The organism is Microvirga roseola, assembly GCF_020866965.1.
Taxonomy (GTDB): Bacteria; Pseudomonadota; Alphaproteobacteria; order Rhizobiales; family Beijerinckiaceae; genus Microvirga; species Microvirga roseola.
In genome coordinates this window covers 113,177-168,964 of record NZ_JAJATX010000005.1, presented here as the reverse complement: position 1 = coordinate 168,964, position 55,788 = coordinate 113,177, and the positions used below count along the sequence as shown (strand labels likewise).

General features: G+C 64.6%; 54 protein-coding genes and 1 pseudogene (2 of these 55 only partly in view). 26 read left to right on the top strand and 29 right to left on the bottom strand.

Going from position 1 to position 55,788, the window contains the following annotated elements; all coding sequences use genetic code 11:
* Nucleotides 1-595, bottom strand: the 5' portion of a protein-coding gene (locus LG661_RS05735; protein ID WP_230530916.1) for an AI-2E family transporter. 533 nt of this gene lie to the left of the window's left edge; 595 of the gene's 1,128 nt are visible here — the first part of the coding sequence; it begins with the start codon at nt 593-595; the stop codon falls past the left edge of the window.
* A 314-nt stretch (nt 596-909) separates the two neighbouring features.
* Here LG661_RS05735 and LG661_RS05730 point away from each other — a divergent pair, with 314 nt between their 5' ends.
* The 3 genes from LG661_RS05730 to glgA (LG661_RS05720) all read left to right on the top strand — a co-directional run bounded on the left by LG661_RS05730 (nt 910) and on the right by glgA (LG661_RS05720) (nt 4,212).
* Complete coding sequence (locus LG661_RS05730) at nt 910-1,344, top strand: DUF2934 domain-containing protein (protein ID WP_230530915.1); 435 nt, start codon at nt 910-912, stop codon at nt 1,342-1,344.
* A gap of 154 nt (nt 1,345-1,498) precedes the next feature.
* Nucleotides 1,499-2,761 carry a glucose-1-phosphate adenylyltransferase gene (gene glgC / locus LG661_RS05725; RefSeq protein WP_268995433.1) on the top strand — a complete coding sequence of 421 codons (1,263 nt, stop codon included), beginning with the start codon at nt 1,499-1,501 and terminating at the stop codon, nt 2,759-2,761.
* On the top strand, nt 2,758-4,212 hold the full coding sequence (gene glgA, locus LG661_RS05720; RefSeq protein WP_230530913.1) for a glycogen synthase GlgA: 1,455 nt from the start codon (nt 2,758-2,760) through the stop codon (nt 4,210-4,212). The genes glgC and glgA (LG661_RS05720) overlap by 4 nt, the downstream gene beginning before the upstream one ends.
* Here the strand turns inward: glgA (LG661_RS05720) and glgX are convergent.
* From glgX to treZ, 3 genes are all read right to left on the bottom strand, one after another.
* Nucleotides 4,207-6,408, bottom strand: a complete 2,202-nt coding sequence (gene glgX, locus LG661_RS05715; protein WP_230530912.1) for a glycogen debranching protein GlgX — start codon at nt 6,406-6,408, stop codon at nt 4,207-4,209. The genes glgA (LG661_RS05720) and glgX overlap by 6 nt on opposite strands.
* A gap of 88 nt (nt 6,409-6,496) precedes the next feature.
* Complete coding sequence (locus tag LG661_RS05710) at nt 6,497-11,326, bottom strand: malto-oligosyltrehalose synthase (RefSeq protein ID WP_230530911.1); 4,830 nt, start codon at nt 11,324-11,326, stop codon at nt 6,497-6,499.
* Nucleotides 11,323-13,143 carry a malto-oligosyltrehalose trehalohydrolase gene (gene treZ, locus LG661_RS05705; protein WP_230530910.1) on the bottom strand — a complete coding sequence of 607 codons (1,821 nt, stop codon included), beginning with the start codon at nt 13,141-13,143 and terminating at the stop codon, nt 11,323-11,325. Before treZ ends, LG661_RS05710 begins: the two co-directional genes overlap by 4 nt.
* Before the next feature lie 240 nt (nt 13,144-13,383).
* On the opposite strand from treZ, the gene glgA (LG661_RS05700) reads away from it, so the two are divergent.
* Nucleotides 13,384-14,916 (top strand): glycogen synthase GlgA, encoded by a 1,533-nt coding sequence (gene glgA / locus LG661_RS05700; protein ID WP_230530909.1) that lies wholly within the window; start codon nt 13,384-13,386, stop codon nt 14,914-14,916.
* A 10-nt stretch (nt 14,917-14,926) separates the two neighbouring features.
* On the opposite strand, the pseudogene LG661_RS25040 reads toward glgA (LG661_RS05700), so the two are convergent.
* Nucleotides 14,927-16,652, bottom strand: a pseudogene (locus tag LG661_RS25040) (alpha-amylase family glycosyl hydrolase).
* Between the two features lie 261 nt (nt 16,653-16,913).
* Between LG661_RS25040 and LG661_RS05685 the strand changes: the two are divergent.
* Nucleotides 16,914-17,150 (top strand): hypothetical protein, encoded by a 237-nt coding sequence (locus tag LG661_RS05685; protein ID WP_230530908.1) that lies wholly within the window; start codon nt 16,914-16,916, stop codon nt 17,148-17,150.
* Between the two features lie 9 nt (nt 17,151-17,159).
* Here the strand turns inward: LG661_RS05685 and LG661_RS05680 are convergent, their stop codons facing one another.
* Complete coding sequence (locus LG661_RS05680; RefSeq protein ID WP_230530907.1) at nt 17,160-17,390, bottom strand: hypothetical protein; 231 nt, start codon at nt 17,388-17,390, stop codon at nt 17,160-17,162.
* A 237-nt stretch (nt 17,391-17,627) separates the two neighbouring features.
* Between LG661_RS05680 and LG661_RS05675 the strand changes: the two genes are divergently transcribed.
* The 10 genes from LG661_RS05675 to LG661_RS05630 all read left to right on the top strand — a co-directional run bounded on the left by LG661_RS05675 (nt 17,628) and on the right by LG661_RS05630 (nt 24,728).
* Entirely contained in the window at nt 17,628-17,930 is a 303-nt protein-coding gene (locus tag LG661_RS05675) for a hypothetical protein (protein WP_230530906.1), read from the top strand.
* Nucleotides 17,931-18,061: 131 nt separating this feature from the next.
* Nucleotides 18,062-18,859: a PIG-L deacetylase family protein gene (locus LG661_RS05670; protein WP_230530905.1), complete on the top strand. Its 798-nt coding sequence runs from the start codon at nt 18,062-18,064 to the stop codon at nt 18,857-18,859.
* Complete coding sequence (locus LG661_RS05665) at nt 18,859-19,893, top strand: glycosyltransferase family 4 protein (protein ID WP_230530904.1); 1,035 nt, start codon at nt 18,859-18,861, stop codon at nt 19,891-19,893. Before LG661_RS05670 ends, LG661_RS05665 begins: the two co-directional genes overlap by 1 nt.
* Complete coding sequence (locus LG661_RS05660) at nt 19,875-20,816, top strand: GNAT family N-acetyltransferase (protein ID WP_230530903.1); 942 nt, start codon at nt 19,875-19,877, stop codon at nt 20,814-20,816. The genes LG661_RS05665 and LG661_RS05660 overlap by 19 nt, the downstream gene beginning before the upstream one ends.
* A gap of 4 nt (nt 20,817-20,820) precedes the next feature.
* Nucleotides 20,821-21,633, top strand: a complete 813-nt coding sequence (locus tag LG661_RS05655; RefSeq protein WP_230530902.1) for a hypothetical protein — start codon at nt 20,821-20,823, stop codon at nt 21,631-21,633.
* Nucleotides 21,634-21,638: 5 nt separating this feature from the next.
* A complete protein-coding gene (locus LG661_RS05650; RefSeq protein ID WP_230530901.1) occupies nt 21,639-22,157 on the top strand; it encodes a GNAT family N-acetyltransferase in 519 nt (172 codons plus the stop codon).
* 142 nt (nt 22,158-22,299) lie between these two features.
* Nucleotides 22,300-22,899 (top strand): PRC-barrel domain-containing protein, encoded by a 600-nt coding sequence (locus tag LG661_RS05645; protein ID WP_230530900.1) that lies wholly within the window; start codon nt 22,300-22,302, stop codon nt 22,897-22,899.
* A gap of 20 nt (nt 22,900-22,919) precedes the next feature.
* Nucleotides 22,920-23,342 carry a DUF1236 domain-containing protein gene (locus tag LG661_RS05640; protein WP_230530899.1) on the top strand — a complete coding sequence of 141 codons (423 nt, stop codon included), beginning with the start codon at nt 22,920-22,922 and terminating at the stop codon, nt 23,340-23,342.
* A 52-nt stretch (nt 23,343-23,394) separates the two neighbouring features.
* On the top strand, nt 23,395-24,105 hold the full coding sequence (locus LG661_RS05635; protein ID WP_230530898.1) for a LysM peptidoglycan-binding domain-containing protein: 711 nt from the start codon (nt 23,395-23,397) through the stop codon (nt 24,103-24,105).
* A 137-nt stretch (nt 24,106-24,242) separates the two neighbouring features.
* Nucleotides 24,243-24,728 (top strand): GNAT family acetyltransferase, encoded by a 486-nt coding sequence (locus LG661_RS05630; RefSeq protein ID WP_230530897.1) that lies wholly within the window; start codon nt 24,243-24,245, stop codon nt 24,726-24,728.
* 28 nt (nt 24,729-24,756) lie between these two features.
* Here LG661_RS05630 and LG661_RS05625 read toward each other — a convergent pair whose 3' ends face one another.
* Nucleotides 24,757-25,002, bottom strand: coding sequence for a hypothetical protein (locus tag LG661_RS05625; protein WP_230530896.1), 246 nt, complete (start codon nt 25,000-25,002; stop codon nt 24,757-24,759).
* Nucleotides 25,003-25,195: 193 nt separating this feature from the next.
* A complete protein-coding gene (locus LG661_RS05620; protein ID WP_230530895.1) occupies nt 25,196-25,435 on the bottom strand; it encodes a hypothetical protein in 240 nt (79 codons plus the stop codon).
* Here LG661_RS05620 and LG661_RS05615 point away from each other — a divergent pair.
* Nucleotides 25,434-25,679: a DUF2171 domain-containing protein gene (locus tag LG661_RS05615; RefSeq protein ID WP_230530894.1), complete on the top strand. Its 246-nt coding sequence runs from the start codon at nt 25,434-25,436 to the stop codon at nt 25,677-25,679. The two genes, LG661_RS05620 and LG661_RS05615, sit on opposite strands and share 2 nt — an antisense overlap.
* A gap of 50 nt (nt 25,680-25,729) precedes the next feature.
* Nucleotides 25,730-26,980, top strand: coding sequence for a cytochrome P450 (locus LG661_RS05610; RefSeq protein WP_230530893.1), 1,251 nt, complete (start codon nt 25,730-25,732; stop codon nt 26,978-26,980).
* 3 nt (nt 26,981-26,983) lie between these two features.
* Here LG661_RS05610 and LG661_RS05605 read toward each other — a convergent pair whose 3' ends face one another.
* A complete protein-coding gene (locus LG661_RS05605) occupies nt 26,984-27,226 on the bottom strand; it encodes a hypothetical protein (protein WP_230530892.1) in 243 nt (80 codons plus the stop codon).
* Nucleotides 27,227-27,378: 152 nt separating this feature from the next.
* Nucleotides 27,379-27,780: a nuclear transport factor 2 family protein gene (locus tag LG661_RS05600; protein WP_230530891.1), complete on the bottom strand. Its 402-nt coding sequence runs from the start codon at nt 27,778-27,780 to the stop codon at nt 27,379-27,381.
* 197 nt (nt 27,781-27,977) lie between these two features.
* Here LG661_RS05600 and LG661_RS05595 point away from each other — a divergent pair, with 197 nt between their 5' ends.
* Entirely contained in the window at nt 27,978-28,793 is an 816-nt protein-coding gene (locus tag LG661_RS05595; protein ID WP_230530890.1) for a PRC-barrel domain-containing protein, read from the top strand.
* A gap of 37 nt (nt 28,794-28,830) precedes the next feature.
* Entirely contained in the window at nt 28,831-29,175 is a 345-nt protein-coding gene (locus LG661_RS05590) for a VanZ family protein (RefSeq protein WP_230530889.1), read from the top strand.
* Nucleotides 29,176-29,517: 342 nt separating this feature from the next.
* Here the strand turns inward: LG661_RS05590 and LG661_RS05585 are convergent, their stop codons facing one another.
* Nucleotides 29,518-30,180: a response regulator transcription factor gene (locus LG661_RS05585; RefSeq protein ID WP_230530888.1), complete on the bottom strand. Its 663-nt coding sequence runs from the start codon at nt 30,178-30,180 to the stop codon at nt 29,518-29,520.
* 4 nt (nt 30,181-30,184) lie between these two features.
* Nucleotides 30,185-32,263 carry a sensor histidine kinase gene (locus LG661_RS05580; RefSeq protein WP_230530887.1) on the bottom strand — a complete coding sequence of 693 codons (2,079 nt, stop codon included), beginning with the start codon at nt 32,261-32,263 and terminating at the stop codon, nt 30,185-30,187.
* Nucleotides 32,264-32,587: 324 nt separating this feature from the next.
* Between LG661_RS05580 and LG661_RS05575 the strand changes: the two genes are divergently transcribed.
* Nucleotides 32,588-33,433 carry a Crp/Fnr family transcriptional regulator gene (locus LG661_RS05575; protein WP_230530886.1) on the top strand — a complete coding sequence of 282 codons (846 nt, stop codon included), beginning with the start codon at nt 32,588-32,590 and terminating at the stop codon, nt 33,431-33,433.
* Nucleotides 33,434-33,449: 16 nt separating this feature from the next.
* Here LG661_RS05575 and LG661_RS05570 read toward each other — a convergent pair whose 3' ends face one another.
* On the bottom strand, nt 33,450-34,160 hold the full coding sequence (locus tag LG661_RS05570; RefSeq protein ID WP_230530885.1) for a PRC-barrel domain-containing protein: 711 nt from the start codon (nt 34,158-34,160) through the stop codon (nt 33,450-33,452).
* A 456-nt stretch (nt 34,161-34,616) separates the two neighbouring features.
* Between LG661_RS05570 and LG661_RS05565 the strand changes: the two genes are divergently transcribed.
* From LG661_RS05565 to LG661_RS05555, 3 genes are all read left to right on the top strand, one after another.
* Nucleotides 34,617-36,155: a Do family serine endopeptidase gene (locus LG661_RS05565; protein WP_230530884.1), complete on the top strand. Its 1,539-nt coding sequence runs from the start codon at nt 34,617-34,619 to the stop codon at nt 36,153-36,155.
* A gap of 430 nt (nt 36,156-36,585) precedes the next feature.
* Nucleotides 36,586-37,776, top strand: a complete 1,191-nt coding sequence (locus LG661_RS05560; RefSeq protein ID WP_230530883.1) for an AI-2E family transporter — start codon at nt 36,586-36,588, stop codon at nt 37,774-37,776.
* Entirely contained in the window at nt 37,773-38,273 is a 501-nt protein-coding gene (locus tag LG661_RS05555) for a cupredoxin domain-containing protein (RefSeq protein ID WP_230530882.1), read from the top strand. Before LG661_RS05560 ends, LG661_RS05555 begins: the two co-directional genes overlap by 4 nt.
* Nucleotides 38,274-38,310: 37 nt before the next feature.
* On the opposite strand, the gene LG661_RS05550 is transcribed toward LG661_RS05555, so the two are convergent.
* From LG661_RS05550 to LG661_RS05490, 13 genes are all read right to left on the bottom strand, one after another.
* Nucleotides 38,311-38,454 carry a hypothetical protein gene (locus LG661_RS05550; protein ID WP_230530881.1) on the bottom strand — a complete coding sequence of 48 codons (144 nt, stop codon included), beginning with the start codon at nt 38,452-38,454 and terminating at the stop codon, nt 38,311-38,313.
* Nucleotides 38,455-38,627: 173 nt separating this feature from the next.
* Nucleotides 38,628-39,161: a superoxide dismutase family protein gene (locus tag LG661_RS05545; protein WP_407666665.1), complete on the bottom strand. Its 534-nt coding sequence runs from the start codon at nt 39,159-39,161 to the stop codon at nt 38,628-38,630.
* A 173-nt stretch (nt 39,162-39,334) separates the two neighbouring features.
* A complete protein-coding gene (locus LG661_RS05540) occupies nt 39,335-40,684 on the bottom strand; it encodes a DUF2254 domain-containing protein (protein ID WP_230530879.1) in 1,350 nt (449 codons plus the stop codon).
* Complete coding sequence (locus LG661_RS05535; RefSeq protein WP_230530878.1) at nt 40,681-41,598, bottom strand: cytochrome c oxidase assembly protein; 918 nt, start codon at nt 41,596-41,598, stop codon at nt 40,681-40,683. The genes LG661_RS05540 and LG661_RS05535 overlap by 4 nt, the downstream gene beginning before the upstream one ends.
* A gap of 5 nt (nt 41,599-41,603) precedes the next feature.
* Nucleotides 41,604-41,969: a hypothetical protein gene (locus LG661_RS05530; RefSeq protein ID WP_230530877.1), complete on the bottom strand. Its 366-nt coding sequence runs from the start codon at nt 41,967-41,969 to the stop codon at nt 41,604-41,606.
* A gap of 5 nt (nt 41,970-41,974) precedes the next feature.
* Nucleotides 41,975-44,533, bottom strand: coding sequence for a cbb3-type cytochrome c oxidase subunit I (locus LG661_RS05525; RefSeq protein ID WP_230530921.1), 2,559 nt, complete (start codon nt 44,531-44,533; stop codon nt 41,975-41,977).
* Nucleotides 44,534-44,556: 23 nt separating this feature from the next.
* Nucleotides 44,557-45,594, bottom strand: coding sequence for a cytochrome c oxidase subunit II (coxB, locus tag LG661_RS05520; RefSeq protein WP_230530876.1), 1,038 nt, complete (start codon nt 45,592-45,594; stop codon nt 44,557-44,559).
* 5 nt (nt 45,595-45,599) lie between these two features.
* Entirely contained in the window at nt 45,600-46,061 is a 462-nt protein-coding gene (locus tag LG661_RS05515) for a c-type cytochrome (protein ID WP_230530875.1), read from the bottom strand.
* A 16-nt stretch (nt 46,062-46,077) separates the two neighbouring features.
* On the bottom strand, nt 46,078-47,025 hold the full coding sequence (locus tag LG661_RS05510) for a c-type cytochrome (protein WP_230530874.1): 948 nt from the start codon (nt 47,023-47,025) through the stop codon (nt 46,078-46,080).
* Nucleotides 47,022-48,791 carry a GMC family oxidoreductase gene (locus LG661_RS05505; protein WP_230530873.1) on the bottom strand — a complete coding sequence of 590 codons (1,770 nt, stop codon included), beginning with the start codon at nt 48,789-48,791 and terminating at the stop codon, nt 47,022-47,024. The genes LG661_RS05510 and LG661_RS05505 overlap by 4 nt, the downstream gene beginning before the upstream one ends.
* Before the next feature lie 11 nt (nt 48,792-48,802).
* Nucleotides 48,803-49,600: a gluconate 2-dehydrogenase subunit 3 family protein gene (locus LG661_RS05500; RefSeq protein ID WP_230530872.1), complete on the bottom strand. Its 798-nt coding sequence runs from the start codon at nt 49,598-49,600 to the stop codon at nt 48,803-48,805.
* Nucleotides 49,601-49,620: 20 nt separating this feature from the next.
* Nucleotides 49,621-49,938 carry a hypothetical protein gene (locus LG661_RS05495; protein WP_230530871.1) on the bottom strand — a complete coding sequence of 106 codons (318 nt, stop codon included), beginning with the start codon at nt 49,936-49,938 and terminating at the stop codon, nt 49,621-49,623.
* 3 nt (nt 49,939-49,941) lie between these two features.
* Nucleotides 49,942-50,766 (bottom strand): c-type cytochrome, encoded by an 825-nt coding sequence (locus LG661_RS05490; RefSeq protein WP_230530870.1) that lies wholly within the window; start codon nt 50,764-50,766, stop codon nt 49,942-49,944.
* A gap of 245 nt (nt 50,767-51,011) precedes the next feature.
* Between LG661_RS05490 and LG661_RS05485 the strand changes: the two genes are divergently transcribed.
* Nucleotides 51,012-51,614 (top strand): DedA family protein, encoded by a 603-nt coding sequence (locus tag LG661_RS05485; RefSeq protein ID WP_230530869.1) that lies wholly within the window; start codon nt 51,012-51,014, stop codon nt 51,612-51,614.
* Here LG661_RS05485 and LG661_RS05480 read toward each other — a convergent pair.
* Nucleotides 51,611-53,536, bottom strand: coding sequence for an ABC transporter ATP-binding protein/permease (locus LG661_RS05480; protein ID WP_230530868.1), 1,926 nt, complete (start codon nt 53,534-53,536; stop codon nt 51,611-51,613). The genes LG661_RS05485 and LG661_RS05480 overlap by 4 nt on opposite strands.
* A gap of 217 nt (nt 53,537-53,753) precedes the next feature.
* Nucleotides 53,754-54,080 (bottom strand): DUF3309 family protein, encoded by a 327-nt coding sequence (locus LG661_RS05475; protein WP_230530867.1) that lies wholly within the window; start codon nt 54,078-54,080, stop codon nt 53,754-53,756.
* A 170-nt stretch (nt 54,081-54,250) separates the two neighbouring features.
* On the opposite strand from LG661_RS05475, the gene LG661_RS05470 reads away from it, so the two are divergent.
* Nucleotides 54,251-55,234 carry an SDR family oxidoreductase gene (locus LG661_RS05470; RefSeq protein WP_230530866.1) on the top strand — a complete coding sequence of 328 codons (984 nt, stop codon included), beginning with the start codon at nt 54,251-54,253 and terminating at the stop codon, nt 55,232-55,234.
* Between the two features lie 151 nt (nt 55,235-55,385).
* Here LG661_RS05470 and LG661_RS05465 read toward each other — a convergent pair whose 3' ends face one another.
* Nucleotides 55,386-55,565, bottom strand: coding sequence for a hypothetical protein (locus LG661_RS05465; protein WP_230530865.1), 180 nt, complete (start codon nt 55,563-55,565; stop codon nt 55,386-55,388).
* Between LG661_RS05465 and LG661_RS05460 the strand changes: the two genes are divergently transcribed.
* Nucleotides 55,564-55,788 carry the 5' portion of a hypothetical protein gene (locus tag LG661_RS05460; protein WP_230530864.1) on the top strand. 438 nt of this gene lie beyond the right edge of the window, so only the first 225 of its 663 coding nucleotides appear in the window; the start codon lies at nt 55,564-55,566; its stop codon lies beyond the right edge, outside the window. The two genes, LG661_RS05465 and LG661_RS05460, sit on opposite strands and share 2 nt — an antisense overlap.

Genomic DNA, 55,788 nt, shown 5'->3' with positions numbered 1-55,788 from the left:
GCGGAAGCAGTTTCACGGTGCCGCGGCGGTAGAGTTTCGGATCGGCGGCCAGGTAGATCGCCGCCACGATGACCAAGGCCAGGTTGGCCAAGGCGCCGATGATGTTATAGCCGAACCCTGCCGCCTGCGAGAGGGTGCTGAGGTTCGATCTCCCGGCGATGGCCTCTTCGATCTGTTGCGTCGCGCTGGCGACGCCGAACCGTTCTCCGACCGCGTCGATCGCTTCCGGCAGCATATTGATGAGCTGCGTGACCTGTCCGCTGATCTGGGATCCGAAGAGAATGAAGAAGCCGGCGAGAAGCAGGGCGACCAGGATCGTGGCGGTCATGAGCGACCATTTCTGCGAGACCGGCGTGTAGCGTGCGATCAGGTCGGCGAACGCGCTCAAGAGAACGGCGAGCAGGATCGCCGCGAAGATGAGCGGCAGGACCGCCGCTGTGAGCCATAGGAAATAGCCGAGCCCGATCAGGATCAGGGTGATCAGGCCGCGCCGGAAGAAATCCCAGTCCCGGCTGAAATATCGATCATTGAGCGCCGCGCGCCTGGCATCGGGCATCGTGCGGGGCAGGCCGTGGGTCTCGCCGGGGTCAGCCAAAGCCTTAACCTCATCCATCATCCTTGTCTGAAACGCCGTGGGAGAATGGATGTTCGCAAAAAAGGCCAAGCTTTTTTCGTTAGCCGACGCAGTGGCCGTGCCTCCGTCCGACCGGGCGGTGCGAGAGGCTGGCCCAATGGAGTTATCGCCCGGATTTGCAACGGAATTTTGCGGCGGCCGTTGTCAATCTAGAGCGACGCCCAATAACTTTGCACAGTTCGCATTCGTTGAATGGGGACGCTTGCGATCGGATGCGGGACCGACCTGCTCCCAGCCGCTTGGCCGGGCCGGGTGAATGACACTGAAGGATGATCATGGACAAAGACCTTGAACAGAAGATCCGTGACCGGGCTTACGAGCTTTGGATGCAGAACGGATGCCTCCCTGGCCGTGATGAGGAATACTGGCTGCAGGCCGAGCACGAGCTCCGGGGGCAGTCCGATGTCCAGACGGAGAGCGACGTGGGCGGCGGAACGGCCAGCGATGTCGGATCCTATCCTCTTCAGGAGGGGCAGGAGAGCGGGGCGCAGGCTCCGGTGGACATGGGCCCGGAAGTGATTCCTGGCGCAACGGGCGAGGCGACCGAAACGACCGAGACGCAGGCCACCCCTGAGGAGACGGCTCCTGCTCCTGCCGCAAAGCAGCGCAGGAAGCGCAGCACGGCGGCGAAGCCCGAGGAGAGCGGCGAGCCCGCAACGACGACCGGTGGCGCCACGAAGCGCAGGCGGACGACCCGGACCTCCTCATAAGGGCGGCGGCGACAAGAGCCTTCGCCCGGTCGCAGGTGCAAGGCTTTCGGGGCAAAAGGGTCGATGAAGCGGGGACGGGCGGCGAGCGCCCGGGCCGGCTTTCAGTATCGGCTTTGCATGCAGCCTCTCCTGTTGTGAGGATCCCGTTTTGGCTATTCCAAGTGCAGCCCCCGGACCTCTCTCTCGCCACACGATGGCGTATATTCTCGCAGGAGGGCGCGGCAGTCGCCTGATGGAGCTGACGGATGTCCGCGCCAAGCCCGCGGTCTATTTCGGCGGCAATGCCCGGATCATCGACTTCGCCCTGTCGAATGCGCTGAATTCCGGCATCCGGCGGATCGGGGTGGCGACGCAGTACAAGGCCCACAGCCTCATCCGCCACCTGCAACGGGGGTGGAACTTCTTCCGCCCCGAGCGCAACGAGAGCTTCGACTTTCTGCCGGCGAGCCAGCGCGTCTCCGAGACCATGTGGTACGAGGGGACGGCCGACGCGGTCTTCCAGAACATCGACATCATCGCGAGCGCCGATCCGGAATACATCATCATTCTTGCAGGCGACCACGTCTACAAGATGGATTACGAGGTCATGCTGCGGCAGCATGTCGACAGCGGCGCGGACGTGACCGTCGGGTGTCTCGAGGTTCCGCGCATGGAGGCTGTCGGTTTCGGCGTGATGGCGGTGGACGAGACGGACCGGATCGTCTCCTTCCTGGAGAAGCCCGCCGATCCTCCCGGCATGCCCGGCAATCCCGACATGGCTCTTGCAAGTATGGGGATCTACGTCTTCAACACCCGCTTTCTGTTCGACCAGTTGCGACGGGATGCGGCGACGCCCGGCTCGCACCGCGACTTCGGCAAGGACATCATTCCCTATCTCGTGGAGCACGGAAAGGCGGTTGCGCACCGGTTCACGCACTCCTGCGTCCGCTCGCGCACCCAGACCCATTCCTACTGGCGGGATGTCGGCACGGTCGACGCCTATTGGGAAGCCAATATCGACCTGACGGCGACCGTGCCCGAGCTCGATCTCTACGATCGGGACTGGCCGATCTGGAGCTTCGCCGAAATGGTGCCGCCGGCGAAGTTCGTCCACAACGATGACGGACGGCGCGGACAGGCCATCAACTCGCTCGTGGCCGGCGGCAGCATCGTGTCGGGAGCGACCTTGCGCCGGTCGCTCGTCTTTACCGGCGTGCACATTCATTCCTATGCGGAGATCGACGGCGCGGTCATCCTGCCCTATGTCGACATCGGCCGCTCGGCGCGGCTGAGGAACGTAGTAATCGACCGTGGTGTACGCATTCCGGCAGGGCTGGTGGTCGGCGAGGATCCCGAACGGGATGCCCAGCGCTTCCGCCGCACCGAGCGGGGAATCTGCCTCATCACGCAGCCGATGATCGACAGGTTGGTGGGATGAGGCCTCTGAATGTCCTGTCCGTCACGTCGGAAATCTATCCCATCATCAAGACAGGCGGACTGGCGGATGTGGCCGGAGCCCTGCCGGGTGCGCTCGCAAGAGAGGGTGTGAGCGTCGTCACCCTCGTTCCCGGTTATCCCGCGGTGCTCAACGCTCTGGAGCACGGACAGGTCGTCCACCGCTACGGCAACCTGCATGGCGGATCGGTCCAGCTCCTGAGAGGAAGGGCAGGGGCGCTCGATCTCTTCGTCATCGATGCGCCGCACCTCTTCGAGAGACCCGGCTCGCCCTATGTGGCTCCCGACGGCCAGGACTGGCCGGACAATACGCGGCGCTTCGCAACGCTCGGCCGCATCGCCGCCGATCTCGGGCACGGCCTTGCGCCCGGTTTCATGCCGGACGTCATTCATGCGCATGACTGGCAGGCGGGGCTGGCGCCGGCCTATCTGCACTTTTCGGGCAGGCCCCGCCCGGGCATCGTGATGACGGTGCACAACATCGCCTTCCAGGGCGCCTTTCCGGCTTATCTTCTCTCGGAGCTGGGTCTTCCGTCCGAGGCCTTCACCATCGACGGCGTCGAATACTACGGACAGATCGGGTTCCTGAAAGCGGGCCTGCAGCTCAGCGACCGCATCACGACGGTCTCGCCGACCTACGCAAGAGAGATACAGAGGGCGGAAGGTGGGATGGGGCTCGACGGTCTCTTCAGGGCAAGATCCGGGATCGTCTCGGGTATCCTCAACGGGATCGACGACGCGGTTTGGAATCCCGCCACGGATCCGCATCTCGCCGCTCCTTTCGACGGGGATCGTCTCGATGCACGTGCGGCCAACAAGGAAGCACTGCAGGTCCGCCTCGGTCTGAGGCCCGACCCCGACGCTCTTCTCTTCGGCGTGGTCAGCCGCCTGTCGGAGCAGAAAGGGCTCGACCTCCTTCTCGACGCCCTGCCTGTCATGCTGGAGGACGGGGCGCAGCTGGCGCTGCTCGGCGCAGGCGACCGGAGGCTCGAGGACGGATTTCGTGCGGCGAGCGAAGCTTTCCCGGGCCAGGTCGGATGCGCCTTCGGTTATGACGAGGCGCTGGCCCATCAGATCCAGGGCGGAAGCGACGCGCTCCTGGTGCCGTCCCGCTTCGAGCCATGTGGGCTGACGCAACTCTGCGCCATGCGCTACGGCAACGTGCCGGTGGTCTCCCGCGTCGGCGGGCTCAGCGATACGGTGATCGATGCGAACGAAGCGGCGCTGGCCGCGGGTGTCGCAACGGGTGTCCAGTTCTCTCCCGTCGATGCCGCTTCCCTCACCCACGCCATCGCGCGGGTGAAGGAACTCTGGCCGGACATCGACGCTTGGCGCGGTCTGCAGCGCAACGGCATGGCGACGGACGTGAGCTGGAGCCGGCCGGCGCGGCAGTATGCCAGTCTCTACCGCGCCTGCGCCCATGTTGGGTCATGAGGGGGAGGGCTGAGCGCCGCGCCTTCTCTCCGGCTTGAGCTGGAACAGCTGCAGAGATTTCTCCACCGCAGGATATTCCTTGCCGAACGCGAACTCCTCCGGCTCGTCCTGGTCGGGATTGTTCGTGTCGACAAGGCACATCCAGGACGAGCCGCCGACGACCTCCGGCAGCTTGCACTTCACCGTCTCGTCATGGGCGTTGAGGATCAGGAGCAGGGTAAGATCCGTGCCGCGCCTGCGGATGCCGGTGGGCTGGGCGCGTCCGTCGAACAGGATGCTGATGCAGCGGGCATGCGGGTTCTGCCAGTGCTCGGGCGTCATCTCGTCGCCTGCAGGAGTGAGCCAGGTCACGTCCTTGACGTCCAGCTCCTCGTTGTACTGCCCCGACAGGAAGCGTCCCCTGCGCAGGATAGGGAGGGACTGGCGCAGCCTGATGAGCTTGCGCGTGAAGTCGAGAAGCTCCGCACTCTCGCCGTTGATCCCGAGCCAGTCGATCCAGGAGATTTCATTGTCCTGAGCATAGGCGTTGTTGTTGCCCCTCTGGGTCCGGGCGAACTCATCGCCGGCCAGCAGCATGGGCGTGCCCTGCGAGAACAGCAAGGTCGCCAGCATGTTGCGCATCTGGCGATAGCGGATGTCGTGGATCTCGGAATCGTCCGTCGGTCCCTCGACGCCGTAATTGAACGAGAGGTTATGGTCGTGTCCGTCCTTGTTGTTCTCTCCGTTCGCCTTGTTGTGCTTCTCGTTGTAGGAAACGAGATCGTTGAGGGTGAAGCCGTCATGGGCCGTCACGAAGTTGACGGAGGCCCAGGGTTTGCGACCGCGCTTGTTGAAGATATCGGCCGAGGCGGTGAGCCGCGTCGCCAGTTCCGGCAGCTTGCCCTCGTCTCCCTTCCAATAGGCGCGGACCGTATCGCGATAGCGGTCGTTCCACTCGGCCCAGCCGGGCGAGAACCGGCCGACCTGATAGCCGCCGGGCCCGCAATCCCACGGCTCGGCGATGAGCTTGACCCCGCTGAGCGCCGGATCCTGCCGCACGGCGTCCAGGAACCGGCCGTCCTCGTCGAAACCGTGCGGCTCGCGGCCCAGGATCGTGGCGAGGTCGAAGCGGAAGCCGTCGATATGGACCTCCTGCGCCCAGTAGCGCAGGCTGTCGGTGACCATCTGCAGCACGCGGGTGTGGCTGAGATTGACCGTGTTCCCCGTGCCCGTATCGTTGACGTAGTAGCGCGGATCGGGAGCGAGACGGTAATAAGACGCGTTGTCGATGCCCCGGAAAGACAGGGTCGGCCCAAGCTCATTGCCTTCGGCGGTGTGGTTGTAGACCACGTCCAGGATCACCTCGATGCCGGCTTCGTGGAAATGGTTCACCATCTCCTTCACCTCGTTCACGAACGGGGTCGCCAGATAGCGCGGCTGGGGCGCGAAGAAGCCGATGGTATTGTAGCCCCAATAGTTCCTGAGCTTCTTCTCGATGAGGTAGCTGTCGTCTACGAAGGCGTGGATGGGGAGGAGCTCGATCGCGGTGACGCCAAGATTCTTGATGTACTCGATCACCTCATGGTGCATGAGGCCGGAGAAGGTGCCGCGCATCTCCTTGGGCACGGCGGGATGCTGCATGGTGAACCCGCGCAGGTGCGCCTCGTAGACGATGGTCTTTTCCCACGCAGTCCGGGGCCGGCGCTCGTGCCCCCAGGTGAAGGCCGACTCGACCACGCGGCATTTGGGCATGAAGACCGCGCTGTCCCTCTTGTCGAAGGACAGGTCGGCATCGGGCGAGCCGATGGTGTAGCCGAAAAGGGCAGGGTTCCAGGTGAGGTCGCCGATCAGCTGCCTTGCATAGGGGTCGAGCAGGAGCTTGTTGGGATTGAAGCGGTGACCGGCCCTGGGATCGTAGGGTCCGTAAACCCGATAGCCATACGTCGTGCCGGGGCGCGCATCGGGCAGATAGCCGTGCCAGACCTCGTCCGTGTACTCGGGCAGTTCGATCCGCTCCAGCTCGCGCTTGCCCTCCTGGTCGAAGAGGCAGAGCTCGACCTTCGTGGCGTTGGCGGAGAAGAGCGCAAAGTTGACTCCGAGTCCGTCCCATGTGGCGCCGAGAGGGTAGGGCAATCCTTCCCGTATCCGGGACCGGTGCCTGACTGAGGGCGACACGACCTCGCCAGCGGGAATTCGAGTGTCTGTTGTATCGTTCATTATGGATCTCGGAGCGAAAAGGGTCATTGCTTCAACGCGCGAATGGCCGGGAAAGTCCCAACCAAGCGGGGCTATATCTTTCGGCGGATTATCCTCCTTTTCCGGAGAGTCTCAGCACGGCGAAGGGCAGGGGCGCCAGGAGATCGCCTGCTGGTATTCCGGCGTCCGCAACATCGATCCTGCGGCCGTCGAGGATATTCCGCCAGCGGCCCTCGGGGAGGGCAATGGTGGTATCGCTCCAGATGGCGCTGTCGAACGCCGCCTCGCCCTCGCCGGTAAGCCCCGCCCAGAGGCGCGGAACGAGGACGGCGAGCGCATCCGGACCGTTTCTCCTGACGAAGGCGACGAGATGGGATGCCTTGTCACCGCGGATGTCGACGGTTTCGTAATCGCCCTCCGCATAGAGGGCGGGCGCATCGGCGCGGTCGTGCAGGAGCTTCGAGAGGATGCTCTGTTTGATGCGGCCGCTGCGCCAATCCGCGAACGGGATTGCGGAGCTCACGTCCTTGTCGAGAGCCTTCATGCGCGCGGCATAGTCGACGGGACGGCGGTTGTCCGGGTCGACGAGGGAGAAGTCCCAGAACTCGGTGCCCTGGTAGATGTCCGGCACGCCCGGCAAGGTCAGCTTGAGGACCGTGCGCGACAGGCCGTTCAGCATGCCGAGGAACGAGAGGCGCTGCGCGAAGGGGCGGATGCGCGCGATGATGGGGCTCTTCGCATCGAGGATCGTGCGCAGAAGGCCGAGGGCGGCGTTCTCATAAGCCTCGTTCGGCGCAACCCAGTTCGTATGCCGCTTTGCCTCCCGCAGGGCCTTGGTGACGTAGCCTTCCATCCTTTCGCGGAAGGATGTCAGTTGATCGGCATCCGCTTCCTCCAGCAGTTCCAGAGGCCAGGCGCCGAGGAGGGCCTGGAGCAGGATCACCTGATCGTTGGCATCGGGAGCGGGCGCCCCTTCGACCTTCGAAAGGTGAGGGGTCACGGCCTCCCGCCAGAGATCGAGCGCCTGCGCCCATTCATCCGGAACTTCGGACAGGGCGATCAGGCGCGCGCGCGCATCCTCGCCGCGCTTGGTGTCGTGGGTGGCCGTGGCGATCATCGCGTGAGGCCAGTCCCGCGCCCGTTCCTGGTTCATCTCGTGAAAGGCTGCCAGCGGGATGCCGAAATGTCCCGGATCGCCGCCGACCTCGTTGAGGGCGATCAGGCGGCCATAGCGGTAGAACAGGGTATCCTCCAGGCTCTTTGCCATCACGGGCCCTGTCAGCTGCTGGAAGCGACGGCGGAAGCGGCGAAGATCCGCTTCGCCGGCTTTCCCGATGCGGCCGAGGAGCGCCGCCGCGATGAAGTCGTGCACCGTGGTGTCGGGAAGGGAGCTCTCCCGTTTGGCATGCTCCACCGTGTCCTCGATGAGGCGGATGTCCTCAGGATCCGGTTCTCCGGCCCTGAGATAGCTGCGATAGACCGGAAAGGCCGCGATGATGTCGACGAGCGCCCGGCGCAGAGCGAAGACGGTATAGTCCCGCGTGCGGCGGTCGGCATCCGCGATGGTCTTGATGTCCGAGGCGAGCACTTCCAGCTCGCTTGCGAAGTTCTTTTCGGTGATCTCGATCTTTGCATCCTTCAGGAGGGCCTCGTAGGATCCTGAAAGGCCAGAGCGCTCCCGGTAGATGCGCTCGAAGGCCTCTCCTGAATCCGTGTCGACGAGGACGCCGTCGATCAGGTTGAGCGTGTCGTATCCCGATGTGCCGGCGACCGGCCAGGGGCGCAGCTTCTCGCCCGGCTCCAGGATCTTCTCTACCACGACATAGAAGCCGGGCCCAACCCTCTGCTGCAGGGCGCGGGAATAGTCCTCCGGATCGGCAAGGCCGTCGATGTGGTCGATGCGGAGCCCATGGATGAGCCCCTCGTCGACGAGACGGAAGATGAGCTCGTGCGTCCGCTCGAAGATCTCCGGAATCTCGACCCGGATTCCGGCCAGGCTGTTGATGTCGAAGAAGCGACGGTAGTTGATGTCGCTCGACGCCACCCGCCAATAGGCCGGGCGATAGGCTTGAGCCTCGATGAGGCGGTGCAGCGCATTGAAGCTGTCCGGCGCCCCAGGCGCACCGTTGATGGTTTTGGGCGCCCTGTCGATGGCCTGCTTCACGGCAGCTGTGTGGACTGCGGCTTCGGCCAGCGCGCGCTTGAGGCTCTCGGCCTCGCTTGGATCGCTCAGGCTCCGGAAGCGCTCGGCGAGCGCGATGAACGCATCGTGCTTCGCCGGGTCGCTCAAGGAGGCGATGGCCCGATCGAGGATCGCCGCGTAGTTCGTCGGGCAGATCGGGAAGCGGTGCTCCCAATGCCAGACGCTGAAGCTGCCCTCGTCCTCGTTGAAGGTGAGCTTGAGTTCGCCGTCTTCCAGAGCCTGCCCGTAGAGCTTGCCGAGGAAGGGCACGATGAGCTTGCCGCCCGCGCCGGGGCGCTCCCAGTCGATATCGAAGGCATCCGCAACGGGCGAGAGCCTGCCCCATTCGAGCACGGAGAGCCACCAGTCGTTGTCCTTGCCGCCGACGCCCATGTGGTTCGGCACGATGTCGAGCACGAGGCGCAGCCCGTGCGCTTTCATGGCCTCTGCGAGACGCCGGAAACCCTCCTCGCCGCCGAGCTCCGGATTGATGACGGAATGGTCCACGATATCGTAGCCGTGGGTCGATCCTGGGCTCGCCGCCTGGATCGGCGAGGAGTAGACGTGGCTGATGCCGAGTTCTGCGAGATACGGCACGATCCCGACCGCATCGTCGAAGGTGAAGTCCTTGTGGAACTGCAGCCGGTAGGTGGCCCGGGGCGGCGGCGCGGCAAGCGCGGTCGCACGGGAGCGGGCATCCCGTCCTTCCTCCGCCATGACGACGGCAAGGCGGGCCATGAGGCTGCCCGGCGCGGTGATGGACTCGACGGTGTTGGAGAGCCGCCGCCGCCAGTTGGGATGGCCCACATCCATGCCCGGCAGGTTCGGCTGGTTCAGTTCGCCCGACGCATCCTCGATCTGCAGCCCGGCGAGAGCGGATCGCGTCCGCGCCAGGTAGCGCATGGCCTCCTCGAGAGGCGGCTCCTCCGGCGCTCCGGGCGAGGGGAGAAGATTTTCTTCCGCGAGCGCCTGCGCGAAGTGGCGCCGGTCGGCCATGCGCGCGGCGTGCTCGCGGGCGGCGGTTTCGGGGTCGAAGATGCCGAAGGTCTGCCGCAGGTCGACATCGAGCCCGCGCCACCAGCCCACGAAAGTCGGCAGGTCATGGGTGGTGAAGACGGCAAGCGCCGAGCGCGGATAATCTTCCGGCTTCTTGAAGGCGGCTTCTTCGCGCTCGAAGGGGAGGACCCGGTAGCTGAGGATGCCGGCTTCCATGATCGCATCCGAGAAGCCCTCCGGTCCGGTGCCGAGATCCTCGCCGATGACGAGGCAGCGGTTGCGGTGGCTCTCCACGCGCAGCACCGCCAGCATCGCCTCGAACGGATAATCGATATAGGCGCCCTGTGAGGCCGGAGCCCCGGAAGGGATTAGGAACAAGCGCTGGAGCTGGAAGGCGTGATCGATGCGGATCGCGCCCGCATGGCGCATGTTGGCCGTGACGAGATCGCGGAAGGCCGCCAGGCCCTGCTCTTCGAGGGTGAGCGGATTGAAGGGCGGCAATCCCCAATCCTGTCCCTGCGGCCCGAGCGGATCGGGCGGAGCGCCGACGGAGAGGGTGGGAGCGAAACGGTCGGGCGTCGCCCAGATTTCCGAGCCGCCGCTATCCGCGCCCACCGCCAGATCGCGGTAGAGCCCGACCGGCATGCCGGCTGCGCGCGCCCGCTCCGCGGCGTCCTCGAACTGGCAATCGGCCAGCCATTGCAGCCAGGCATGAAAGGCGACGCGCTCCGACTTCTCCGCGCTCAGGCGGCGGACCTCGTCCGACTTCGCATCGCGGTACGCTTCCGGCCACTCGCCGAGCCAGTGCCTTCCCTGCTCGCGGAAATGCTCGGACAGCATCTCGAAGGTGGCGTGGGCCTCCAGAGCCTCTCCGCATTCCTGCCTGAAGGCTTCGAATGCGGCATGATCTCCTGTCTCGCGGAAATGACTCCACAAGGCATCGAGAAGCGGGCGCTTGAGCGCCCACACGGCGGCATAGTCGATGAGCTGCGAGGATTTCAGGCGCGCAAGGCGCTGCTGCATGTCCGGCTCGTCGAGAAGCCGCGCTGCGCCGCTCTCGGCAAAGCCCTTCACGGCGGCCGGGTCGATGTAGAGCGGCTCGAGGAACAGGCGTGAGGACGGGGAATAGGGTGAGATTTTCGAGCGGTCCGACGTGAAGAGCGCATGGGCGGGGCTCAGGCCCAGGAATGCGCCTCCGAGCGCGCCGACGCCTTCGGCCGCGAGGGCAACATCCGTGTAGTCGCCGATCCCGTAATCATCCTCCGATCGCAGGGAATAGATCTGGGCCGTCGTGCCCCACAGCCGGGCTCCCCGTTCCAGGCTCTCCGGCTGCCAGCACTTCGCCGGAGCCGCGATGACAGTGGCCTGAACCTCGCCGATGCGCAGCCAGTGATAGCCCATGGGCAGGGCAGGGATCTCAAGAGCAGATGCCCCCTTCGCGAGACGCCCCTCATGCGTCGCGCCGTTCTCCTCGGCCAGATGCCACGCGACCGGCCCCGGCGAGTTCCTGAGCCGGATCTTTCCGGGCTGCTCCGCTTCGACGGGAATGACCGCCGGCACGGCGCCGCCTTTGAGCTGCTCCAGCCTGGCCAGGCTGTCCTGAGCCGCGCTCTCCGTCTCGATATCGAGCCCTAACCCGGCGAGCAGGGCGCGCCGGGTCTCGGGGGTGATCTGGACGCTTTTGCCGAAGGCATCGGTGTAGCTTGAGGAAATTCCGACGAGGGCCGCCATGCGCTCCAGAAGCGCGTTGAGCTCGCTCATGCGGAATCCCCTTTCAGGATCGTCCCCGACCAGGAGGGAAGCTGCAGGTCCGCGCCGCTCCTGATGGCGTCCGGGCTCGACCAGAGGGCGCGCATGCTCTCGTCGATGGTTCTGGTCATGGTGTCATTGCCGAAATTCGCGAGCAGGCGGAGCGTGCCCGCCTCGAATGTCCAGGTGATGTCGAGTGTGCCCTCGGGCGAGACCTCGCGCTGCGAGCCGCGATAGGGGCTTGCGATCAGCGGCACGATTTCCGCCCGGCGCAGGTCGAGCAGGCGGCGGGTCTCCGACAGGACGTTCCGATACGGCGGGCGCTCGGCCTCCGACCAGTCGATCTTCGAGCGCTCGAAAGTGGCACGGTCGGTGGGATCGGGAATGCGCTGGGACGCTTCAGGATCCGAAAAGGCCTTGAACTTCTTGAACTCGCCCCGCCGTCCCTCGCGCACGGCCTTGGCGAGGTCGGGCTCGCTTTCGAAGTCGACGAAGAACTGGAACGGGGATGAGGCCGCCCATTCCTCTCCCATGAAGAGCAGCGGGATCTGCGGGGCGAGGATGAAAAGCCCCCGGGCCAGGCTCAACCGCTCCGGCGGAACGAGATCGGACAGGCGCTCGCCGAAGGCGCGGTTGCCGATCTGGTCGTGGTTCTGGAGGAAGGCGACAAAGGCCGTGGGCGGCAGATGACCCGAGGGCTCTCCGCGGGGAGTGCCGCCCTTGTGCGGGACCGGATCGCCCTGATAGGCGAAGCCCTCCGCCAGCGACCGGCCGAGATGTTCGAGAGGCCGGTTCGCATAGTCCTTGTAGTAGCCTTCGTTCTCGCCGGTCAGGAGAGCGTGCCACGAATTATGGATGTCGTCGGCCCATTGCGCGGTGTGCAGAGGCGGATGGCCGTTCGGACCGCGGCCGAGCCAGCGCGCCTGGTTGGCCTCGTTCTCCAGCACGAGATGGATATGGCGGTCGGGAAAGGCCTCGCGGAGACGGGTCGCCAGCTCCTGGATGAAATGGGGCGTGCTGTCGTCCTGGATCGCATGGACCGCATCGAAGCGGAGCCCGTCGAAATGGTATTCCTCGAGCCAGTAGAGCGCATTGTGGATGAAGAAGTCGCGCACCACGCGACTGCCCTCGCCATCCACGTTGATGCCTGCGCCCCAGGGCGTCGGGTGGCGTGCCGTAAAGAAGGGCTCGGCATAGGCGTGGAGATAATTCCCCGACGGACCGAAATGGTTGTAGACCACGTCGAGGAAGACCATGAGGCCAAGCTCGTGCGCCCGCTCCACGAGCCGCTTCAGATCCTCCGGCGTGCCGTAGGAGGCATCCGGCGCATAGGGCAGGACCCCGTCATAGCCCCAGTTCCGCCGGCCCGGGAATTCGGCGAGCGGCATCAGCTCGATGGCCGTAATCCCGATCTCGCGCAGGGTTTCGAGTTTCCGCATCAGGCCCGCATAGGTGCCCTCGGGCGTCGCCGAGCCGACATGCACCTCATACAGAACGGTTTCTTCCCACGGCCGTCCGCGCCAGTCGGTATCGGACCATTCATATGCATCGGGCTGGACCACGAGGCTCAAACCATGCACGTCGTCCGGCTGGAAACGGGAGGCCGGGTCAGGCACCGTGAGATTGCCGTCGATCCTGTAGCCGTAGCGGCTTCCGGCTCGCGCCTCCTCCGCCACGAGACGATACCAGCCGTCACGGTCCGCCGGCATGGATCGCTCGGTTCCGTCGAGAACGAGGCGGACCTCCTTCGCGGTTGGAGCCCACAGGGCGAAGCGTGTCCCTTCGGCCGTCGACTCAGCCCCGAAGGGCATCGGGTGAAATCGCCTCATCGGATCTCCACAGGTTCGGAAAGGCCCTAACGAACGGTCTTCCTGGCAAAAGGTTCGACCAGGGCCGCCGTTTGATTGTCTCAGCCGTATCAGGTGAGATTATCGAGGCCGGTGCTGCGGCAAGTCCGCCGGGGCGAAAAATTTCGAGCTTCTTTGTGGAACATCCTCGTTCCCGGGGAGTTATGGGCGGGACTCACCCCTGGCGCGGGAGTCAACTGGGCAGCGCGCCTTCGTGTCAAAATGTTGGAACCCCATCATCCGGAAGCCGTTTCGGCTCGCCTGAAACTGTCGCCTGTCGAGCGGCGAAATAACTCTCATTTCATTTCCCTCAAGACACAGCGGTCCATTCTTTTCGTCACGTCCGAGATCGCGGACTACATCAAGGCGGGCGGCCTGGGCGAGGTCTCGGCGGCGCTGCCGAGGGCCCTGCAACAGTATTACGACGTTCGCATCCTGATCCCCGGCTACCGTCAGGTGCTGGCGCAGATCGGGCATGTGGAGGAAATCGCGCGCCTGCCCGCGAGCGCCGGCATTCCCGAATGCGGACTCGGGCGGACGATCACGAAGGACGGGCTGACGGTCTATGTCCTCCTGTGTCCCGAACTCTACGACCGGGACGGCTCGCCCTATGTCGATGAATTCGGCGCCGACTGGAGCGACAACGACATCCGCTTCGCGCGTCTGGGCCTTGCCGCCGCCGACATCGCCTGCGGCACGGCCGATCCGCATTGGCGCGCCGACCTGCTCCACCTCAACGACTGGCCCTCGGGCCTGGCATCGGCCTATCTCGCCTGGCGCGGGCAGCATATCCCGACCATCCTGACGATTCATAATCTGGCCTATCAGGGCCTCTTCGAGCGCGAGCGCCTGTCGCATCTCGGCATTCCCGACGCCGCCTTCCAGATCGAGGGCGTCGAGTTTCACGGCAAGCTCTCGTTCCTCAAGGCGGGGATCTACTATTCGTCCCACATCACGACGGTGAGCTCTACCTATGCTAAGGAGATCACCACGCCGGAATCCGGTTGCGGGCTGGACGGGCTCTTGCGCACCCGCGCCGAGGAAGGACGTCTCGACGGCATTCTCAACGGCATCGACAAGAGCTGGGACCCGAGCACGGACCCATCCCTCGTGAGTCCCTTCACCGCCGACAACTGGTGGGGCAAGCGCGCCAACGCCAACCATGTCCGCCAGAGCTTCGGACTGGCGCTGTCGCGCGGGCCGCTCTTTGCGGTCGTCTCCCGCCTCGTCCACCAGAAGGGCGTTGATCTCGCGATCTCGGCCGCTGAGACCATCGTCTCGCAGGGCGGCCAGATCGTCATCACCGGGCGCGGCGAGGCCAGGTTCGAGCGGGCATTGCAGGCTCTCGCGGAGCGGCATCCGGGCTCCGTCGGCGTCAGGATCGGTTTCGACGAGGTCGATGCGCGCCGCATGTATGCAGGCAGCGACTTCCTGCTCATGCCCTCGCGTTTTGAGCCCTGTGGCCTCAGCCAGATGTATGCGCAGCGCTTCGGGTCACTGCCCATCGCCCACAGGACAGGCGGTCTCGCGGACACCATCGAGGACGGCGTCACCGGCTTCCTCTTCGGCGAGCCCTGCGTTCATCGCTTCCGGGATGCCATCAAGCGGGGGCTCGAGACCTTCCGCTCCCGCTCGCGGCTGGCAGCCATGCGCCGCGCCGCCATGAGCCGCCCCCACGGCTGGGAGCGGTCCGCCTTCAAGTACAAGGAGGTCTACGACCGCGCCTGCCACATTGCCGCGGCGGTGCAGGCCTGAGCGCTTCGACTCAGGCACCGTCCGGCAGGAGCACGACAAGGCCCTCGTCCGGGCGAAGCTGGAGTTCCGATCCGATCACCTCGTCCTCACGGTCGAGATGCGTCGAGAGCAGCACTCGTCCCTGCGGCGCATGATCCGGTAATGGAACGCTCCGAGGCTCGTGGCCGAAATTCATGGCCACGAGAAGCCGCTCCGTTCTGTGCCGCCGTTCATAGGCCAGAACATCGCCCTGGGTGCCCAGCGGGACGTAGTCGCCGACGCTGAGCGCCCGGTGGAGACGCCGAAACTCAAGGAGCCGCCGGTAGAGCGTGAGGATCGATGTCGGATCCTTCGACAGGGCTTCGACATTGCAGGTCCGGTAGTCGGAGGGCAGGGGAAGCCAGGGCTCGCCGGTGGTGAAGCCCGCCTTGGCGGTGCCGTCCCACTGCATGGGCGTGCGCTCCGGATCGCGGCCGAGCCCGAGACCGGGCTCGTTCTTCTCCCAAGGATCCTGGACGGCTTCCGGCGGGATCTCGACCTTTCCGATGCCCAATTCGTCGCCGTAATACATCGTCGGCGTGCCCCGGAGCGTCAGGAGTAGCATGGCGGCGACGCGCGCCTGGGCGGTTCCTACGCGGGCGCCGATGCGCGGCTGGTCGTGGTTGCCGAGAACCCAGTTGGGCCATCCGCCTTCCGGCAGGCGCTCTTCGTATTCGTCGATGAGCGCGGCGATCTCGCGGGTGTTCCAGGCGGTGTGGACGAGCTGGAAGTTGAACGGCAGATGCGCGCCTGACAGGTCCTGCCCGTAATAGGCGACGAGGCGTTCCAGGGGCAGGTAGATCTCGCCGATCAGCACCCGTTCCTCGTGTTCCTCCAGGACCTTTCGCATTTCGGCGATCACATCGTGCACCTCCGGCTGGTCTGCGGAATAGACCTGGAGGAAGCGGTTGATCTCGGCCTGGCTCGGCTGATAGCCGGGATTGGGCGGGTTGTCCCGGAACTGTTCATCCTTGATGAGATGCCAGATCACATCGACTCGGAAGCCGTCCACGCCCCGGTCGAGCCAGAAACGCAGGGTGTCGTACATGGCGGCGCGCACTTCCGGGTTGCGCCAGTTCAGGTCCGGCTGCTCCTTCAGGAAGGCGTGGTAGAAATACTGGCCCGTGGCCTCGTCCCACTCCCAGGCCGAACCGCCGAAATTGCTGATCCAGTTGTTCGGCGGCGACCCGTCGGGTTTCGCATCGCGCCAGATGTACCAGTCCCGTTTCGGATTGTTGCGCGAGGAGCGACTCTCCAGAAACCAGGGGTGCTGGNCCGCCGAAATTGCTGATCCAGTTGTTCGGCGGCGACCCGTCGGGTTTCGCATCGCGCCAGATGTACCAGTCCCGTTTCGGATTGTTGCGCGAGGAGCGACTCTCCAGAAACCAGGGGTGCTGGTCCGAGGTGTGGTTCGGCACGAAATCCAGGATCAGCTTGAGGCCTCTGGCATGGACCTCCGCGATCAGGCGGTCGAAATCCTCCATCGTGCCGAAGATCGGCTCGATGCCGCAGTAGTTCGCCACGTCATAGCCGAAATCGGCCATGGGCGACGGGTAGATCGGCGAGACCCAAACCGCGTCGATGCCGAGCTGCACGAGATAGTCGAGGCGTTGCCGGATCCCGTTCAGGTCGCCGATGCCGTCGCCATTGGTGTCCTGGAAGGAGCGCGGATAGATCTGGTACACGATACCGCGCTTCCACCATGTGGTCTCGGGCATGAAGAGTGCTCCATTTCGGGGACAGGCCGATATCAGGCGAATTCGAGAGCGGCCGAACGGTTCCGATTCCCGCGCTGCGCGTAGAGGCTGCGGACCATAGCTCCACTCCTTGTCATTCCCGTGAAGAGACTTGCACGCGGCCCGCGGAGAACCATGTCATGGACAGGACTTGCGGCGCGGTGAATCCGCGGGGAGCGGTCGCTCCCTGCAGGCACCGCCAAGCGTCCGGATCGTCGGCTTCGTTGCGAGAACGAGATCAGAATGGGCAATTGGCACTCGATCAAGACGGCGCCGAGGGACGGCACGCCGGTCATCCTCTGGATCGAGGACGATGCGGCCCCGCCAAGCTCGCCCGTCACGATGGGCACGTGGACCTATGATGCCGCCTCGGGCGCCACCTATTGGCGCGTCTTCTCCGCCAAGCTTGGAACGGCGGCATATTTCGACGAGCATGTGCGTGGCTGGATGCCGCTGCCGCATGCAAGCAGCGCCGCTTAGCAGGGCGCCTCAGTCGGGCGCTCCTGAAACCGCAAGCCTTGCCAGCTCGTCCGCCGTCCTGCGCAGGTCGTCCTCGGCATAGTCGCCGACGGCCGCCTGCGGCGGCGATACGTCGGGCTTCGAAAGCTGTCCCCCGTCCTGAAGGGTGTAGGCATATTCGCGGCCTGTCGGGGTGAACACCACCACCAGCTTGTCACCGCGCCGCTCCAGCCGAAAATCGTCCGTCTTGGGAGTGTTCATGAGCTCCTGTCCTTGGTTGTCCGATGCGACAACGCATCAACCCGGGAATTGATCGACAATCCCCTTCATCGCCTTCAATCGGGGAATGTGGAGGAGTTCCAGAAGCCTCCGGAAAGACTCTGAGGAACGACTCCAAATCGCCTGGAAAATGAATCCGGATATGCTCCGGATTCGGAGGAACATGGCTGCTGCTGCTCGGTTGACGTGACGTTTGTAACGGACCGAAGGTAACGCGTCATGGCCGAGACAACGACCGATCACGACACCATCCGGAAATGGGCGGAGAGCAAGGGCAGCAAGCCGGCGGCAGTGAAGCGCACCCACAAGGGTGACGATGTCGGGATTATCCGGATCATGTTCCCGGACAATCCGCAATCCGAGCACGACGCCCTGACGGAAATTTCCTGGGACGAGTTTTTCGAGCAGTTCGAGGAGAGCAAGCTCGCCCTGCTGTACGAGAAGGACGGCTTGTTCAGCAAGATTGTGGGCCGAGACACTGTTGAGCGCAGGGAGCACGGCGATCATAAGGCTGCGCGGTAATCCGCGCAGCTCAAGCCCCTCGCGCTCCGACTTCCAACTCTCTCTTGCGGCCGCCGGAGCACGGGCTCCGGCGCGTGAGAACTCGTCCGTAAGGCAGCTGCATGTTTGTCCTGGATGATCCTCTGAGCGGAATGTCTCCACTCTCGCATTTGCTGGTTGCGCCGCGGGGGCGCGCCGCGCTCATCGCAGCTCATCCCGATGACGAGACGATCGGCGTCGGCGGACACCTTGCTTCAATCCCCGACATCAGCATCCTGACCGTTACGGACGGGGCTCCCGCGGATCTCGCGGACAGTCGGGCCGCAGGCTGCGCGAGCAGGGCGGATTATGCAGCGCTGCGCCGCCGTGAGATGATTGCGGCCATGGCTGTGGCGGGAATTGGTGAAGAGCGGCTCGAATGCTTCGGCATCGGAGACCAGCAGGCCTCTTTCGAAATGACGGCTCTCGCGCATCGGCTTGCCGATTGGATGAGCGACCGCGGCATCTGTCTCGTGATGACCCATCCCTACGAGATGGGTCATCCGGACCATGATGCCGTGGCCTTCGCCGTGCATGCGGCCGCCGCTCTCCTGGCGAGAGATGGCCAGGAGCCGCCGCGAGTGGTCGAGTTCGCATCCTATCACAGGGGTGGGGGCGGAGAGCTGGCGACAGGCCTGTTCGCATCCGGAGCGGATCCGGGCGAAAGCATCGTGCTGCGTGCCGAGGCGCAGACGGTGAAGAGGCGCATGCTGGAGGTCTATCGCAGCCAGCAGCGCACCCTGGCGCCCTTCGGTGTCGATGCCGAGCGGTTTCGCCTGGCGCCGAGCTACTGCTTTACTGCGCCGCCGCACGATAACGGCGCTTATTTCGATTCATTCGCGTGGGGCATGCGCTCGGACAGGTGGCTCGGGCTTGCTGCGGATGCCCTCGACAGCTTGGGGCTGCGCTGATGCTGAGGGTTCTGAGCGTTGCCTTTCCCCTTGCCGCCGTCAGTCCCGACACCGTCGGCGGCGCAGAGCAGGTCTTGAGCTTCCTCGATCGGAGCCTGGTGGAGGCTGGGCATGGATCCTTCGTCGTCGCCTGCGAGGGATCGCAGGTCGAGGGAACCCTGGTCCCCGTGCCGGTCCTGAAGGGCCCGCTCGGCCCCGAGGCCTGGCGGCAGGCTCACGCAAACCACCGGCAGGCCATTGCCACGGCGCTCGACCGCTACAGCATCGACCTCGTTCACCTGCACGGCATTGACTTCTCCTGCTATCTGCCGCCGCCTGGAGCGCCCGCTCTCGCAACGCTTCACCTGCCGCCGTCCTGGTATCCGCCCGAAGCGCTCATGCCCGAGCGGCCAAGGACGTGGCTGCATTGCGTCTCTGCGTCCCAGCAACGGGCTTGCCCGCATGGCCGCAACCTGCTGCCTCCCATCGAGAACGGCGTCCCGGTCGATGAACTGTCCGTCGTTCGCCACGCCAAAAGGGATTTTTCTCTCGCCCTCGGCCGCGTCTGCCCGGAGAAGGGCTATCACATCGCTCTCGATGCGGCTCACCGGGCCGGGCGCCCGCTGCTGATCGGCGGTAAGGTCTATGAATATGACGAACACCGCCGCTACTTTGAGCGGGAAATCGTGCCGAGGCTCGACGGTCGCGGGCGCTTCCTGGGGCCGCTCGGCTTTACCCGCAAGCGGCGTCTGCTCTCCGCTGCACGCTGTCTCGTCGTTCCGAGCCTGGCGCAGGAAACCAGTTCGCTTGTGGCCATGGAGGCGCTTGCCTGCGGAACGCCGGTCGTGGCGCTGCCCAACGGCGCACTCGCCGACATCGTCGAACATGGCCGCACCGGTTTCCTCGTGCGCGACGAGCGCGAGATGGCAGACGCCATCAAGGCGGCCGGCGACCTCGATCCCGAGGCTTGCCGCGAGGTGGCGCGCCGCCGTTTCTCGCTGCAGCAGACCGCGGAGCGGTACATGGACACGTACCGATGGCTGGCCGGGCAATGAAGGTGGATATCCTCTCCGATCCCGCCGGCCTCGAGGAGGAATGGTGGGATCTCTGGCATCGCGATCCCGCCGCATCCGCTTTCCAGAGCCCGGCATGGCTCGTGCCGTGGCGCGGGCAGTTCAGCGAAGGCGAAAGCCGTATCCTGGCTTTGCGGGATCAGGGAAGACTGATGGGCCTCCTGCCCCTGTTCAGGCGCGAGGGGCGGCTGCTCCCATGGGGCGCCGGCACTTCCGACCGCCTCGACGGCATCTTCGATCCTGAACTGGAGCTTGCGCAGGTGTCCCGCGGCCTGGCTGAGCTCGGCGAGCCTCTCGACCTGTTTCAGCTTCGTTCCGGTTCGCTGCTGCTCGAGGCGAAGTTACCGGACGGATGGACGGAAACTCGCGGCCACAGCGAGCCGTGCGTGGAGATGACCCTGCCGGCCGAACTGCCGCGAAACATGGCTCAGAACCTGCGCTACTACCGCCGCCGGGCCGACAGGACCGGCATCGCTGAGGCGGAGCGCGCCGGTCCTGACATTCTCGACGAACTCGTGGAGCTGCATACCCGTCGGTGGCTGAGCCGCGAGGAGCCCGGCGTTCTGGCCGATCCCCGTGTCCTCGCCTGGCATCGCGAAGCGCTGCCGGCGCTTCAGGCGGCCGGTCTCCTGCGCCTTTATGCGCTCAGGCTTCATGGAAGGATCGTGGCGGCGCTCTATGTCCTACTCTCGAAGCAGCGCGCCTGCTACTATATCGGCGGCTTCGATCCGGACTTCGAACGCCTGGGGCTCGGGACCGTGCTGGTCGGCCATGCCATTGCGGAGGCCGAACGGGAGGAGGGACGCGTCTTCGATTTCCTCCGCGGTCAGGAGCCCTACAAATACCGCTGGGGCGCGGCCGATACGCCGACCTTCGCCCGCATTCTCCATCCACCCGGGAGGTAGAACGATGAAGCGCCCCATCGGCATACGCTGGACCATCGGCGACGTCTCATTGCCCGGATTCGAGGCGCTGCGCCTGTCCCTCTGGGGCGCGCGCCGGGTCTTCGGCCCCGATGCGCAACTGTTGGTCTGCGTGAATACGGTGTCTGTCGAGGAAGCCCAGCATCGTACCGGGAGCGTGCCGGACGGCGTCGAGTGGCGCATTGCAAGTGCTGACGACATGCCGGGCTTTCTCCAGCACTACCTCGACGGCTCCATGGCCGAGGGCGTCGCTTGGAAGCTCGCGCCCCTGCGCCTGTTTCCCGACCGATACGAGATCTCGCTCGACAACGACTGCATCCTCTGGGACATGCCCGAGGCGATCCGCGCCTGGCTCGACGAGAGCGAACCGCGCTGCCTCATCGAGGCCGATATGAAGCTGGCGCACGGCGCCTTCACGGACCTTACGCGGCCAGAGCCGCGGAACACCGGAATTCGCGGATTGCCGCCGGGCTACGATCTAGGGGCGGCCCTGCTGCGGGTGCTGGAGCGCCACTCCGTGCCGCTGCGCTCCGAGTTGGACGAGCAGGGATTGCAGGTCGTCGCGCTCGATCTTGATCGGGAAGCCCATGTGGTCACCACGGACGAGGTCACGATCTGCTCACCCTTCTGGCCCCACCAGCCCTATCTCGGCAGGACCGGTGCGCATTTCGTCGGGTTGAACGCCCGCAACCTGCCATGGAGCTATTATGATCGTCCGGCGACCGAATGCGTGCTGGAGAACTGGCAGCAGCATCGGGCCGAGATGTACGGCAGGGTCGGACTGCCCGTACCGGAGTAGCCGCCATGGACGACCCGGGCGCGTGCCGCCGCTTCAAGGCGACCATCGAAGTGCTCGTCCGCCCCTGCCTCGAACGGGATCTCCCGGCGCTCGAATGGATGGGGCTCTACACGCGCCAGCGCGACATCATCCGCGAGGCCTTCAATGCCCAGGAGCGCGGTGACGCACTGCTTCTGCTGGGCGTGAGCGCTGGATTTCCCGTCGGACAGGTCTGGATCGACTTCGCCCGCAAGAGGGCCGAGGGAATCGCCTATCTCTGGGCCGTTCGCACCTTCTATCCCCTGCAGGGAAGCGGCATCGGGCGGCACATGATGGATGCCGCCGAGGCGGCCTTGCGGGAGCGCGGGATTGTCCGGGCTGAGCTTGGCGTCGAGCGCGACAACGACAGCGCACTCCGGTTTTACGAGAAGCTCGGCTGGAGGGTGGTTGGACCTTTGCAGGAACGATTCTCCTATCGAAGCGATGGCAGCGAGGCGGCCATCGAGCATCTCGACCAGTGGCTCATGGCCAAGCCAATCCTGTAGCCGGTTATGTGCGTTAGCGTACCGTCTTTCAATACAGTCTCGGACCTTGTGAGGAACGGTGCCGCATGCGGTCTGTTCGCCTCATGGGCGATGAGGGATGCCCGTTCCGCGGCCTCCCACCACAGCAAAGGGATGAGTGATCATGAGGAATGAAATGCTCGCCGGGCTGCTGGCGACGGTCCTGTCCGCAGGAATTCTCTCCAGTTCGGGCCATGCCCAAACCGATGCGGCACAGGCGGAGTGCGACCGGCTGATCAATGTCCTGGAGCAGAGGCCGCCGGCTGAAGCGTTCGATGCGCTGCAGCAGATGCAGGTCTATCGCCAGGGCAACCAGTATCAGGCCTGCATCGAAACGGCTCAGGCCATGCAGAACGGAGCCGGGTCGCAGGGCGGCCTCCAGGCCGAGCGCATAACCGGCATGGATGTCCTCAACGAGAACGGCGTGCAGATCGGCGAAGTCGACGGCCTCGTCCGCGGCAACGATCAGAGGACCTACGCCTTCGTGACCTACCGCGGACCGCGCTGGCCCGGCAACAAGCAGGTTGCGCTGCCGGTCGAGAACATGACGCTGCAATCCGGCAATCTCATAGTCTTCGGCATCGGTGAAGATGAGCTTCGCAACATGCCTTCGGTCAATCAGGACGGCCGGACGTACACGGTTCTGAGCGGCAGCGAGATGGTGAATATCCAGCGCTCCGGCGGTTCTCCGACCGAGACGGGCACCGTCGAGAGCCAGCAGTGACGGAACGAAGGAGCCGAAGAATGAGCGCGCCGGGTCTCGAAGCTTTGTCCATGCACCGCCCCGACGGTCGGATGAATGTCGTCTTGAGATCCGGCCTGCTCGCCAGTGCCCTGCTTGTGCTGCCGGGCCTGTCTGCAGCGCAGGCGCAGGCCCCGCAAGCAGGCGCACCGCAGAATGCCGCTTCGGACTGGGAGCAACTGCCGCCAGACAAGCAGGACCGGATCAGGTCCTTTGTCGAGATGCAGAATCTGAAGCCGGTCATTTCCGGCGATAGGGTCGAGGTCGGCTCCAGACTTCAACCCAACGTCCCGCTCAGGGGATTGCCCCGGGACATGGTGACGGAGATCCCGAAGGTGACCAGCTATCTCTATGTGGTCCTGCCGGAGGGGATCGCCATCGTGGAGCCAAATACCCGCAGGGTTGTCCAGATTATCGAGCGGTAGGCGGATGATGTATGATGTCGGAGGGGCGGCGATCATCGTAAGGAAGACCCGCATGCGCCAGCGCCTCGTTCCGCTCCTCGCCCTCGTCCTGACGCTCGGGGGCTCGCCGGCCCTCGCCCAGACCTCGACCGAATGCGGCAGCAGCATCGTCGTCAGGCGGGCGGATACCCTGAGCAGCATTGCCGAACGCTGCAATGTCAGCGAACTCGACATCCTGCGCGCCAATCCGCGTATCCGCGGCTCGGCGGATCTCGTCGCCGGGCAGGAGCTTCGGCTGCCCGAGGAGGGATCGCCGTCTGCGAGTACGGCCGAGCGCCTCGGTTCGGCGGCCCGCGAGGCGGGGGACGCCCTGGCCGACATCGCGCGGGATTTCGGCTCCTCTGTCGAGGATCTTCTTCGGAAGAACCCCGATCTGCACGAGCGCCTCCGGCGGTTGGGCGGAGAGCTCGACATTCCGAGCCTGGATGTGAGCAAGGCGCAGGTCTCCGTGACGCCTGAGGAGGGCGCCACCGGGACGCCGGTCACGGTCTCGGCCGTGGGCCTGCCGAAGAACGTGCCGGTCCGGATCGGCCTCGGAGCGCCGCGCTCGGCCTATGAGATCGTCGCCGATGCCCGCACGAGCGCCGACGGAACGCTTCAGGTGAACGTCGAGATTCCGGACTGGGCGGGCGAAGAGGACCGCGTCGTCTTTGTGGTCGAAGGCCGGGAGAGGAACTGGAACGTCCGGTCAGAGCCGTTCCGCATCACCGGAATGAAGCTGTAGGAGCTGCCGCCTTCAGACCGCAATCCTCCTGTGCCGCCACACTGGACAAGGACGCAGCCTGCCATACGTGCAGGAATGGCTCAGCTTTCCCACGGACCAGGGACGCCGGCCGCAACGCCGAGAGGAGCGCCGCGCGCATGCAACTTCTGTCCCGTGTCATGTTCGGCATCGCCGCCTTGGTTCTCATGCTGATTGCGCTCGGCCTGATCGTTTTCGGGTGCTGGCGGCTTGTCATGGCCTTTATGCTTCCGGAGTTGTCCCTTGAGGAGGCGATGCTCGGCGCCGTCGGCTATGCCATCATCTCCATTGCGGTCTTCGATGTCGCCAAGTTCCTCGTCGAGGAGGAGGTGCTGAACGGCCGCGAGCGCCGGATCGCCTCGGAAGCACGCAGAAGCTTGACGAAATTCATCTCGACCATTGCCATAGCGGTATTCCTCGAAGCGCTCGTGACCGTGTTCCGCGTCAGCGGGAAGGATGTTTCGGAGCTGATCTATCCGACCCTTCTGCTCGTGGCCGGAACGCTGCTGATCCTCGGGCTCGGCATGTATCAGCGCCTCAGCGCGACGGTCGAGCGGCAGGTGGACGCCCGGGACCGTTCGGAGGAGAGAAGCCACCACATATGATCTTCCGTACGGATCTTGGACCGGCTGCTCATTCCTGACCGGTTGCATAGCGACCAAGTTGAATGGCGTCGAAACCTCTCGCCGTGAGCTCCACGGAATCCGTGTCGGGCGTTGCGAGATAGCCCGCATCCTTGAGTTCCGAGACGGCGACGATGACCGCCGGGTCCGTGCCGAGGCGGGAATCGAGGGTCGCCAATGTCATGCGTGCACCCGGCCGCCGGTGCGTCTCGCGGAACAGATCCAGGATTTCGCAAGCCGTTTTGCTGAACGTCATCGCCCTTGTCCGGAATATGTCAGGAGAATATGTCAGGAGAATATGTCAGGAAATGCTTCGAACGCATAACGGTCCGGACAGGGGATCGGTTCGCGCTCCTCGCCTTCTGCGGGGAACAACGGAGTTCCGTGCCGATTGTCCCGCCAGAACCTCGCGAGGAGCCCGTGCCCAGTATTCCGCTGCCCAACCAGCCTTATCCCGAGCCGACGCCCGGCGATCCCAACCCGGCCCCGGTGCGGCCGCCCGAGCCGCGGGAGACGCCGCAGCCGGAGCCGACGGGCGTTCCGCCGACCACTCCGGAGACGGTGCCCCCGCCGGAGGAGCCGGTTGGCGTGCCGCCGACGACGCCCCAGGAAATCCCGGTCACGCCGACGACACCCCGGCCAACGGCGTAAGTGGCCGCTCGCCAGGAGCCTGAAGGAGATTGGGCCATGATCGACCTCAGCAAGATTCATAAGGGCATGGACGTGATGACATCCGACGGGCAGCGCCTGGGTGCGATCCGGGAGGTGATGGGTCACGTCCTGTTCCTGGACGATGCACAAGCCGCTGCAGGGGAGAGGGACGTCTCCGTTCCGCTGATCTGGATCATCGGCATCGACGATGTCGTGCACCTGGCCAAGTCCCGCGATCAGGTGCAGCGCGAGTGGCAGGCCGGCGCCCAGAGCACCCTATAGGGCCGATCCCGCACGAGACCTGCACGAGACCTGACGGAGGCAAGGCCAACATGTCCCGGATTCCGCGCGACAAGAGTTGGGACAGCACGCGCGCGCTGCTGTCGGAGGGCTATGCCTTCATTCCGGAACGGTGCCGGCGCTATCAATCCGATCTCTTCGAAACCCGGCTCATGCTTACGAAGGCCGTCTGCATGAGCGGGCCTGAAGCCGCCCGGGAGTTCTACGAGCCGGGCCGCTTCACGCGAAGGCAGGCATTGCCGAAGACGGCATTATGGCTTCTGCAGGATCAGGGCAGCGTTCAGACGCTGGACGGCGAGGCGCACGATCATCGCAAGCAGATGTTCATGTCGCTGATGTCTCCGAGGGCGATCCGGCAGCTTGCCGATCTGATGGCGAGGCACTGGCAGGCCCGTATCCCGAAATGGGGAGGAATGAGCGAAGTCGTTCTCCATTCCGAGGTCCAGGAGATTCTCTGCCGCGCCGTCTGCGAATGGGCGGGAGTGCCGCTCACCGAGGATGAGGCGTCCCGCCGGACGCAGGAATTCGCCGCAATGGTCGACGGGGCCGGAAAGGTCGGTCCCCGCAACTGGCGCGGCATGGCCCTGCGCCGGCGTTCCGAGCGGTGGGCCCGAAGCATCATCGAGGGGATACGTTCCGGGACCGTGAAGATTCCGGAGAAGGCGCCGGCTCATGTCATCGCCCTGCACCGGAACCAGGATGGGGCACATCTGGACGTCAAAGTCGCGGCAGTCGAACTCATCAATGTGCTGCGGCCTACGGTGGCGGTCGCGCGCTTCATCGTTCTAGGCGCTCTGGCGATGCACGAGCACCCCACCTTCGCCAGCCGATTGCGGACCGGCGACGACGAGGACATCGAGCTCTTCATTCAGGAGATCCGGCGCTTCTACCCGTTCTTTCCTCTCGTCGCCGGGCGGGTTCTGCAGGACTTCGACTGGAAGGGATATCGTTTCGAGAAGGGAGCCTGGGTGTTGCTGGACATCTACGGCACCAATCGCGACCCGCGAACCTGGAATGAGCCGGAACGCTTCGATCCCGACCGCTTCCGCAGTTGGGACGGAAGCGCATTCAACTTCATTCCCCAGGGCGGAGGCGATCACTACGCGGGTCACCGTTGTGCAGGCGAGTGGATCACGATTGAGCTCATGAAGCAGGCTCTGCGGCTGCTGGCCCGCGAGATGCGCTACGATGTGCCGGAGCAGGATCTTCGCATCGACCTCGCGTACATGCCGGCCCTGCCTGAGAGCGCGTTCAGGATCGCGAATGTCAGAGCGGCATCATGACGCTCATAAGCGGACGCTGGGCGGCGCTCCCCGCTCACGCAGCTCCAGGCGTATGTCATGCAGGATGACGAGGTTGGTCGCGAAGCCGAAGAGCGAAAGACCGGTAATCCCGGCGGCGCCAGCCAGAAGCAGGAGATAGGCGTCGAGACTTCCATTCCACAGGCTGGCGAGGAGAAGAGCCGCCGCGACGGCGCAGCAGCATCCCCCTGCAAACCGCAGGAGCGGAATCATCGGTGGGCGAGTCATGAGTGCAGCCATGAGATCCGTCACCCTTCAGCAGGACCGTGAACGCCCGAAGGGCCCCCAGCCGGTCGGGTCAATGCCTGTCTAACGACAGGTTGGCGGACCGGTTCCGCAGGAAGGGAGGCGAAGGAAAATGTCTATTCTCGTGCTGCGCGTCAGATGTGTTCGTGACGGTCGAGGAGCCGGTAGTGGATGGTTTGCATGTAGATCCGGCCGTCCTTGATCATGAACGAGTCTGCGCCGCATTCGACCCTGTAACGATCCGACTGGGCTCTCCAGACAAGGAAGGCGAACTCCCCTTCGACCTGACGGGCCAGAAACTCGAACCGGGCATCCGGCAGTTGTTTCGCCAGGCGTTTCGCCGAGATCCGCAGGCCGTCGTGGCCGTGCAGAACACTGTTCTCCGTCAGCAGCAGCACGTCCTCGGCGTAGTTGTGTTTGAGGTCCTCCTCCAGGCAGCCCTCTCTGTGCAGCCGGAGATGATCCTCGAAAACGTCCTGCGTGGAGCGGGCCGCGAGCGCCGTTTCGTCCGGTGAGTTCAAGACAGACTGGTCCATTCCGCTCTCCCGAAACGCGGAGGGTTCACACTCCCGATGAATTGCGAAAGAGATCCTATGTTCCCTCGATCGATATCTGACGCATTGTCCGTTGATGCACTGATCGGCGCACCGCCCGGGAACGGTCGTCTCGGCTTCTTGTTAAGCCTTGAGATGGATGGGTGAAAGCCCGAGTTTACGATTGCGGAGTGCCTGTCATGCTGCTGAAGGCGTCTACGATTACCGGATGCTCGATCGACGCCACGGACGGCGAGATCGGAACGATCTCCGATCTCCTGTTCGACGATGCCACCTGGGCCGTGCGCTGGCTCGTCGTCGATACGGGAGGGTGGCTCTCGGGCCGGCGGGTTCTGCTGCCGTCCTCCCATCTCGGAGAGGCCCGCGCCGGCATGACGGCGATTCCGGTCAACCTGACGAGAGACCAAGTCAAGGACAGCCCCGATATCGACACCAACCAGCCGGTCTCGCGCCAGATGGAGCAGACCGTCTACGATTACTATGGCTGGGCTCCCTATTGGCCCGCGGCCGGCGCCTACATTCCTCCGATGGGTTTTGCGGGAGCCGGCCTCGCCTACCCGCTTCCGGGCGCCTATTCTCCCTCCAGAAGCGTGCCGGGAGTCGGCGACCAGACTTCGGCCGATGCGGACCGGCATCAACCTACCGGCGATCCTCACCTGCGCAGCATCGGCGAGGTGACCGGCTACTACATCCAGGGCACCGACGGCGATATCGGGCATGTCGACGACTTCGAGGTGGATGCTCAGGACTGGGCCATCCGCTACATGGTCGTCGATACGGGCAATTGGTGGTCCGGGAAGAAGGTCCTGATCGCCCCGAACTGGATTCGGGACATCGACTGGAGCGGCCAGAGCGTCACACTCGGCCAGACCCGTGAGGAGATCAGAAACGCACCGGAATACGATCCGGACCGACCCATCGACCGGGATTACGAGAGCCGTCTCCATAGGCATTACGGCGCGCCGGAATACTGGTCCGTCAGCGAGATCAAGTGACCTGGAGTCGCGAATCTCCGCGGACGGTCCATTCCTCATGCTCATCAAGCTGTCCCGTTTGGCGACATGGACGATCATTGCCGCCATCACCGTCCTGTCCCTTGCTCCCGGATCCGAGATGATCCCGATCGGGCGCGGGCTGACCGAGCATTTTCTGGCGTATCTCGTCTTCGCAGCGGCGGCCGCTTTGGGCTACGGCCGCAAATTGGGCTATGGGACGCTCGTCGTCATTGCCGTTGTCGCGGCAGCCCTGTTCGAGTTCGCACAGGGCTGGGTTCCGGGGCGAGCGGCTTCGGTCAATGACTTCGCCGCGAGCAGCCTCGGTGCGTTCCTGGGCGTCACGATCGCCGTATGGCTTCGGAGCCTCATCGCGGCGAAATGAACGTTTGAAGGCACTCGCCCAATAACCGTATGCCCCACCTGAACGGGAGCTTCCAGGTGGGGCACACGGCCAAGGATGATGGTTCAGGCTTTTGATCCGATGGAGATGCCACCCGAAGTGCAGGAGCGAATGAGAGCAGTTTCAGATCATGCACTCTCCGTCGGTTCATGAATGTAATGCGTTGAAGTAGCTGCAGTTCGAGCTTCGCACGCAGGGTTGGTTCTCCAGTGTACATTCTGCAGCAATTGTCGAGCGGGCCCATTTCCATGCTCGAAGGCACACGGATCAGGATGCCCGATCGGATGCAAAAAGAGACTGCGTATCTTCGGAGAGAGGCGCTACCTACTGGCTCTCCAGGTCCGCGAGCCAGCCGTGGGAGGCTCCATACCGCACGATGTCGGCGCGCGTGCGAAGTCCGAGCTTCTCGGATGCGCGCGCCTTGTAGGTTTCAATGGTCTTGATGCTCACGTTGAGTCGCGCGGCGATTTCCTTGTTGCTGTAGCCCTGAGCCGTAAGCCGCAGGACCTCGCTCTCGCGCTGGCTCAGGGCGTCCTCGGCGCCCGATTGAAGGAGGCCCGCACCGCGCGCCGCATCGGAGAGGGCCCTGTCCGCGATGGCTGGATCGAGATAGACGCCTCCCGCCGCAATGGCCCGGATCGCCCGCACAAGGTCCTCCGCCGCCGAACGCTTCAGGAGATAGCCCTTCGCGCCAGCCTGAAGGAGCGGCTGAACATAGGCGCGGTCCTCGTGAACCGTCAGCGCCAGGAGCTTCACCTGCGGGTGAGAGGTGGCGACACGCCTCGCCAGATCGATGCCATTCAGGTCAGGCATCGAGATATCGATCACGGCAACGTCCGGCGTTTCAGCTCTGATTACGTCGAGAGCCGCTTGTCCGCTCGTTGCCTCCCCGACGAGAGCAATCTCCGGCGCTTCCTGCAGCAGGGCCTTGACGCCGGCGAGGACGACGGGGTGATCATCGGCAAGTGCTACGCGGATCTGGTGCATGGTCCTAGGCTCCTTCTTGTGGGAGCGAAATTTGAATGAAGAGTGTCGTGCCTTCGCCGGGAGCCGACTCGACGTGCAGTTTGCCCTTGACGAGTGACAGACGCTCACGAATGCCCGACAGCCCGAGAGGAGGCCTGCTGCGTCTGCTCTCGTCGTCGGTCTGGCCGGGCGCGCCGTCCGGATTGAAGCCAGCGCCGTCATCCTCGATGATGACGCGGAGCCTGTCGGCCCTGCTCTCCAGGACGATGCTTACGTTGCTTGCTTCCGCATGTTTCAGAACATTGGTCAGGGCTTCCTGGACGACCCTGTAGACGGCGGTCTCGATGTCGGGCGAAAGGCGGCTGTCGCTGCCGATGAACTGCACGTCGGCCCTGATGCCGAACCGCTCGCTCCAGTCGGAAGCGAACGCATTCAGGGCTTCCTTCAGTCCGAGATCGTCCAAAGCCGTCGGCCGCAGATCCGCAGCAGCGCGATGGATGTCGCGGCCGAGTTCGGAGGTGAGATGGCGCAGCCAGCGCACCTGCTCCTCGAGGGGCTGCCCCCGAAGCCGCTGTTCAAGGGCCTTCAGGCCGAGGGACAAGCCCGTCACGGTCTGGCCGACTTGGTCGTGAAGCTCCCTGGCGATGCGGCGTTGCTCGTTTTCCTGCGCCTCCGCAAGGCGTCTCTGGAGATCGACGCGCTCCGCCTCGGCGCGTTTCTGCGGATCGATATCGGCAAGAACGCCGTGGACGACCCTTGGTGCTTCGCCCACCAGGTGTGGCGCGCGGCCCGTGGCGCGCACCCAGTGCAGGCTGCCGTCCCGGTGCGCGGTGCGGAATTCGACATTGAGGGTGCGGCCGTCGTTGATGCAGTTCCGCATCGCCGCCTCGACGTTCGGGCGGTCCTCCTCGCAGATGGCATCTAGGAACTCTTGTGTCGAAATCCGAGCATTGGAGCCGGCCTGCGGTCGCCGCGGCAGGTCGAGAAGGATCCAGCATCGCTCCGATCCGACGACCTCGCCTCCATCCATGTCCCACCGCCATGTGCCGAGTTCGGCGGCCTCGACGGCGACCGCGCCACGCTCCTCGCTCACGGCAAGGGCAAGCGCCGACCGTTCGGCTTCGCTGCGCCGGCGCTGCGCGATATCGCGCGCCGTCAGCGACGCGAGAGCGAAGGCGAGCGCCAGGCTGACGATGCCGCCGCCGGCCAGGACGAAGAGCGAGCGTGAAACCGGCGCGTTCAGCACGTCACGCGGAACCCCGAAATGCACGGACCATCCTCCGGTATTCGGAAGGGTCCGGAACGCGGTCTCGACCTCGATGCCTTCCAGCGTCGGGGCCACGTAAAAACCCTCGGGCGCACTGGCGATCGCCTTTCGCAGTCCGGGAGCTGCGGGACGACCGACCTCGAGTTCTTCGGCGACCGTGCGGGCGATGATGTTTCCGCGCGAGTCGACGACGACGCCGACCCAGTTCTCGGGCGCACCCGCCTCCTTGAGGATCGAGCTGATGGCGTTCGGCAGGAACGACACCGTCACGACATAGCGCAGCTCCCCGTCGCGGATTACCGGTGCGCGAATGGCGACGAGACGCTTGCCGGAAATCCGCCCCATGGGACCTATGCCGCCGACGGCAGACCGACGGGTCTGGAGGACAGCATCGAAACTGTCGCGGTCGGCCGTGGGGCCCAAGGTATCCCCAAGCGGGCGAAACAGGTTCAGGATCTGCATGCCGGACGGATCCGCCAGCTCGACAGTCGCCCAGAGGGGCTGCAGCGCCTTCATGCGCTCTGCTTCGATATAGAAGCGTGAGAGGAAAGGCTGGTCCAGGGATGTGGACGCTGCAAGGGATTCGACGACCTGCAGCTGAGCGGAGATTTCCGACGAGATCCTTTCCCCTACATGCTTCATTGTCTGATAGGCTTGAGCGCGGGCATCGGCGCGCTGCTCCTGCGCAATCAGATAGACGACCCAGGCTCCGAACAGGAGGAGCGGGATGATGGCGGCCAGGACCAGGGACAGCAGGGTTCGACGGCTGGCGACGAAGAGGGGCCAGCGAGACGGCCAGGGCAGTCCGGCAGGATGCCGGATTGGATCGAGAGCCACAGGCTCGTTATGAGAGTCGCTGCCGAGCATGCGATGCTTGCGAACCTTTTCTCTGGATCCCGCAGCGAAGCGCGATCCAGGAGGAAGAAAGGAAAGTTTTCTGCTCAATACATCGCTCATCTTGGCAATGATGTCATCTTCCACGCGGGCACGCGTGAAAGGAAGAGCCCGTGCGAACGTCAGGATTTTCCTGACAGGCCTGCTACAAGGCCCGACTGCCGGAATCGAGTGGTTTCGGGGAGAATACAGGAAAGATCGAGCGTTTGTGTTCGATACTGCAGCTGAAATCGGCGAACCACGACTCGTCGTGTCGGGAGATTCGAAATGCTCAACTGCACCGAGGAACTCAGCCAGAACAGCCTTCATGAGTCTATCGGAAGATCTTCGCTAAATTCCAAGCACAGCCGTGTCCCCCTATCCCGCCAGCCCGGAGGCGTCATTCGCAACGGGATCCTGCAGGCCCTTCCCGCCGAGGCGCTCGACGAACTGGCGCCCTATATGCAGCGTGTTCCTCTCAAGAGGCGGCAGGTGCTGCACGAGCGGAACCTGCCCGTCACCCATGCCTATTTCATCGAAAGGGGACTGGCGTCGCTGCTCGCCCGCGCCGGGGATCAGTGCATGCTGGAGGTCGGCACGCTGGGCTGCCAGGATTTCGCCGGCATGCCCGTGGTGCTCGGAACCTCGCGGACGCCGCACCGCTGCGTGGTCCAGGTCTCGGGCGAGGCGCTCCGGATCGCGGCCGACGATCTTCACCAGGCCATGAACGACGTTCCGGCCCTGCGGCAGCTGCTGCTGGGCTACGTACAGGCGTCGACGGTGCAAAGCGCCCAGCTTGTGGTCTGCAACACCCGGCACACCCTGCGCCAGCGGCTCGCCCGCTGGCTTCTTTTCGCCCACGATCGGGTCGAGGGGAACGAGATCGCCCTGACGCACCAGTTCCTGGGGCGCGCCCTCGGAGTCCGCCGGGCGGGCGTAACGACCGCGATGGGACGCCTGGAGGAGGCCGGTCTGCTTCATCGGGGACGCGGCCGGATCGTGATCCTCGACCGCGCCGGCCTGGAGGCGGAGGCCTGCGAGTGCTACCGCGCCATCCGGTCGGAGCACGGGAGGATCGTCTGCGACGAGATCGCGGAGCCCCTGGCCGGAACGCTGAGAGCGGTCCGCCAGTAAAGGGAGCCGCCCTCGCTTACATGGATGAGTTCCGGAAGCGCTGCGGCTCGATGCGGACGCCCGCTGCCGCGGCCTGCCTGTCGGTCACGTAAGGCAGGCCGTAATAGCTTGCCTGCGGCTCCCAACGGCCGGTCGTGCCCGGATAGGGGAAGGCATAGGTGCCGCCGCCCGATGCGGCGTCCCGGCTGACAAGGATCGCGATCAGGTGGCCCTCCGGGCCGAAAACCGCATCGGTGACGATCCCGAAGCCGTAGCCGGTCTGCAGCCGGGCGTAGTCGCCGATGATCTCGGTCAGGCGATATTCCCGAGGAGCGGTCGTAACCTCCGCCGTGCCCTGGAAGAGGCGGTATCGCGGATCGTTGCGGCTGCCGGCCAGGTTGACCGCGACGCCGTCCCGCCCGGGCGTGAGACCGACCTGGTCCCACGGAATGCGATAGACCACGTCGGGAACGCCCGACGCCCCGCCGCCTTCCACCACTATCGCGGCGATACGGCCGTCGGCTCCGATGATGAGATCGCGCACGGTGCCGACCGGATCTCCGTTCGGGCGATGAACCACTCCTCCGATGACCTGCCGGGAGCGCCAGCCCTGGTAGAGCGCCTCCGGCGAGATCTGGCCTCCGGCCACCGGGCCGGACGGCGCGGCCTGAAAGGCGCCTTGTGCGACGGCCGGGGACGCCAATGCGGTCGCAACCAGTGCCGCAATCGTGATCCGGGAGAGCACCATTCTTCAATCCTCCATCTGGAGTGGAAGCCGTTCGCACGGGTCCCACGTTCATTCGGGGAATGTCGGCGCACGCTCCAGGTTCGCAGCCTCGGTCCGGAAGCGTACCGAGAGCCGCGTCCCACCTCGTCTCTTCGGGTGTCATCGACGCAACGATTGACCATTTGACAGGTTCATAGGGACAGCGAGGGAGCGCGCGTTCGCCGGACGGCACCGGCGTGGCTGCGGACAGGACGGCTAGGGCATCCGAACATTGAGGACGGCCGAACGTTACAAACAGTTCACCTCCCCGTAAGGACGCTTTCACGCGCCGCACCCCACCTTCCCCCCGGAAACACCCACGATGAGCTGATGGAGCCTACAGCAATGACACTTCCTCACTCCCACCCGAACAGGAAAGCACCGCAGTGCCTCCGGCCCATGGCCAGAACCCGCGCCGCTCTCCTTGGAGCCGTTGCTTTGGCATCTCTGACCGGGGCCGCCGGCATCGTTGCGCCCGCCCTGGCGCAGGGCCAAGGCCAGGGACAGGCACAAAGCCAAGGACAGGGGCAGGATCAGCAGGTGCAGCTGCGGCCTCAGGCGCAGGGACAGGCGCCGCAGACCCTGACCAACCCGGCGCCCACGGTGCCGTCCTTCGCCGATGTGGTTGAACGGGTGAAGCCTGCGGTCGTGTCCGTTCGCGCCCGAGGCGGCGAGAATAGGACCAGCATGGCGCAGCAGGACCGCTCCACCCCGGGTGTGCCCAATTTCAACCTGCCGGACGACCATCCCTTCCAGGAGTTCTTCAGGCGCTTCCGCGGGCCCGGTGGCGGGAACGACAGCAACCCCTTCGGTCAGCAGCGGCCAGGGCCGCGGAGAAGCGCATCGCAGGGCTCAGGCTTCTTCATTTCGGGGGACGGCTACCTTGTGACCAACAACCACGTCATCGAGGGCGCTTCCGAAGTGGAGGTCCTGATGGATGACGGCCGCACGCTGCCGGCCAAGGTGGTCGGAACCGATCCGAAGACGGATCTGGCTCTGCTTCAGGTGACCGAGGGAGGGCCCTTCAGGTTCGTCGAACTCTCGCCCGAGGTCCCGCGCGTCGGTGACTGGGTGCTGGCGGTCGGCAACCCGTTCGGCCTCGGCGGAACCGTGACGGCGGGCATCGTCTCGGCGCGGGCCCGCGATATCGGAGCCGGTCCCTACGACGACTTCCTGCAGATCGACGCGCCCGTGAACCGGGGCAATTCGGGCGGCCCGACCTTCAACCAGCGCGGCCAGGTGGTCGGCGTGAACACGGCCATCGCCTCGCCCTCCGGCGGCAATGTCGGCATCGCGTTCGCCATTCCGTCCGAGACCGTGCGGAACGTCGTGACGCAACTCAGGGAGAAGGGCGCCGTCGAGCGCGGCTATCTCGGCGTGCAGATCCAGTCCGTGACGCAGGACATCGCCTCCAGCGTCGGCCTGCCGAACCCGGACGGAGCCATCGTGGCCCGCCTTGAGGAGAACAGCCCTGCAGCGAAGGGCGGCATCAAGACCGGCGACATCATCCTGTCGGTCAACGGTAGGCAGGTGGACGATGCGCGGGATCTCTCCCGGATCATCGCATCGCTCAGCGCGGGCTCCACGGCCGATGTGGAAGTCTGGCGCAACGGCGACAGGCAGAGCCTTTCCGTCACCATCGGCCGGCTGTCCGAAGCCACGACGGCTTCTGCCGAACCGGGCGTCGGCGTCGAAATGGGCAAGCTGGGTCTGAGGCTCGCGCCGGGCTCGGAGGTCGCCGGAGCCGATTCCAAGGGTGTCGCCGTCGTGGAGGTGGAGCCTGGTAGCCCCGCCGCCGAGAAGGGTATCCAGACCGGCGACGTGATCCTCGAAGTTGCGGGCCAGACGGTCGAAACACCGGCCGATGTCAGGAAGGCGCTGGAGAATAGCCGCAGCGGCGGCAAGAAGAGCGTGCTCTTCCGCATCGAGAGCCGGGAAGGGGCGCGCTTCGTCGCCCTGCCGGTCCCCGCCGCGTAAGATTCGGTACGTCGAAGTTCAGCGAAAATCGCCGCAGGCTGGGGACCAGCCTGCGGCTTTACTTTTGGGCCCCTCCGCTCGCGGTCTGATCTTTGTACGATTGTGCACTCTCTTCGCGCGTTCCCTGGCGAACCGCGGGCCTCGTGGGCGCTTATCCCTGCGGGTGCTCGCCGAGTCCTGCGCCAGGCCCGTCGGTCCGAAGCGGTCCAAGAGACATTTTCGGAGTGGCGCCAGGTCTGGGGCATCGGCCCATGAGGGCTCCTGACCGATCGCTCTTCAGCAAACTGCCCCGCTCCCGCCCCGCGTAGGAGCGGGGCTCTTTCACTGTGGAGCGAAACGCCAGATCTGAGTAAGGCAGTCATGTTCGTCTTCTGTGATGATCTTTGCAGTTCGCCCTCGAAAGGGTTCAAGAATGGCAGGGAGATGCGCCATGGGGCGTGAACATCCGGAAGGCTGGTTCGACAGTACGCCTTCGGCCTCCTTCGTCAGGCATGTGCTGGTCGTGGTCGGCATCGTCGCGCTGACCTACATCGCGTGGCAGATCAGGAATGCTTTTCTGCTGACATTCGCAGCGCTCATCGTTGCGACCATTCTTCTCGCCGCAGCTGCGCCGGTCCGGCGCTGGACTCCAGTGTCGCAGACATGGGCCGTCACGATCGGCGCGGTCGTCATCGCGCTGTTCATCGCACTGGCGTTCTGGCTCATCGGCAGCCAGGTTCGCGGGCAGGTTTCGGAGCTCACCAGCCGCCTGCCGCAATCGATCCAGGAACTGGAGAACCAGTTCGGGATCTCGCTGCCGGACGTCAGCATGGGCGATCAGGCTTCTCAGGAGGCACAGCAGGCACAGCAGGCGCAGCAGCAGAGCGGAAACCCGGCTGCTCAGCAGCCGGAAGGGAATCGTCCTACGGGTCTCGACGGCACCTTCCTGTCCCTTGGACAGGACCTGTTTTCGCGGTTGGCGACCTTCGGCTCCACGGTCTTGGAAGTCGTTACCAACCTGATCCTGATCATCATCGCAGGCTTCTTCTTCGCGGTCGATCCGGGCACATACCGGCGCGGCCTCGTAAAGCTCTTCCCGCCCTCGCGCCACAAGGCCGTCAACGAGGCGCTGCTCGATGCGGGCGAAGGCCTCCACCTCTGGCTTATGGCGGAACTGATTGCCATGGCCATCGTCGGGGTTCTGGTCTCCCTCGGCGCCTGGCTGATCGGGCTGCCCGCGCCAATCGCACTCGGCCTCTTCGCCGGCCTGATGGAGTTCGTGCCGATCGTCGGTCCCTTCATCGGCGCCGTTCCCGCTCTGCTGCTCGCGCTGACAGATGGTTTTAGCACGGTGCTCTGGACGGCACTCCTCTTCCTGGCCGTGCAGCAGCTCGAGTCCAACGTCATTACCCCACTGGTGCAGCGGAGGGCCGTTCTCATCCCGCCGGCGCTGCTCCTCTTCGCGGTTCTCGCTTTCTGGCTCCTGTTCGGCGTGATCGGAATCATCATCGCCGCGCCGCTCACCGTCGTCACCTACATCCTCGTGATCAAGCTCTATGTCCGCAAGACACTGGGCGAGCCGGTGGAAGTGCCAGGCGAGGAGCAGGCTTTGGCATCGCAATCCAAGGGAAGGAAAAAATGAGGAGAACCCGACAGCTTCAGGAGCAGCTTCTATCAGGCTCGCTGCGCCTCGCCGTACTGCCGGCGCTGGCCGGACTCGCGGCGCTCTCCGGAACCGCTGCGGCGCAGACCACGACGCCGTCCACTCCGGATCCCATTCCGCCGGGAGTCGCGCCCGTCGAGGTCAGCGCAAGCATCATCAACGGCAATCTCCAGTGCCGGCCGCCGCAGGCGTGGCTTCCGACCGGAGACAGGATCGCGCTGCATGTCACAAACCGCGCCGAGCAGCCGGTGGCCTTCGTTGCACCCAAATTCTTCAGGTTCGGCCGTGTGATCGAATCCAGTGGATTCACCATGGATCTCGTGCGCGGCGGCTTTCTGGTCGCGCCGCAAAGCACCGTTCAGGTGACTCTGGTGACGCCAGTTCCCGGCGAATACTACTATTCCTGCTATCAGCCGGGCCATATTCCCACACCGCAGACGAGCGGCTTTTTCATCGTCGTCCCGCCGAGAGGCTGACGGGAGGAGGCGAGAACTGCGCTCGCCTCCGACAGGGTCAGAAAACCTGCAGCCCGATCGTCCACAGCAGCGTACTGAAGACGGCGACGCTGACGGCCGTGCCGACGGCGTTCCCGATAACGGTCACTCGGTCGTTGCGGGGGCGCTCGCCAGCCGGAGCCCGGGCCTTTGTCGGATTCATGTCGTTCACCTCTTCTTTTTGCGTTTCCTCTTGGGCGAACGCGCAGGATAGAGGGGAGGAACGCGACCAGGGGGCGGCAGGGTACACCCTCGTACAGACAATCGGGGCCGTGCACGAAAAAATGGCAGCTGCGCGATTTGTGCAACTGCCATCGTGCCTTCGAATCGTGTCGATCAGTTGCGCTCGATCACGGCGCAGGCCAGACGGTCGCCTGCCGCGCCCGAGGGCTGGCTGCGGTAGTCGTCGGCCGTGGCGTGGACCACGAGAGCGGATCCATCGTCATCGAACAGCGTCGCGTCACCCTCGAAGCTCACATTGGGGTTGAAGACCTGAGCCATCATCTTGCCGTCCTGCCCGACCGTCTGGTTGGGCATGTCGCCTGCATGCGGACCGCCTTCGATGAAGTAGCCGTGCTGCTGGCCGTCCGGATTGTAGTGGCCTCCGGCTGACTCGAAGCCCCCGGATGCATCGCACTGACCGGTTTCGTGGATATGGAAGCCGTGCGGCCCCGGCGGCAGGTTCGAGACTTCGGCCCTGATCAGAACGCCATTGGGGGTGTTGATCAGTGTCGCCGAGCCAATGGTCTGTCCGTCCCTGTTTTTGAACACGGCTCGTGCATCCCCAGGCGTGGAGGTCGGCTGCTGCTGTGCCAGGGCGGGAGCGGCGCTTGCCAGGAAGACCGTGCAGAGGAGAAGCTGCTTCATCATCGTTCCATTCATCCGGTTGGGGAGTGAGCCGCCATGCGGCGAGTCCGGGACCGCATACATGCGCTCGGTACGAGAACCCACCTCCTTGTCAGGCGTTCCGGAAAGCACGGTGACGTGATTCCTGGAATCGGTACGCTGTCGTACATGAAGCTGCCGAACCGGGTTTCGGCCGTTCAGACTCCGTCGGTCGGCGTCGGATGACGCTGCTTCGGAGGCGGATCCGGCTCGGAAGCGACGATGCTGACCCTGGCAGCATCGATCCTGCGGAGTGCTTCATCCTTGTCATAGGGGAAGGGAAGGCCCTCGGCTGCCTGGGCAAGGCTGTCCAGCTGGCGCAGCGCGGCCTCCCGGGAGCCCTCGTCGGTGAGAACGCCTGCCAGCTTGCCCAAAGTGTCGGCAATATGGATCAGGAGCGCCGGCTTCTCTCTGGACGCCTGCCTGATCTGGTCGAAACAGGCATCGACGAGGCCGATGGTTTCGGAATGGCTGGCGATGACGCGAAGGTGGCCCTTCTCGTCGCGCAGCCGGCCCGGCACCTGTGCCCGCATCTGGATCGCCTCGATGGCCTCGCCGAGACGGTCGACCACCGCGATGGCGGTGAAGGGATCATTGATGCCCGGAGAAAGGGCACGCAGGGCGACCTCGACCAGCTGCCGGAACGAGAATTCGAGGTCCTGGGTCGCATTGCGCTCAGGCCCGATGACGAAGGCCTTCCGGATCTTCTTCACGGCCCGGCCATTGATCGGGCTATCCGAGCGGATCTCGACATGGTTGCCGGTCCTGAGCAGAAAATGCCCAGCGCGGACCGGCACCCGGAGGATGGCGTCGTACTCATTCGCGACATCGACGAGCACGTTGTAATCGATGGTCTGGATGTAGCCGGCCTCTCCAATGGAAATCCAGGCAGCATGGGGAGGAAGCTCCTCCTCCACGGGAGGGGGCGGTGCATCCTCCTTGTCAGGCAGGATATCGTTGAGGGATTCGTGCAGCCGCCTCGCGACGTGCTCGACCACGTTGTCGGCCACGATGGAGTGCGCGATCTTGTGGACGTAGAAGAGCAGGGCGAACAGGCAGGCCAGCGTCAGCACGGTCCCGACCGTCACCGCAAGGTGAGGAACGGCTGCGCGCGCGAGCTGGTCATCCAGGGTGCGCAGCACGATGACGATGTAGAAGATCGTGCCGAGAAACAGCCCGATGATCGATTGGATCTGCCGATCCTCGATGAATCTCCAGATGAGGCGCGGCCCGAGCTGGTTGGCGGCAAGGGTGAGGATGACGAACGTCATCGAGACGACCAGCGACGTGATCGTCATCATGCCGGAAAGCAGCGTCGAGAGAAGATTGCGCGCCGTCGCCGCATCGCCGCTGAAGAGCCACCAGAGATCCGTGTCGCCGAACTGGGTCCAGTTGAATCTCTGGGACAGCATGACATAGGCCAGCCCCAGAGCTATCAAGGTCATGAATGCGGGGAGAAGCCAAAGCTGTCCGCGCACGGTGATGAGGATCTGCCTCAGCCGGATCATATGGGGGATCTCTGCTCAGCCATGCGATAGGGCGGCGTCGGAACCAGGAACCGTGCGGCGAGGGCAACGCAGGCAAAGAGGTAAACGAAGCTCGTCGGCACGCCCATGATGAGGCCCGCGAGCTGCTGATCGGCAAGAGCCCCGAGGCCCCACAGATCGGACCTGTCGCCGTACCAGGTGTAGAGCGGCCGCGGCGCGAAGATGATCAGGACACTCAAGAAGCCGCCATGAAGCATGGTGAGGAAGCCTGCCGCAATCGCAGCGGGCAGGGTCGCCGTGCTACGCGCCGCCAGCACGAGGCTCTGCCAGAACAGCATCGCCGTGACGAAGAAACTGAGGTGCTCGAGCGTGTGAATGGCCTCGTTGCGCAGGGCTGCCTCGTAAAGCGCCGGAGCGTGCCAGACCCACATCGCTACGCCATGAAGGGCGGCCGCCGGGAGCGGGCGCAGGAGGAAGGCCGTCCGGCGGCCGAGAAGGCGCAGGCCTGCGCTGCGGCCCATGGCGCGGCGGGTGCGCTGCGGCAACGCCCAGGGGAGCGCCGCGCCCGGCCCCCCGGCCAGGAGAAGCGGCGGTACGACGGCAACGAGAAGCACGTGCTGGATCATGTGGGCCGTCAGCAGGGTATCCCCGAGCGCATCGAGGGGCGAGACGAGAGCCACAATGAGAACGAGGGCTCCCGCCGCATAGGATGCGACGCGTGGCATGGAGATACCGCGCCCCAGTCCCGCGCTCGCCCAGAGGCGCACGACGCCCCGTGCATAGAGCCCGAAGGCCAGCACCATCGGGGTGACGATCCACGGATCGAAGGTCCAGTGATGCCACACGTCTTCGGGCCCGACCGGCAGGCCGTCGCTGTGGGCTAGCGCATTTCCGGGCAGCAGCAGTGCTATTATGGCGGGAAGAACCCACATCATCTTGCCTATGCGCAGGGCGGAACGATCAGAGCCGGGATGCCGTTCCAGGCGATGGCGACCAGCGACAGTCCGGCGATGGTGATGGTCGTGTAACGCATGAAATCGTTGACGGGCTTGTCGTCGCGCGAGGTACGCGCCGGTCCGCGACGCCAGAGAGCCAGCAACAGCACCGCAAGCACCGCGGCCAAGGCAAGGATCGTGAGGATGCTGACGGTAAGGGGAACGACTCCGAACCCGAAATAGGTCTGGCCGGCGAAGAGCCGGGCGCAGGCCAGGGCGTTGAAAATGTAGACGACGCCGAAATGGGCTCCCCAGATGAGAAACCCTCCGGACATGAAAAGCGACCTGCGGATGAAATTGGTGTCGCCCATCGGTCCTACCCCAGCAGCCGCGGGAAGATGTGAACGACGACGAGGGCCACGAGGCCCTGTGCGACGCCGTAGTGCCAGAACAGGTGCGTGTTGTCGAAGGTCGAGCGGCGCACGCGGTTGAGGCGTCCTGTCAGTGAGCGGGCGACCGTGTAGAGCGCCATCACGGAGAGGACCGTGACGAAGAAGCCCTGGAAGGACGACAGCATGTAGACCACGGCCCCGTAGCCGCTGTCCGTCGGGCGCACCTCCGTCGAGAGCTGTCCGAGAACCTCGAGGGAAACGGCGCCAAGGATGAGCGGCACGGCAAGGATAAGGGCGATGCGGGTCGGCCAGGAGCTTCGCTCCGGTACATGAGACAGCCTTCTGCCCGCAAACCAGATCAGAGCGCTGCTGGCGACATAGAGAAGCGCCGCGCCGATGGGCCAGCCGAACCAGGGAAGGGCCTCGCCAGATCTCGGCCAGATGTCGGGATTGACGGTCCAGAGGAAGAAATACGAGAAGATGAGGCAGGCGAAGACCGTTCCGGTCACGAGGATCAGGACGATCATCGCCCACCAGGAGTGGCTCATCGAGCCCGTCATGTAGGTGGGAAGCACGAGGCCTCCGCCGACGTCGATCTCCGGATCCACTGCCGGACCCGGATCGCTGCCCCAGAGCCACCAGATCACGAAGGCGATGGCTAGGATGCCGCACACGAGGGCGGGAATGTACAGCTTGATCGTCAGGCCGAGGAAGAAGCACGCCGTGAAGAGAGCGGCGAGCACGGTTGGCCAGCTCGGGCCGGGCAGTTGCAGAATGTATTGCGGACGGGCGTCGATCGGACTTGTGATGATCGTTTCGCGTCCTCCGGTCTGCGCTCCGGGCAGGAAGTAGCGTCCGGCTTTGACATCCTCGGCGAGGTTGGGCTGATCCCAGATCGGCTCCCGGCTGGTGATGATCGGGATGGAGCGGGTCTGGTAGTTCTCGCTCGGAAGCCATTCCAGGGTGCCGGCATTCCAGACATTGCCTGCATTCTCGCCGCGGAAGGGCCGGAAGTTCTTCGCAAGGTCCACGAGGAAGATCAGAACACCCAGCCCGATCATGTAGGAGCCGAGCGTCGAGATCATGTTCAGCGTGCCCCAGCCCATTTCCGCAATATAGGTGTAGGTGCGCCGGGGCATGCCCATCAGGCCGGTGATGTGCATCGTGAAAAAGGTGACATTCACGCCGATGAACATGAGCCAGAACACCCACTTGCCGAGAGTCTCGGAAAGGGGCCGCGACGAGGCGGTGGGCGCCCAGTAATAGAAGGCCGCGAATATGGGGAAGACCATTCCGCCGATCAGAACGTAATGGAAATGTGCGACGACGAAGTAGGTGTCGTGCGCCTGCCAGTCGAAGGGAACGACGGCCACCATCACGCCGGTGAGGCCGCCGAGCACGAAGATGAACAGGAAACCCAGCAGGAAGTAGGTCGGCGTCCGCATCTGGAGCTTGCCCGATGCGATGGTCGAGATCCACGCGAAAACCTGGATTCCGCTCGGGATCGCAACCGCCATGCTCGCCGCCGAGAAGAAGTTCAGGGAGAGCGTCGGCAGCCCTGTGGTGAACATGTGGTGGACCCACAGGCCGAAGCTGAGGAAGCCCGTGGCGATGATCGCAAGAACGACGAGGCGATAGCCGGAAAGCGGCGTCTGCGCCATGGTCGGCACCATCATGGACACCATGCCGGCGGCCGGCAGGAAGATCACGTAGACCTCCGGGTGCCCGAAGAACCAGAACAGGTGTTGCCAGAGAAGGGGATCGCCGCCTTGCTCCGCAATGAAGAAAGGCCAGTGGAAGGCCCGTTCGATCTCGAGCAGGAGGGTTGCGGTGATGATAGCCGGAAAGGCGAAAACGATCATCAGCGCAAAGATCAGCATGGCCCACGAATAGATCGGCAGCTTGTCGAGACTCTGCCCGGGGGCGCGTGTCTTGAGGATGCCGACGATGATCTCGATGGCGCCGGCAATGGCCGAGATCTCGATGAAGCCGATGCCGAGGAGCCAGAAATCGGCATTGATGCCGGGCGAGTATTTGTAGCTCGTCAGCGGCGGGTACATGAACCAGCCGCCGTTCGGGGCCAATCCGAAGAAAAGGCTCGTGAAGAAGGCCGTGCCGCCGATGAAATAGGCCCAGAAGGCGTAGGCCGAAAGGCGGGGGAACGGGAGATCGCGCGCGGCCTGCATGTTGGGCAGAAGATAGACGCCCATCGCCTCCACCATCGGCACGGCGAACAGGAACATCATGATCGTTCCGTGCATAGTGAAGAGCTGGTTGTAGAGATCGTGCCCTATGAGCCGGAACTCCGGCTGCGCTAGCTGGGTGCGGATGATCAGAGCGAGGGCGCCCGCCAGGACAAAGAACAGGAGCGCCGCGCCGACATACCAGACGCCGACATAGTTGTTGTTGACCGCCGAGAGGAAGTGAAAGCCGCGAGGGGCGCGCCACACCTGCTTGAGGCGCTCCAGCTCTCCTTCCGGCCGTGGCGTTGAATTGGGCAGGTGAACGGGCGTGTCCTGCTGCCTCGCCCGCGTATCCGCAATCCCGCCTTCGTAGGTCGTGTCGCTCACTTAAGGCTCTCCAGGTAGGCCGCGATGGCCCGCAACTCCTCGCCCTGCAGATTCCCGAAGGACGGCATGAGATTGTCGGGCTTCAGGTGCTGGGCCGAGGAAATCCAGCCGGCGAGGGTGCCGATATTGTTGGGATAGGTGCCGGCGGCAATCGAGAGCCTGCTGCCGATGTGGGTCAGGTCGGGACCGATCACGCCGTCAGCCGGCGTTCCGCGCACGGTGTGGCAGGCGCCGCAGCCGTTCTCGATGAAAAGCTCGCGTCCGCGCGCGATGAAGGGGATGGTCGGTTCGAGGGCAGGTCCCGCCTCGACGGCATACCAGGCGTCGAATTCGGCCTGGGGCATGGCGACGACGTAGAAGGCCATCAGCGCGTGCTGCTCGCCGCAATATTCGGCACATTGACCGCGATAGATGCCGGGCCGATCGGCGGAGAAGCGGGTGACGTTCACATCGCCCGGGATCATGTCGAGCTTGCCCGCGAGGCTCGGCACCCAGAAAGAGTGGATCACGTCCTGGGTCTTGAGCACGAACTCGATCGGCCGGCCGGTCGGGATCCTGATCTCGTTGGCGCTGACGAGGCGGATTTCGCCCTCGGCATCGACGTAGTGCACGCGCCACCACCACCGCTCGCCGACCACTTCGATCCGAAGCGCAGGCGGTTCGCCCGTGACGATGGTCCGGTTCAGGATCAGCCCATAGATGAGCAGGGCGGTCAGCGTCACCACGGGGAAGACGATGCCGAGCGAGATGATGAAGGTCCTGTTCGTCATCCACCGGCGCCGTTCCGGCCGGGCGAACATGGCGAAGGCGGTCAGGCCCAGGACGAGCAGGAAGATCAGCGTCCCGCCGATGAACATGATCCAGCTCAAGGTCTCGATGGCTCCGGCGCTGGGCCCGTATGTCACCATCGTGGACTGGATCCACATGAGCGCCCGGTCGAGAATGGCCGAGGGCTGCGCGGAGGCCGCGGAGATGCTGCCGATCGCGGCGGTCAGGCATGACAGGGAGGCGGCGAGGAACCGGGAGCGTCTCATGGTCGTCACCGCAATGTGTAGAGATAGGCGGCCACGTGGCGGGCCTCATCCTCTGTCATGTCGAAACTGGGCATGCCGGTATTCGGGGCGATGGAAGGAGCATCCTTGACCCAGCGCACGAGGACCGTCGGGTGATTAGGGACAATCCCGCCGATATACTGACGCCGCGCGAAATCCGTGAGCGGCGGGCCGACGATGCCATGCGCGCCCCGGATGCCGGGGATGACGTGGCACACGCCGCATTCATAGGCTGCTGCGATGGCCCGGCCAATCGCAGGATCCCCGCCCACGATCCGCTGGACCTGCGGATCAAAGCTCTGGAAGCTGTCATTGCTGCTCTGCGCGGGCTCTTCGCTCCCGGTGCATGCGGCCAGGAGAGAGACAAGCGCCGACGCGAGAGCGGCTCTGGCCTGCTCGGCCCGGCTCGTCCTTGCCTTTCCTGCGTGCTGTGGCCTGCATTGCATCATTATCGGATCGCGAGCTCTAGCGGTTTGGGTCCGGCCTTGGGCCCGTGGTCGTCAGGTTGGGTCCCTCTCGGGTCTGTTGTGGCAGATAGGGCGGCCTCAGGTTTGTGGAAGCCGCATCGTCCAACCCCGGCAGAACGGTGCTGCCCGGATTGGGGCGGGGGGTGGGATCGGCTCCCACCGATGTCGGGTTGCCCGTAAAGGTCTGCGGGATCTCGACATTGGGCACGGTTGCCGAGGGGATGTCGGCCTCCGTGGGTGTTACCTCCAGGGGGCGCACGGAGGCGTAATAGAGCGATACGGCGCGGATCTGCTCGTCCGTCATCGCCTTGGATATGAGCTCCATGACGTTCATGGGGTCGCCGTCGCGCCGCCCCTGCTTCCAGAGCAACAATTGCAGTTCCAGGTAATTGGCGTACTGGCCGGCAAGATACGGATAGAGCGGCGCCTGGCCGATGCCATTGGGACCATGGCAGCCGTTGCAGGCGGGAACGCCCTGTTCCGGAATGCCGACCGCTGCGATGGCGCCGCCGATCTGCCGGGTTCTGAGATCGACCGGCGGAGGCGGCGGATAGGGCGCCTCCTTGATCGAGGCGTAATAGGCGGCAAGATCCTGCATCTGCTGAGGGGTGAGCATCTTGGCGATGGGACCCATGATGCTATTGGGACGCAGGCCCACCGCATAATCCTGAAGGGTCTTGTAGAGATACCAGCCGACCTGATCGCTCAGGCGTGGAAAGGCGCCGCTCGTATTGCCGACGCCGTTGAGCTCATGGCATTGGGCGCAGGAAACCCGGAGCTCTCCATGAATGCCGCCGAAGGCGAGAAAGCGCCCGCGGTTGGGGTCGGCGCCGGGGCTGAGTTCATTGCCTCGGCGCGGCTCAAGCCCGAAATCCTGTGACAGGACCGGCAGGCTCAAGGTCGACGCCCCGAGGCATGCTGCAAAGATGAGGGTTCCCGTTCTCATGCCTGCACCAGGGAACGTGGCGATTTCATGTATTGCTTGAGCATGGCGTCCACCGCCCAATAGGCGAGCGCACCCACCGTATCTGTCGGGTTGTAGCCAGCGTTCTGCGGAAAGACGCTCGATCCCATGACCCACAGATTGTGCAGGTCCCAGGACTGGAGATAGCGGTTCACGACGCTCGTCGTCGGGTCGGTGCCCATGATCGCACCGCCGGTATTGTGTGTCGTCTGGTAAGGCACGATGGAATAGTGATCGTCGAGCCAACCGACCGAGACGCTGCGGCCGCCCATGGCCCTGGCGATATCCCACGCCTTTTCCGTCACGTAGCGCGACATCAGCCGGTCATTGTAGGGAAAGTCGTAGGTGATCATGCCGAGCGGCTGGCCGAAGGCATCGGTGTAGGTCGGGTCGAGGCCGATATAGTTGTTGGGATGAGGCACCGACGAGCCGTGGATCGAGATCGTGACGGTACTGTTGTAGTGCTGCGCCACTGCCCGTTTCCATTCCAGGCCCCAGCGCGGCGTGCCGTCGGGGACCGGATGGTGATGGATCGGGCGGCCGCTCGTCTGGTAGGCCGCGATATAGGCCCCGCCGATGAAGCCGAGGCCCGAATGGTCGAAGCTGCCGTTGTTGAACTCGTCGACGGCGGTTCCGAGCGAGCCTGCTCCCATGAACGGATTGATGTGCTTCTGGCCGTCGTAGAAGACGTCGATCGAGGTCATGGTCTGGTAGGTATAATTGCGGCCCACGGTTCCCGTGCGCGTCGCAGGGTCATAGGGCTGGCCGATGCCCGATTGCAGCATGAGGATCGGGTTGTGGTGCGCGAAGGCGCAGAGCACCACCATGTTCGCGGGCTGGAAGGTCTCGCGCCCTTGGGCGTCGATATAGGTGACGCCCGTGGCGACCTTCGCCTGCCTGTCCCAGTCGATCCGGGTCACATAGGCACGGGTGCGCAGCTCGAAGTTCTTGTTGGCGAGCGCATAGGGAAGGATGGAGACCTGGGGGCTCGCCTTGGCGAAATGCTCGCAGCCATAGGTTTCGCAGAATCCGCAATACATGCAGGGCTTCAGCTCGGCCCCGTAAGGGTTCGTGTAGTGCCGCGTCGAATTCGAGGACGGGACCGGGAAGGGACGATAGCCGAGGGCCCGCGCGCCCTGCTCGAAGAGGTATCCCGAATGACTCTGCTTCATCGGCGGGTTTGGATAGGGATCGCTGCGAGGACCCTCGAACGGGTTTCCACCCTCCTGAATCACGCCGTTGAGATTGCCCGCCGTGCCTCCCGTGCCACAGATCTTCTCGAAGAACGAGTAGTACGGCTCGATTTCGTCGTAGGTGATGCCCCAATCCTGGATCGTCACTTCGTCGGAGAGAAAACCGCTCCCGTAGCGCTCGTTCACCCATGAGCGCAGTACGAACCATTCCGGCTGGAACCGCCATGTCTGGCCGTTCCAGTGGACCATCGCTCCGCCGACGCCTTCGCCCGGCAGGAAGGAGCCGAGCTGGCGCAGAGGCAGAGCCGGCTGTCCGACGAAATTTCGGAAGGTCAGTGTCTGGATGTTCGGGTCCTGCATCAGCGAATGGCGGACCGAATATTTCAGCTCGTCATGCATGGTGGGCGACTGGAAGTCGGGGATGGTCTGGCGCATCTGCCCGCGCTCCAGCGCGACCACCGTATAGCCGGCCTCCGCCAGTTCCTTGCCCAGGATGGATGCCGTCAGGCCGCCGCCGATGAGAGCGACGTCGACAGGCTTCATGCGGATCGCCATTCGGTATCCCCTTACTTGTGGACGTGGCCGTCATGCCCGGCGAGATGCTCGAGGCGTGCGGTCTGGTTCGAGATGCTGATGGGCGGGCGCGTGTAGGGCAGGTCGTAGAGCTCCACGAGGTCGACGTACTGCGCATAGGCTCCGGGAAATCCGATCATGCGCCAGGCGACCATGTCCCGGTTGCCGCCATAAGCGGGGTCGGCGAAGAAGCCTTCGACGGTATTGGCAAGCAGGGTTTCGAAGAACACCGGAGAGGGGATGGAAGGCAGCTGGATCTCGCCGCTCTCGAGCCCTGCCAGAACCTGGTCCATCACGGGTTCGCCGAGTTCCCAGAACTCCCGGCCGCCATGAGCCTGCCGGACATACTGGCGGGTTTCCTCGATGCCGATCCGGTAGAGTTCGGCCGGCGCATAGCGAAGCTGATAACCCTGCTGCGGCGGGGCGTCTGGAGCCCAGGGGCCTTTGAGATACATGCGTGCGCCCGCGCCGTAGGCGCCGGCCAGCTGGCGGTCGATGAAGTTGAGGACGCCGGCCCATGCGGCGCCCGGCCATTCCGGGTCGGCAGGGATGAGCCGCTCCACGGCCGCCTCGACGAAGGCTGCCTCCTGATCGTTGAAGAAGAACAGCACGCCTGTTTCGACCGTCGGACTCTGCTGCGGCGCCGGCGAGAGGGTGACGGTGGCGGGGGCATTCGCCTGGGCAACCTGCTGATGACCCGCCTCGGCTGCGGCGGCCTCCGGCACGGTGGCTGCAACGCCGGCTGCTCCGGCGGCCCGGAGGAGATCGCGACGAGAGAGTTTTTCGGTCATGTTTCTTTCTCTCCTGGTGCTCAATTCCTGAGCGTCACCCACAGGCAGGACTGGTAGAAGGGCTGATCCCTGTAGGCGTCGCAGAGCTGCGGGCCGGGCAGCGGGGGCAAAGTGTTCTCTCCGCGCACGTCGCTGGTGGAATCCTTCGGTCCGCTGTAGCCGGTGGTGGTCCCGTTGGTCGTTCCGGCGCCAACCTGCGCGGTCTCGGCCTGCGTCGACTGGCCCGACCCTCCCTGGCGGTCCTGACTGAGGCTGCCTCCGAGATTTTGCTGGGCAATGGCGGGCACTGGCATCGTGAGCAGCGCGAAGGCGGCAACTGCGTAAAGAAATTTTCTCACGGCTCACCTCCTCACTGGTTGGACGGGAACGATGGGCAGCGGCGTCATCGGCGCTCCGGTCTCCGCGATCTCCGGCGTAACGACGGGAGGACGGATCGAGGCGTAGTACTGCGAGACCGCATGGATCTCCTCGTCGGTCAGGCGCTTGGAAATGTTCTCCATGATCCCGAAGCCATCGCCTTTCCGCCGGCCCGTCTTCCAGGCCAGCATCTGCGCCTCGAGATAGGCGGCGTACTGACCGGCCAGATAAGGATATGTCGGCGGCAGGCCGATGCCGTCCGGTCCGTGGCAGTTGATGCAGCCCTGCACGCCGCGCTGGGCATTGCCGATGGCGGCAAGAGCCGCTCCGAGTTGTAGGACTTCCGGATCGACCCTCTCGGGCGGCGGATAATCGGCCTCCTTCTGGGCCGCGTAATAGGCCGACACATCCCGCATCTGCCTGTCTGTCAGGGCCCTGGCGATGGGGCCCATGATCTCGTTCTGCCGGACGCCGGACGCGTAGTCCTTGAGGGAATCGTAGAGGTACTTGAAGGTCTGATCGGTCAGGCGCGGAAAGATGGCGGCCCTGTCGCCCCGCCCATCGATTCCATGACAGCGGAAGCACGCGCCTTCGGCAGGGCGGATCGGGGGGCGGCCCTCGCCGGCATCCAGGCCCGGCGGTACCGCATAGGCTCCGACCACGACGGCGCGCCCGCGCTCGAGGTCGGCATTGCGGACATCATAGGCCTCGATGGTCTGGATGCGCCCGTCCTGGGCCTGCCCAACCGTCACGAATAGAAGACCGGCCGCAAGGGCCGCGAAGGCGATGCTGGGGTGAATGGCAGGCACACTTGTTTCCTGTGACCGGACGGGCTGTGAGAGGGAACCAATTGCTGCCCCGCTTGTTCCGTCGGACACGGCACAGCTTCTTGCTGCTCCGTACGGTAGCGGACGATTCTGCGCCGGCGATCCGGGCCAGACGCTCTGCAGCTTCACTGGAACCATCGCTCCGACGACCCATTCCACCGAAGTGCCTGCCGCCATGGAATGGTCGCGCCTGAAGAGAAACCGTCAGACTGCAAAGGAGAGGCTGAATGTTCGACTGGATCACGGGCTTCGTCGAGACGAGCGGCTATTTCGGCATAGCATTCCTGATGCTGGCCGAGAACGTGTTTCCGCCCATTCCGTCCGAAATCATCATGCCGCTCGCCGGATTCACCGCAAAGCAGGGAAGCCTCAGCCTCGTCGGCGTCATTCTGGCCGGGAGCATCGGCTCCGTCGCCGGCACGACCGTCTGGTATTTTCTCGGGCGCTGGATCGGTTTGGAACGCCTGAGGTCCTTTGCCGCCCGTCATGGGCGCTGGCTGACCCTGACGCCGGAGGAACTCGACCGGACCCAGCGCTTCTTCGAACGCCACTGTGGAAAGGCCGTCCTCATCGGGCGCCTGATCCCCGCCGTACGGACCCTGATCTCCGTTCCCGCCGGGATCGTGGCGATGGGTCTGGGCCGCTTTCTGCTCTACTCCACCGTGGGAACCCTCTTCTGGGTCTCGCTCCTGGCGGGGGCCGGCTATCTCCTCGGATCGCAATACCAGGCCGTATCGGGCTGGCTTAACCCCATCACGAACGTCATCATCGGTCTTGCCGTGCTCTGGTATCTCTACCGGGTCATCACTTTCCGTCCCAAGGCGGCCTAGCCCGATCTCGGGCGCAGCCGCCGCAGCCAGTCGGCGAAGGGTCGCGGCTGCGGGCGCGGCCTTGCGAGTAGCACCGCGCCCTCGCGCGTCTTGCGGATGTGGAGGGTGCGGGTGTGGAATTCCTCCAGGCCCGGCCTGTGGCCGATGGAGAGCACCGAAGCGCCGGCGAGTTCGTCTTCGAAGAGCGCCAGCATGGAGGCTTGGTTATCGTCGTCGAGGGCAGACGTCGCCTCGTCCATGAAGACCCAGCGCGGCTTGTGCAGGAGAACGCGCGCAAAGGCAACCCGCTGCTGCTGGCCGAGGGACAGCGACTGGTCCCAGCGCTTCTCCTCGTCCAGGTGGCCGATGAAATCGGCAAGCCCGCAGCGCTCCAGGGCGGCCTTGACCATTTCGTCGTTGAAGGTGCCCGGAGCCGCGGGATAGCACAGGGCGGCGCGAAGGGTTCCGAGCGGCAGATAGGGGCGCTGCGGCAGGAACATCATGTACTCGGGCTGCGGGATCTGAATCACCCCCGACCCCCACGGCCAGAGGCTGGCGATGGCCCGGAACAGGGTGCTCTTTCCCGAGCCCGACTCGCCGACGATCAGCACCCGCTCTCCGATCTGGACCTCGGCGGTGGCGTCCTCGATGATGATGCTGCCATCGCTCAGCGCAATCGAGAGATTTTCAAAGCTCAGCCAATCCTGAGGATGGCGGCGAATTTCGATGCGCCGGTTCTCCTCGATGACGCGGTCGAGGTCGAGCGCAGCCTGGCGGAAGGTGGCGACGCGCAGAACCGCGGAGCGCCAATCGGCGATCTTCGGGAAATTGTCGACGAAATAGCGAAGTGCAGCCTGCACCTGATTGAAGGCCCCGACCACCATCATCAGCTCGCCGAAGGTCAGCTGCCCCGTGAAATAGCCGGGCGCTGCCGCCAGGATCGGCACCACGATGGCGAGCCAACCGTAGCCCGAGGTGATCCAGGTCAGACGAGCAAGGGCGCCCGACAGCCTGCGCGTCGCATGCAGGACCGTGTCGACGACACGGTCGAGGCTTCTTCGCTCGTCCGGCTCGCCCGAGTAGAGCGCCACGCTCTCGGCGCTCTCGTTCACCCGCACCAGAGCGAAGCGCAGGTCGGCCTCCCTGGCATAGCGAAGCGTGTTGAGGCGGATCAGCGGGCGACCCACGAGCCAGGTGAGACCCGAACCGATGCCCGCATAGCCGATGGCGACCCAGACCATGTAGCCGGGAATGACGACTTCCTCGCCGTTGATCATGAAGGTCGCGTAGGAGGAAAGCGTCCAGAGCACCCCGATGAAGCTGACGAGGAGCATCAGCGCCTGGAGCATGCCGACCCCGAGCTCGGTCGTGAACTCGGAGAAAAGGCGGCAATCCTCCTGCATGCGCTGGTCGGGCTGCGCGCCGGCCTGTCCGACGAGCCCAAGCTGATAAGCCCGGTTCGGCCTTAGCCAGAGATCGAGGAGAATATGGGTCAGGCACTCGCGCAGGCGGATCTTGAGCCGCTCCTGCAGCCAGGTCTGCGCGACCACCATCGTCAGCAGGAAGGCGATGATGCCCAGAAACACCACCAGCTGCCACGAAAAGGCGTTCGAGTTCCGCTTCTCGACCGCATCGAAGAAGGCGCCGTTCCACTCATTGAGGCGCACCTGGCCGATCATGTTGCCGATGAGAATGACGAGGATCGCCAGGGCCAGGCGCAGCATGGGCCAGCCCTTACGGCCTTGGACCATGTCGCGAAACAGCACGTACATCTCGCGGGCGACGTTCTCCCCGTCCTTCCGGCCCCCGGACCCTCCGCTGCGGCGTGGCGGTCCCGCGGTTTCCAGGTGATCCGGGCGTGCAAGCTTGGCCTCCTGCTCGAGGCCTGTGGATGCTGCCGGTGGCGAGTTCTGTTTCGACGCGAGTGAGGCAGGATCCGTCATGGCAGCTTCATTGATCTCCGGCGCCTGCGGCGCTCTCGCTCTTAAAGCATCAACAAAAGCTCAAGCCTGACGGAGCTTGTGGAGTTCCAGCATCCAGGCCCGGCGGATCGCCGGTTTTGCGCCGCAGTGCGAGGTCTGCGCCGCCATCGTTCGCTGGGGTACCAAGTTCAGGTTCGGCGGGGGCAGGGCAGGAGAATTCGCCGACGGGCGAGGCGGATCACCCCAAGACGAGCAGGCCGACGAGGATGACGAGGAGGAGACCGAGTGCGCCGCTGGGCCAGAGCCCCCACGTCCGGCTGTACGGCCAGACGGGCACTGTCGCGATAATGAAGAACACGACGACGCCGATGAGAATGGCACTATAGGGCAGCAATACAGTACTCCTTGGCAGGACGATCCTGCCGATGGGAACACGAGCACGGCCAAACTGTTCCGCCTGAGAGGCAGGCGCCCGGCGGGTGCTGCCGCGCTGGCCAACGGAAGTGGAGAACGGGATGAGCACGCGGGTCTGGATCATGCTGGCGGCGGCGATTGCAGCGATCATTCTGCTGCTGATCATATCGCCGACCGCTTTCCCATGATCTCGCCCATGATCTCGGCGCGAAACTCTCCCCATCACGTCTGAAGCATTGATCTGGTGCAGGAATAGATGTCGGGAGTGCCGGGTTTGTACCGAGTGCCCGACTGTCAGTCCCAGCCTCAGGAGACGCCCCTATGCCTGACCTCACCGGAGCCGTCGTCGTGATCACCGGCGCATCGAGCGGCATCGGCCGCGCTGCGGCGCGTGCCTTCGCCCAACGCGGCGCCAACCTCGTTCTTGCTGCCCGCCGCGAGAATGTGTTGCGCGATGTGGCGAAGGAGTGCGAGCAGTTCGGCGGAGAGGCCATCGTTGTTCCGACCGATGTCACGGATGCGGACGCCGTCACCCAGCTCGCGAGGGCCGCTATCGACGCCTACGGTGGAATCGACATCTGGATCAACAATGCCGGCATCGGCGTCTTCGGATCCTACACGCAGGCGCGGATCGAACTGCATCGGCGCGTGATCGAGACCAATCTGCTCGGGACCATGTACGGAACAGCCGCCGTGCTGCCGGTTTTCCAGCGGCAGGGGCACGGTACTCTCATCAACAACATCTCCCTGGGCGGGTGGGCGCCGATGCCCTTCGCGGCGGCCTATACGGCCAGCAAGTTCGGCCTGCGCGGATTCACCGCCAGCATCCGGCAGGAACTCGAGGACTATCCGGAGATCCATGTCTGCGCCGTTTTTCCCGCTATCGTGGACACGCCTGGCTTCTCTCATGGCGCGAATGTTTCCGGGCGCGTCCTCGAGCCGGGGGGCACGATCTATGCGCCGGAGGATGTGGCGGAAACCTTCATAGGCCTTGTCGCTCATCCCAGAGACGAGACCGCGGTTGGCTGGCCCGCCCGGGCTGCGCAGATCGCCTATGCCCTGGCGCCGGGCCCGACCGAGCATCTGATGGGCGTCGCGATGCGCCGCTATCTCAGGAATGCGGAGCCCGCCTCCAGGACGGAAGGGACCGTGATGCGCTCATCTCCACAAGGCCGCAGCGTCAGCGGAGGCCTGCGTCGGAGGAGGGGACGTTCAGGGCGCTCGCGCTATCTCGGCTTCGCCCTTGCCGCCGCGACCCTGGTGGCCGGAACCACGGCAGTGCTCGGCATGCGATCGTCCCGCTGAAGGCTTAGTAGTCAATACTGGCTGCGACCTGTGCTGTGGTGATCTTCACCATCATTGTGCAGGGCCTGACCCTGCGCGCGTGGTGACGCGACACACTTGACCTGAAAACGACGTGCTCCCGGCTGCGTGACAGCCGGGAGCCTTGGGCCAACTATGTGGTCTTAGCGGTTCTTGCCGCCTTTTCCTCCGCCATGACCACCACCGTGTCCGTCATGGCCTCCGTGGTGTCCGCCGCCATGACCGCCCCCGTGGTGGCCGCCGCCGTGTCCACCTCCATGATGTCCACCGCCATGCCCGCCACCGTGGTGTCCACCGCCGTGGCCGTCTCCATGGCCACCGTCATTGCCGCCGTTATCTCCCCCGTTTCCATTGTCGCCACCGTTACCGGTATCGCCGCCATCATTGCCGCCGTTCCCGGTGTCGCCACCATTATCGCCGCCGTTGCCGGTGTCGCCGCCGTTTCCGCCGTTTCCGCCGGTGCCACCATCATTTCCGGAGCCGCCGTCGTTCCCGCCGGTGTCGCCTCCGTTCGAGTTCCCTCCGGAATTGCCACC

Bases quoted from the DNA above. Each gene is read 5' to 3' on its own strand.
- LG661_RS05600 (WP_230530891.1), bottom strand. From the start codon at position 27,780: ATGGACCAGTCTGTCTTGAACTCACCGGACGAAACGGCGCTCGCGGCC.
- LG661_RS05560 (WP_230530883.1), top strand. From the start codon at position 36,586: ATGGGGCGTGAACATCCGGAAGGCTGGTTCGACAGTACGCCTTCGGCC.
- LG661_RS05650 (WP_230530901.1), top strand. From the start codon at position 21,639: ATGGACGACCCGGGCGCGTGCCGCCGCTTCAAGGCGACCATCGAAGTG.
- LG661_RS05660 (WP_230530903.1), top strand. From the start codon at position 19,875: ATGGCTGGCCGGGCAATGAAGGTGGATATCCTCTCCGATCCCGCCGGC.
- LG661_RS05730 (WP_230530915.1), top strand. From the start codon at position 910: ATGGACAAAGACCTTGAACAGAAGATCCGTGACCGGGCTTACGAGCTT.
- LG661_RS05555 (WP_230530882.1), top strand. From the start codon at position 37,773: ATGAGGAGAACCCGACAGCTTCAGGAGCAGCTTCTATCAGGCTCGCTG.
- LG661_RS05635 (WP_230530898.1), top strand. From the start codon at position 23,395: ATGCGCCAGCGCCTCGTTCCGCTCCTCGCCCTCGTCCTGACGCTCGGG.
- LG661_RS05480 (WP_230530868.1), bottom strand. From the start codon at position 53,536: ATGACGGATCCTGCCTCACTCGCGTCGAAACAGAACTCGCCACCGGCA.
- LG661_RS05485 (WP_230530869.1), top strand. From the start codon at position 51,012: ATGTTCGACTGGATCACGGGCTTCGTCGAGACGAGCGGCTATTTCGGC.
- glgA (WP_230530909.1), top strand. From the start codon at position 13,384: ATGTTGGAACCCCATCATCCGGAAGCCGTTTCGGCTCGCCTGAAACTG.
- LG661_RS05470 (WP_230530866.1), top strand. From the start codon at position 54,251: ATGCCTGACCTCACCGGAGCCGTCGTCGTGATCACCGGCGCATCGAGC.
- treZ (WP_230530910.1), bottom strand. From the start codon at position 13,143: ATGAGGCGATTTCACCCGATGCCCTTCGGGGCTGAGTCGACGGCCGAA.
- LG661_RS05640 (WP_230530899.1), top strand. From the start codon at position 22,920: ATGAGCGCGCCGGGTCTCGAAGCTTTGTCCATGCACCGCCCCGACGGT.
- LG661_RS05500 (WP_230530872.1), bottom strand. From the start codon at position 49,600: ATGACCGAAAAACTCTCTCGTCGCGATCTCCTCCGGGCCGCCGGAGCA.
- coxB (WP_230530876.1), bottom strand. From the start codon at position 45,594: ATGAGACGCTCCCGGTTCCTCGCCGCCTCCCTGTCATGCCTGACCGCC.
- LG661_RS05610 (WP_230530893.1), top strand. From the start codon at position 25,730: ATGTCCCGGATTCCGCGCGACAAGAGTTGGGACAGCACGCGCGCGCTG.
- LG661_RS05670 (WP_230530905.1), top strand. From the start codon at position 18,062: ATGTCTCCACTCTCGCATTTGCTGGTTGCGCCGCGGGGGCGCGCCGCG.
- LG661_RS05575 (WP_230530886.1), top strand. From the start codon at position 32,588: ATGCTCAACTGCACCGAGGAACTCAGCCAGAACAGCCTTCATGAGTCT.
- LG661_RS05595 (WP_230530890.1), top strand. From the start codon at position 27,978: ATGCTGCTGAAGGCGTCTACGATTACCGGATGCTCGATCGACGCCACG.
- LG661_RS05535 (WP_230530878.1), bottom strand. From the start codon at position 41,598: ATGATGTGGGTTCTTCCCGCCATAATAGCACTGCTGCTGCCCGGAAAT.
- LG661_RS05585 (WP_230530888.1), bottom strand. From the start codon at position 30,180: ATGCACCAGATCCGCGTAGCACTTGCCGATGATCACCCCGTCGTCCTC.
- LG661_RS05625 (WP_230530896.1), bottom strand. From the start codon at position 25,002: ATGACGTTCAGCAAAACGGCTTGCGAAATCCTGGATCTGTTCCGCGAG.
- LG661_RS05475 (WP_230530867.1), bottom strand. From the start codon at position 54,080: ATGATCGCTGCAATCGCCGCCGCCAGCATGATCCAGACCCGCGTGCTC.
- LG661_RS05505 (WP_230530873.1), bottom strand. From the start codon at position 48,791: ATGGCGATCCGCATGAAGCCTGTCGACGTCGCTCTCATCGGCGGCGGC.
- LG661_RS05605 (WP_230530892.1), bottom strand. From the start codon at position 27,226: ATGACTCGCCCACCGATGATTCCGCTCCTGCGGTTTGCAGGGGGATGC.
- LG661_RS05680 (WP_230530907.1), bottom strand. From the start codon at position 17,390: ATGAACACTCCCAAGACGGACGATTTTCGGCTGGAGCGGCGCGGTGAC.
- glgX (WP_230530912.1), bottom strand. From the start codon at position 6,408: ATGAACGATACAACAGACACTCGAATTCCCGCTGGCGAGGTCGTGTCG.
- LG661_RS05620 (WP_230530895.1), bottom strand. From the start codon at position 25,435: ATGGCCCAATCTCCTTCAGGCTCCTGGCGAGCGGCCACTTACGCCGTT.
- LG661_RS05630 (WP_230530897.1), top strand. From the start codon at position 24,243: ATGCAACTTCTGTCCCGTGTCATGTTCGGCATCGCCGCCTTGGTTCTC.
- LG661_RS05590 (WP_230530889.1), top strand. From the start codon at position 28,831: ATGCTCATCAAGCTGTCCCGTTTGGCGACATGGACGATCATTGCCGCC.
- LG661_RS05545 (WP_407666665.1), bottom strand. From the start codon at position 39,161: ATGATGAAGCAGCTTCTCCTCTGCACGGTCTTCCTGGCAAGCGCCGCT.
- glgA (WP_230530913.1), top strand. From the start codon at position 2,758: ATGAGGCCTCTGAATGTCCTGTCCGTCACGTCGGAAATCTATCCCATC.
- LG661_RS05655 (WP_230530902.1), top strand. From the start codon at position 20,821: ATGAAGCGCCCCATCGGCATACGCTGGACCATCGGCGACGTCTCATTG.
- LG661_RS05530 (WP_230530877.1), bottom strand. From the start codon at position 41,969: ATGGGCGACACCAATTTCATCCGCAGGTCGCTTTTCATGTCCGGAGGG.
- LG661_RS05540 (WP_230530879.1), bottom strand. From the start codon at position 40,684: ATGATCCGGCTGAGGCAGATCCTCATCACCGTGCGCGGACAGCTTTGG.
- LG661_RS05515 (WP_230530875.1), bottom strand. From the start codon at position 46,061: ATGATGCAATGCAGGCCACAGCACGCAGGAAAGGCAAGGACGAGCCGG.
- LG661_RS05550 (WP_230530881.1), bottom strand. From the start codon at position 38,454: ATGAATCCGACAAAGGCCCGGGCTCCGGCTGGCGAGCGCCCCCGCAAC.
- LG661_RS05570 (WP_230530885.1), bottom strand. From the start codon at position 34,160: ATGGTGCTCTCCCGGATCACGATTGCGGCACTGGTTGCGACCGCATTG.
- LG661_RS05645 (WP_230530900.1), top strand. From the start codon at position 22,300: ATGAGGAATGAAATGCTCGCCGGGCTGCTGGCGACGGTCCTGTCCGCA.
- LG661_RS05510 (WP_230530874.1), bottom strand. From the start codon at position 47,025: ATGAGAACGGGAACCCTCATCTTTGCAGCATGCCTCGGGGCGTCGACC.
- LG661_RS05615 (WP_230530894.1), top strand. From the start codon at position 25,434: ATGATCGACCTCAGCAAGATTCATAAGGGCATGGACGTGATGACATCC.
- LG661_RS05685 (WP_230530908.1), top strand. From the start codon at position 16,914: ATGGGCAATTGGCACTCGATCAAGACGGCGCCGAGGGACGGCACGCCG.
- LG661_RS05665 (WP_230530904.1), top strand. From the start codon at position 18,859: ATGCTGAGGGTTCTGAGCGTTGCCTTTCCCCTTGCCGCCGTCAGTCCC.
- LG661_RS05675 (WP_230530906.1), top strand. From the start codon at position 17,628: ATGGCCGAGACAACGACCGATCACGACACCATCCGGAAATGGGCGGAG.
- LG661_RS05465 (WP_230530865.1), bottom strand. From the start codon at position 55,565: ATGGAGACGGCCACGGCGGTGGACACCACGGTGGCGGGCATGGCGGTG.
- LG661_RS05710 (WP_230530911.1), bottom strand. From the start codon at position 11,326: ATGAGCGAGCTCAACGCGCTTCTGGAGCGCATGGCGGCCCTCGTCGGA.